Annotated in this window: 45 protein-coding genes and 1 riboswitch (2 of these 46 only partly in view); of the genes, 29 read left to right on the plus strand and 16 right to left on the minus strand. The window is 64.7% G+C overall.

The window, feature by feature from the left end; all coding sequences use genetic code 11:
- Positions 1-1,054, minus strand: the 5' portion of a protein-coding gene (locus QA635_RS05425) for a sensor domain-containing diguanylate cyclase (RefSeq protein ID WP_283067577.1). The gene continues 440 nt to the left of window position 1, outside the view; 1,054 of the gene's 1,494 nt are visible here — the first part of the coding sequence; its start codon is at positions 1,052-1,054; the stop codon falls past the left edge of the window.
- 115 nt (positions 1,055-1,169) lie between these two features.
- Here QA635_RS05425 and QA635_RS05430 point away from each other — a divergent pair, with 115 nt between their 5' ends.
- The gene (locus QA635_RS05430; RefSeq protein ID WP_028338908.1) at positions 1,170-1,427 is read left to right on the plus strand and encodes a DUF7662 domain-containing protein; all 258 of its coding nucleotides are present in this window, start codon (positions 1,170-1,172) and stop codon (positions 1,425-1,427) included.
- A gap of 207 nt (positions 1,428-1,634) precedes the next feature.
- Here the strand turns inward: QA635_RS05430 and QA635_RS05435 are convergent, their stop codons facing one another.
- The 3 genes from QA635_RS05435 to metG form a co-directional block, all read right to left on the minus strand.
- The gene (locus tag QA635_RS05435) at positions 1,635-4,511 is read right to left on the minus strand and encodes an EAL domain-containing protein (RefSeq protein ID WP_076827342.1); all 2,877 of its coding nucleotides are present in this window, start codon (positions 4,509-4,511) and stop codon (positions 1,635-1,637) included.
- 120 nt (positions 4,512-4,631) lie between these two features.
- The gene (locus QA635_RS05440) at positions 4,632-5,630 is read right to left on the minus strand and encodes an NAD(P)H-quinone oxidoreductase (RefSeq protein ID WP_057017706.1); all 999 of its coding nucleotides are present in this window, start codon (positions 5,628-5,630) and stop codon (positions 4,632-4,634) included.
- A 69-nt stretch (positions 5,631-5,699) separates the two neighbouring features.
- Complete coding sequence (metG, locus tag QA635_RS05445) at positions 5,700-7,379, minus strand: methionine--tRNA ligase (protein WP_283067581.1); 1,680 nt, start codon at positions 7,377-7,379, stop codon at positions 5,700-5,702.
- A 273-nt stretch (positions 7,380-7,652) separates the two neighbouring features.
- On the opposite strand from metG, the gene QA635_RS05450 reads away from it, so the two are divergent.
- Positions 7,653-7,844, plus strand: a complete 192-nt coding sequence (locus QA635_RS05450) for a DUF1192 domain-containing protein (protein ID WP_283067583.1) — start codon at positions 7,653-7,655, stop codon at positions 7,842-7,844.
- A gap of 486 nt (positions 7,845-8,330) precedes the next feature.
- Positions 8,331-8,843: a protease adaptor protein RcdA gene (gene rcdA, locus QA635_RS05455; RefSeq protein WP_028333674.1), complete on the plus strand. Its 513-nt coding sequence runs from the start codon at positions 8,331-8,333 to the stop codon at positions 8,841-8,843.
- Positions 8,844-8,856: 13 nt separating this feature from the next.
- Here rcdA and pdxR read toward each other — a convergent pair whose 3' ends face one another.
- Positions 8,857-10,371 (minus strand): MocR-like pyridoxine biosynthesis transcription factor PdxR, encoded by a 1,515-nt coding sequence (gene pdxR, locus QA635_RS05460; RefSeq protein WP_283067586.1) that lies wholly within the window; start codon positions 10,369-10,371, stop codon positions 8,857-8,859.
- 109 nt (positions 10,372-10,480) lie between these two features.
- Here pdxR and QA635_RS05465 point away from each other — a divergent pair, with 109 nt between their 5' ends.
- Both QA635_RS05465 and QA635_RS05470 read left to right on the plus strand, forming a co-directional pair.
- Positions 10,481-11,107, plus strand: a complete 627-nt coding sequence (locus QA635_RS05465) for an FMN-binding negative transcriptional regulator (protein ID WP_283067588.1) — start codon at positions 10,481-10,483, stop codon at positions 11,105-11,107.
- A gap of 159 nt (positions 11,108-11,266) precedes the next feature.
- Positions 11,267-11,884: a LysE family translocator gene (locus tag QA635_RS05470; protein WP_283067590.1), complete on the plus strand. Its 618-nt coding sequence runs from the start codon at positions 11,267-11,269 to the stop codon at positions 11,882-11,884.
- A gap of 86 nt (positions 11,885-11,970) precedes the next feature.
- Here QA635_RS05470 and QA635_RS05475 read toward each other — a convergent pair whose 3' ends face one another.
- Together QA635_RS05475 and QA635_RS05480 are read right to left on the minus strand one after the other, a co-directional pair.
- The gene (locus QA635_RS05475) at positions 11,971-14,514 is read right to left on the minus strand and encodes an MASE1 domain-containing protein (protein WP_283067592.1); all 2,544 of its coding nucleotides are present in this window, start codon (positions 14,512-14,514) and stop codon (positions 11,971-11,973) included.
- A 1,220-nt stretch (positions 14,515-15,734) separates the two neighbouring features.
- The gene (locus QA635_RS05480) at positions 15,735-16,679 is read right to left on the minus strand and encodes a LysR family transcriptional regulator (protein WP_283067594.1); all 945 of its coding nucleotides are present in this window, start codon (positions 16,677-16,679) and stop codon (positions 15,735-15,737) included.
- Positions 16,680-16,731: 52 nt separating this feature from the next.
- Between QA635_RS05480 and QA635_RS05485 the strand changes: the two genes are divergently transcribed.
- Positions 16,732-17,364 carry a hypothetical protein gene (locus QA635_RS05485; RefSeq protein ID WP_283067596.1) on the plus strand — a complete coding sequence of 211 codons (633 nt, stop codon included), beginning with the start codon at positions 16,732-16,734 and terminating at the stop codon, positions 17,362-17,364.
- Positions 17,365-17,762: 398 nt separating this feature from the next.
- Here the strand turns inward: QA635_RS05485 and rpmE are convergent, their stop codons facing one another.
- Positions 17,763-17,990: a 50S ribosomal protein L31 gene (gene rpmE / locus QA635_RS05490; protein WP_016845230.1), complete on the minus strand. Its 228-nt coding sequence runs from the start codon at positions 17,988-17,990 to the stop codon at positions 17,763-17,765.
- A 194-nt stretch (positions 17,991-18,184) separates the two neighbouring features.
- On the opposite strand from rpmE, the gene QA635_RS05495 reads away from it, so the two are divergent.
- The 6 genes from QA635_RS05495 (at position 18,185) to QA635_RS05520 (ending at position 27,469) form a co-directional block, all read left to right on the plus strand.
- Positions 18,185-20,041, plus strand: coding sequence for an ABC transporter ATP-binding protein/permease (locus QA635_RS05495; protein WP_283067604.1), 1,857 nt, complete (start codon positions 18,185-18,187; stop codon positions 20,039-20,041).
- Between the two features lie 152 nt (positions 20,042-20,193).
- Positions 20,194-20,586: a hypothetical protein gene (locus QA635_RS05500; protein WP_283067606.1), complete on the plus strand. Its 393-nt coding sequence runs from the start codon at positions 20,194-20,196 to the stop codon at positions 20,584-20,586.
- A gap of 153 nt (positions 20,587-20,739) precedes the next feature.
- A complete protein-coding gene (locus tag QA635_RS05505) occupies positions 20,740-22,230 on the plus strand; it encodes an amidohydrolase family protein (protein WP_283067608.1) in 1,491 nt (496 codons plus the stop codon).
- A gap of 1 nt (position 22,231) precedes the next feature.
- The gene (locus QA635_RS05510; RefSeq protein WP_283067610.1) at positions 22,232-23,161 is read left to right on the plus strand and encodes a CobW family GTP-binding protein; all 930 of its coding nucleotides are present in this window, start codon (positions 22,232-22,234) and stop codon (positions 23,159-23,161) included.
- A gap of 227 nt (positions 23,162-23,388) precedes the next feature.
- Positions 23,389-23,584: riboswitch (cobalamin riboswitch) on the plus strand.
- 106 nt (positions 23,585-23,690) lie between these two features.
- On the plus strand, positions 23,691-25,967 hold the full coding sequence (locus QA635_RS05515; protein ID WP_283067612.1) for a TonB-dependent receptor: 2,277 nt from the start codon (positions 23,691-23,693) through the stop codon (positions 25,965-25,967).
- A 2-nt stretch (positions 25,968-25,969) separates the two neighbouring features.
- The gene (locus QA635_RS05520; protein WP_283067614.1) at positions 25,970-27,469 is read left to right on the plus strand and encodes a PepSY domain-containing protein; all 1,500 of its coding nucleotides are present in this window, start codon (positions 25,970-25,972) and stop codon (positions 27,467-27,469) included.
- 7 nt (positions 27,470-27,476) lie between these two features.
- On the opposite strand, the gene QA635_RS05525 is transcribed toward QA635_RS05520, so the two are convergent.
- Together QA635_RS05525 and gspD are read right to left on the minus strand one after the other, a co-directional pair.
- Entirely contained in the window at positions 27,477-27,950 is a 474-nt protein-coding gene (locus QA635_RS05525) for a tetratricopeptide repeat protein (protein ID WP_283067616.1), read from the minus strand.
- Between the two features lie 76 nt (positions 27,951-28,026).
- Positions 28,027-30,414, minus strand: a complete 2,388-nt coding sequence (gspD, locus tag QA635_RS05530) for a type II secretion system secretin GspD (RefSeq protein WP_283067618.1) — start codon at positions 30,412-30,414, stop codon at positions 28,027-28,029.
- A 336-nt stretch (positions 30,415-30,750) separates the two neighbouring features.
- Here gspD and QA635_RS05535 point away from each other — a divergent pair, with 336 nt between their 5' ends.
- The 10 genes from QA635_RS05535 to QA635_RS05580 are packed head-to-tail and all read left to right on the plus strand — an operon-like array spanning position 30,751 to position 38,939.
- Entirely contained in the window at positions 30,751-32,427 is a 1,677-nt protein-coding gene (locus tag QA635_RS05535) for a GspE/PulE family protein (RefSeq protein WP_283067620.1), read from the plus strand.
- 4 nt (positions 32,428-32,431) lie between these two features.
- Positions 32,432-33,643 (plus strand): type II secretion system F family protein, encoded by a 1,212-nt coding sequence (locus QA635_RS05540; protein WP_283067622.1) that lies wholly within the window; start codon positions 32,432-32,434, stop codon positions 33,641-33,643.
- Between the two features lie 17 nt (positions 33,644-33,660).
- Positions 33,661-34,179, plus strand: coding sequence for a type II secretion system major pseudopilin GspG (gene gspG, locus QA635_RS05545; RefSeq protein ID WP_283067624.1), 519 nt, complete (start codon positions 33,661-33,663; stop codon positions 34,177-34,179).
- A gap of 15 nt (positions 34,180-34,194) precedes the next feature.
- The gene (locus QA635_RS05550) at positions 34,195-34,659 is read left to right on the plus strand and encodes a type II secretion system protein (protein ID WP_283067626.1); all 465 of its coding nucleotides are present in this window, start codon (positions 34,195-34,197) and stop codon (positions 34,657-34,659) included.
- Entirely contained in the window at positions 34,625-35,044 is a 420-nt protein-coding gene (locus QA635_RS05555; protein WP_283067628.1) for a prepilin-type N-terminal cleavage/methylation domain-containing protein, read from the plus strand. Before QA635_RS05550 ends, QA635_RS05555 begins: the two co-directional genes overlap by 35 nt.
- Complete coding sequence (locus QA635_RS05560; RefSeq protein ID WP_283067630.1) at positions 35,041-35,748, plus strand: PulJ/GspJ family protein; 708 nt, start codon at positions 35,041-35,043, stop codon at positions 35,746-35,748. Before QA635_RS05555 ends, QA635_RS05560 begins: the two co-directional genes overlap by 4 nt.
- Positions 35,748-36,662: a type II secretion system minor pseudopilin gene (locus QA635_RS05565; RefSeq protein WP_283067632.1), complete on the plus strand. Its 915-nt coding sequence runs from the start codon at positions 35,748-35,750 to the stop codon at positions 36,660-36,662. The genes QA635_RS05560 and QA635_RS05565 overlap by 1 nt, the downstream gene beginning before the upstream one ends.
- A 5-nt stretch (positions 36,663-36,667) precedes the next feature.
- Positions 36,668-37,735, plus strand: coding sequence for a PilN domain-containing protein (locus tag QA635_RS05570; RefSeq protein WP_283067634.1), 1,068 nt, complete (start codon positions 36,668-36,670; stop codon positions 37,733-37,735).
- Positions 37,732-38,295, plus strand: coding sequence for a type II secretion system protein GspM (gspM, locus tag QA635_RS05575; protein ID WP_283067636.1), 564 nt, complete (start codon positions 37,732-37,734; stop codon positions 38,293-38,295). Before QA635_RS05570 ends, gspM begins: the two co-directional genes overlap by 4 nt.
- Positions 38,292-38,939 carry a hypothetical protein gene (locus QA635_RS05580; protein WP_283067637.1) on the plus strand — a complete coding sequence of 216 codons (648 nt, stop codon included), beginning with the start codon at positions 38,292-38,294 and terminating at the stop codon, positions 38,937-38,939. The genes gspM and QA635_RS05580 overlap by 4 nt, the downstream gene beginning before the upstream one ends.
- 20 nt (positions 38,940-38,959) lie before the next feature.
- Here the strand turns inward: QA635_RS05580 and QA635_RS05585 are convergent, their stop codons facing one another.
- Positions 38,960-39,397, minus strand: coding sequence for a prepilin peptidase (locus tag QA635_RS05585; protein WP_229160384.1), 438 nt, complete (start codon positions 39,395-39,397; stop codon positions 38,960-38,962).
- Positions 39,398-39,695: 298 nt separating this feature from the next.
- Between QA635_RS05585 and QA635_RS05590 the strand changes: the two genes are divergently transcribed.
- The 4 genes from QA635_RS05590 to QA635_RS05605 all read left to right on the plus strand — a co-directional run bounded on the left by QA635_RS05590 (position 39,696) and on the right by QA635_RS05605 (position 44,954).
- Positions 39,696-40,481 carry an EfeM/EfeO family lipoprotein gene (locus QA635_RS05590; protein ID WP_092080432.1) on the plus strand — a complete coding sequence of 262 codons (786 nt, stop codon included), beginning with the start codon at positions 39,696-39,698 and terminating at the stop codon, positions 40,479-40,481.
- Positions 40,478-41,854: a cytochrome c peroxidase gene (locus QA635_RS05595; RefSeq protein ID WP_283067641.1), complete on the plus strand. Its 1,377-nt coding sequence runs from the start codon at positions 40,478-40,480 to the stop codon at positions 41,852-41,854. Before QA635_RS05590 ends, QA635_RS05595 begins: the two co-directional genes overlap by 4 nt.
- A gap of 243 nt (positions 41,855-42,097) precedes the next feature.
- Positions 42,098-44,149: an alkaline phosphatase family protein gene (locus QA635_RS05600; RefSeq protein WP_410469796.1), complete on the plus strand. Its 2,052-nt coding sequence runs from the start codon at positions 42,098-42,100 to the stop codon at positions 44,147-44,149.
- Positions 44,100-44,954 carry a hypothetical protein gene (locus QA635_RS05605; protein WP_283067645.1) on the plus strand — a complete coding sequence of 285 codons (855 nt, stop codon included), beginning with the start codon at positions 44,100-44,102 and terminating at the stop codon, positions 44,952-44,954. Before QA635_RS05600 ends, QA635_RS05605 begins: the two co-directional genes overlap by 50 nt.
- Positions 44,955-44,966: 12 nt before the next feature.
- On the opposite strand, the gene QA635_RS05610 is transcribed toward QA635_RS05605, so the two are convergent.
- A complete protein-coding gene (locus tag QA635_RS05610; protein WP_283067647.1) occupies positions 44,967-46,397 on the minus strand; it encodes a cytochrome c peroxidase in 1,431 nt (476 codons plus the stop codon).
- Between the two features lie 306 nt (positions 46,398-46,703).
- Here QA635_RS05610 and QA635_RS05615 point away from each other — a divergent pair, with 306 nt between their 5' ends.
- Positions 46,704-48,473, plus strand: a complete 1,770-nt coding sequence (locus tag QA635_RS05615; protein WP_283067649.1) for an alkaline phosphatase family protein — start codon at positions 46,704-46,706, stop codon at positions 48,471-48,473.
- Positions 48,474-48,561: 88 nt separating this feature from the next.
- On the opposite strand, the gene QA635_RS05620 is transcribed toward QA635_RS05615, so the two are convergent.
- On the minus strand, positions 48,562-52,875 hold the full coding sequence (locus tag QA635_RS05620) for a DUF5801 repeats-in-toxin domain-containing protein (RefSeq protein WP_283067651.1): 4,314 nt from the start codon (positions 52,873-52,875) through the stop codon (positions 48,562-48,564).
- Positions 52,876-53,511: 636 nt separating this feature from the next.
- Between QA635_RS05620 and QA635_RS05625 the strand changes: the two genes are divergently transcribed.
- Together QA635_RS05625 and QA635_RS05630 are read left to right on the plus strand one after the other, a co-directional pair.
- Positions 53,512-54,150, plus strand: a complete 639-nt coding sequence (locus QA635_RS05625; protein WP_425249135.1) for a FecR family protein — start codon at positions 53,512-53,514, stop codon at positions 54,148-54,150.
- Between the two features lie 38 nt (positions 54,151-54,188).
- Positions 54,189-55,052 carry a tetratricopeptide repeat protein gene (locus QA635_RS05630; RefSeq protein WP_283067655.1) on the plus strand — a complete coding sequence of 288 codons (864 nt, stop codon included), beginning with the start codon at positions 54,189-54,191 and terminating at the stop codon, positions 55,050-55,052.
- 53 nt (positions 55,053-55,105) lie between these two features.
- On the opposite strand, the gene QA635_RS05635 is transcribed toward QA635_RS05630, so the two are convergent.
- The 3 genes in view from QA635_RS05635 to QA635_RS05645 are tightly spaced (each overlapping or abutting the next) and all read right to left on the minus strand, a layout consistent with a single transcriptional unit that may run on beyond the window.
- Positions 55,106-55,972, minus strand: a complete 867-nt coding sequence (locus QA635_RS05635) for an efflux RND transporter periplasmic adaptor subunit (protein ID WP_076827398.1) — start codon at positions 55,970-55,972, stop codon at positions 55,106-55,108.
- Entirely contained in the window at positions 55,969-56,175 is a 207-nt protein-coding gene (locus QA635_RS05640) for a DUF1656 domain-containing protein (protein WP_092080457.1), read from the minus strand. The genes QA635_RS05635 and QA635_RS05640 overlap by 4 nt, the downstream gene beginning before the upstream one ends.
- Positions 56,172-57,671, minus strand: partial view of an FUSC family protein gene (locus QA635_RS05645; RefSeq protein WP_283067659.1) — the 3' portion only. Its footprint extends 552 nt past the window's final position; only the last 1,500 of its 2,052 coding nucleotides appear in the window; its start codon lies off the right edge, out of view; it ends in the stop codon at positions 56,172-56,174. Before QA635_RS05645 ends, QA635_RS05640 begins: the two co-directional genes overlap by 4 nt.

Consider the following 57,671-nt stretch of genomic DNA (forward strand, 5'->3'; position numbering starts at 1 on the left):
GCCATTCGCGCTCGATCTCGCCGTCGAACTTGCGCCGGTTCTTCAGGCCGGTGAGGGCGTCGGTGGTCGCCATCTCCTCGAGCTTGTCCTCGGCGTCGGCGCGGCGAACGATCTCGCGGGCGAGCACCAGCGTTGCGCTGAGCACGAACAGGATCAGAAACGCCATGATCGCGCCGATGCGAATGGCCTCCGTGCGCCAGAGGTTGAAGACGGCTTCGAGCGGCTTGCCGACCACCACGTAAAGCGGCCCGGAGCTGCTGCGCCTGACATAGAGCCGCGGTATGTCGTCGACCGGGCCCTTGCCGGAGAAGGCGCCGCCCACCTTCAGGTTCTCGGCCTTCCAGTCCAGCTGCTCCGCGAGGTTCTTGCCGATCACGTCGAGATCGAACGGCGTCCGCATGATGATGGTGCGGTCGTTGCGCAGCACGGTGATGGTGTCGCCCGGCATGAGGTTCAGCCGCCCGAACAGATCGTGGAAATAGCTGAAGCGGATCGAGCCGACCACGACGCCGAGGAAGCGGCCCTCGTCGTCGACGATGCGCCGGCTCAGCACGATGGCGTAGGCGCCGCGATGCAGCATCGGCCGGCTGATGTAAAGGCCGGCATCGGGATTGTCGCGCTGGACCGTGAAATACTCCTCGTCGCTGCGGTTCTCCGGCCGCGGATCGAGGCTCGCCGCGTCGATGGTCAAATTGCCCTTGGTGTCGAACACCTGGATCGCGCCGAAATGTTTTGCGGTCGCGGCGTGATCGAACAGGATCAGCTGGCGCAGTTCCTTGCTGATATTGCGGATCTCCGGCATCTCGAGATTGCTGGCGACCGCGCGCAGCGACAGGTCGTAGAGCTCGATGTTGCGGCTGATGTCGGCCTCGATGCCCGACGCCAGATTCTCCAGGGTGCGGCGGGCCAGTTCCTCCTCGCCGCGGCGCATGTCGAACATCACGCCGGCGCAGACCGCGGAGAAGCCGAGGACGGTCGCAACCGACGCCGCGATCAGCAGCTTTGCCGATAGCCGCCAGCGCCGCCTTGGGTCGTTTCCCCGTCGAAATGGCATGTCCCGCTCCAATGCGCCGTCATGCAACGGGAAATCTTGTTGTCGCCTTAAATGGCGACAGCGGCCGCCGAATGGGTTAACGGGTGGTTGCCGGACTTTTGTCATCGAGGACGTTGTGAACGACTACGACGCATTGCGGGATTATCTGAAGAAGCAGCATCTGCCCGAATTCGTGCTGACCTTCGAGGAGATCGAGGCGATCATCGATGCGGCGCTGCCGCGCGCCGCGCATCGGGCGTCGTGGTGGGAGACTTTGCGCAGCCCGCAGGAGAAGATGCCGCAGCGCGAGGCCTGCCTCGAGGCCGGCTACATCGCCACCCGCCAGGCCGACGGCAAGAGTGTCAAGTTCAAGCGCATGCCGAAGCCGCGCTAAGGCGCGATCCTGTAGGGTCGGACAGTCATCGAGGAGAAGGTGCGCTCCCTCTCCCGCTTGCGGGGGAGGGCTGGGGTGGGGGCTCTCTCCGCGAGTCGTTCCATGGAGAGAGCCCCCACCCGCTGCGCTACGCGCAGCGACCTCCCCCGCAAGCGGGAGAGGTGCAGCGAGTCCGCGGCAAGACGATGCTAACTTACTTGACCGAGCTTAGCTCGCGGCTTCCAGCCGTTCCTCGGTGAGGAGCCGGGTCGCGGCATCCGCGTCCATCGGCTCGCCGAAGGCAAAGCCCTGGGCGTATTCGCAGCCGAGCTGGTAGAGCTCGACGGCATCCGAATCCGTCTCGGCGCCTTCCGCCACCACCTCCATCCCGAGATCGTGCGCCAGCGCGATGATCGATTTCAGGATCACAGGGCGGGTGCCGCGGCTGGTGGTGCGGACGAAGGACTGGTCGATCTTGATGGTGTCGAACGGGAAGCGCTGCAGATAGGACAGCGATGAGTGGCCGGTGCCGAAATCGTCGAGCGACAGCCCGGTGCCGAGCTCGCGGATCCGCGCCAGCATCTGGGCGGCGTGCTCCGGGTTCTCCATGACCAGCGATTCCGTCAGCTCCAGCTTCAGCGTGCCGCGCGCCACCGAGGAGCGCGACAGCACGGTGCGGATATCGTGGATCAGATCGTGGCGCAGCAGCTGCCGCGACGACACGTTGACCGAGGCGAAGATCGGCTCGCGGGCGCGCATCGCGCGCTGCCACACCGCGAGCTGGCGCGCGGTCTGGTCCATCACGAACATGCCGAGATCGACGATCAGGCCGGTCTCCTCGGCGACGTTGATGAACTCCGACGGTGACATCCGGCCGAGCTTGGGATGATCCCAGCGCGCCAGCGCCTCGAAGCCGGCGATCGCGCGATCCTCCAGCCGCACGATCGGCTGGTACAGGATCGTGATCTCCTGCCGCTCGATGGCGCGGCGCAGGTCGCTCTCAAGCGTCAGGCGGTCGGTCTTGCGCGCCCGCATCGCCGGCTTGTAGACGTCGATGCGGTCGCCGCCGATCCGCTTGGAATGATACATCGCAAGCTCGGCGTCCTTGATGATCTCGTCGGTCAGCGGCGCCGCCGGGTCGGACAGCGCAAGGCCGATCGAGGCGGTCAGGAAGATCTCGCGGTCGTTGAACGCGATCGGGGCGCGGATGGTCTTGCGGATGGTCTCGGCGAAATTGGTGATTCGCGCCGGGTCCTGCTCCGACAGCAGGATCAGGCCGAACTGGTCGCCGGCCATGCGCGCCAGCGTGTCCTGCGGCTTGAGGATGCGGGTCAGCCGCCGCGCCAGCGTCAGCAGGATGGAATCGCCGACCGCGATCCCGACGGAATCGTTGACCTGCTTGAAGCGGTCGAGGTCGATCACCATCAGGGTCGGCCGCAGGTTCGGCATGGTCTTGGCGAGATTCGCCACTGCGCCGAGGCGGTCCATGAACAGCCGGCGGTTCGGCAGGCCGGTCAGGTTGTCATGGACGGAGTCATGAAGCATCCGCTCTTCGGAGTTCTTGAACTCGGTGACGTCGGTGAGGGTGCCGACCACGCGCGAGACCTCGCCGTCGGAGCCGACCACCGGCCGTGCCTTCAGCGCGAACCACATGAAGTGGCCGTCGGGCGTACGCAGCCGGAAATCCTGCACCAGGCGGCCGCGGCGCTGGTCGAGCACGCTGTCGAGCGCAGCGCGGAAGCGGTCCTGGTCGAGTGGGTGCAGCACCTCGAGCCATTTCGCCGCCGGGCCTTCCAGCGTGCCGCGCTTGAGGCCGAGCAGCGCCTCGGTCTCGGGGCTGGTGAACACCTTGTCGGCGGACACGTCCCAGTCCCAGATCAGATCGCCGGATCCGGTCAGCGCCAGCGCCCGGCGCTCGACATCGGAGACGACGCCGGTGGTGGCACCGCCGCCGGCGAAGGCGTGCTGCATGACCGTGAATCCGATCAGCATCACGATCAGCACCAGGCCGCCGAGCAACGCGGGGCCGACGATGTCGTTGGTGACGGAGCCCGCGACCGTCATGCCGGCCGCGACCACCCAGACCACCAGCAGGAACCAGGTCGGGATCAACAGCACCGCGCGGTCGAAGCCGTGGGTCGAGAGATAGACGATCAGCGCGAAGCCGGCGAAGGCGATCATCACCAGCGACATGCGCGCGATGCCGGAGGCGACCGCAGGATCGAACAGCGCCAGCGCGACCAGCGAACCGAGGAAGACCAGCCAGCCGATCGTGATGTGCGAGTAGCGGACGTGCCATCTGCTCAAATTCAGATAGGCGAACAGGAACACCAGCAGTGTCGCGGCGAGGATCGCCTCGCCCGCCGCGCGCCAGACGCGCTCGGCGTTGTTCGACATGTCGAGCACCTTGCCCCAGAAGCCGAAGTCGACGCCGATATAGACCAGCACCGCCCAGGCCAGCGCCGCGGCGGCCGGGAACATGATGCTGCCCTTGACCACAAACAAGATTGTGAGCACGAGCGCGAGCAGGCCCGAGATGCCGATCACGATGCCCTGGTACAGCGTGAACGAGTTGACCTTGTCCTTGTAGGCGTCAGGTTCCCACAGATAGAGCTGCGGCAGCTTGTCGGTGCGCAGTTCCGCGACATAGGTGACGACGGCGCCGGGATCGAGCGTGATGCGGAACACGTCGGCGGTCGGGCTTTCCTGCCGCTCGGGACGATCACCGACCGACGGCGTGATGGTGGCGATGCGCGACAGGCCGAGGTCGGGCCACAGCAGGCCGGACGACACGATGCGGTAGTGCGGCGCAACGATCAGGCGGTCGAGTTGGTCGTCGGTGTTGTTGGCGAGCGCGAACACCACCCAGTTCTGGCCGCCTTCGCGGGCGCGAACCTCGATGCGGCGCACGATGCCGTCGGTTCCGGGGGCGGTGGAGACCTGGATGCGGTCGGCTTCACTGCGCTGATGGTCGAGAACCGCCGTCAAGTCGATCGCCGGCGCATCGCTGCGCACGCTGACCGCGTCGATCGCATACGCGGCAGGCGCGGCGGCAAACATCATGAGGCCCAGCGCGAGCAGCGCAAGGCACCTGATCAGACGCAATGTCAGTACTCCGCGATCGACAAACTGACCGGACCCGGCGACCGGCCCGGCGGTGGCGCGATAAATGACACGAAAGCGAAGGGAATCAAAGGGTTTCCGCCCCTGCTTCCGTCGCGAGGGTTAAACCGCCAACACAATTTTGCCAATATGTTCGCTGGTCTCCATGCGCCGGTGCGCGTCGGCGGCCTTTTCCAGCGGGAATGTGCTGTCCATCAGCGGTTTGACGCGGCCTTCGCGCAGCAAGGGCAGCACCTTTGCCTCGATCGCCGCGACCATCGCCGCCTTGTCCGCATTACTACGGGGGCGCAGGGTCGAGCCGGTGTGGTGCAGCCGCTTGACCATCAGCTTGGCGAAATTGGCCGTCGCCTTCGGTGTTCCCGACAGGAACGCGATCTGGACGATGCGGCCCTCGACCGCGGCGGCGTCATAGTTCCGGTCGATATAGTCGCCGCCCACCATGTCGAGGATGACATTGGCGCCGTTGCCGCCGGTGGCCTTCTTCACCGCTTCGACGAAATCCTCGGTCTTGTAATTGACCGCGTGATCGGCGCCGAGCTTGAGGCAGGCATCGGCCTTGTCCTGCGAGCCGACGGTGACGATCACCTTGGCGCCGAACGCCTTGGCAAGCTGGATCGCCATCGTGCCGATGCCCGACGAGCCGCCGTGGATCAGCAGCGTCTCCCCGGCCTGGAGTGCGCCGCGCTCGAACACATTGTGCCACACCGTCATCAGCGTTTCCGGAATCGCGCCGGCTTCCTGCATCGACAGCGAGGGCGGCACGGTCATCGCCTGCGCGTCCTGCGCGATGCAATATTGCGCGTAGCCGCCGCCGGCGACCAGCGACATCACCTTGTCGCCGATCTTGTGCTTTGCGCCTTCGCCGAGCGCGACCACTTCGCCCGCGATTTCGAGGCCGGGCAGGTCGCTGGCGCCGGGCGGCGGCGGATAGGAGCCGGAGCGCTGCGCGACGTCGGGACGATTGACACCGGCGGCCGCGACCTTGACCAAAATCTCGCCGGCCTTCGGCACCGGCACCGCGCGGGTCTCCGGCACCAGCACCTCAGGGCCACCCGGCTTGCTGATGGCAACGACGGTCATTTGCGCGGGCAGATTTGGCATGGCTGGTCCCTGGTCAGTGGAGAGGATTGGCGGATGGCATACCGCCTTTTCCACCGAAGCGAAACGCCATTAAGCCCCGAACCGCGCCGTGAGCTGGCTGGCTCTCTCAGGCGTGATTTTCTCGACCAGCGGGCCGAGCCTTGCGGCCGGCGTGCCCGCGCCACGATCGAGCAGCGGAACGAGTGGGCCAGTGGGCCAGCGCGGCACGGCATCGCTCTGACCGAGCGCGCCGAGCACGCGCGCCGCGAGGTGAGGCACGATGCTCCACGCCAGCGTGGCGCTGAGCGCGACAAGATTGAGCCCGGTGCGGGTGATGACCGCCGCGCGCACCGGATCGGACTTGATCGCCGTCCATGGCGCTGCGTGTTGCAGATAAGCATTCGCAGCGTCCCAGATCGCGCGGGTCGTTGCCGCCGCTGCGCGAAATTCCAGCGCCGTGTGATGGCGGTGCAGCGCTGCGATGCGCTGCTCCAGTTCAAGCGCGAGTTGTCGCTCGGCATCGCCGGGAGCGCCACCATCCGGGATGCGGCCATCGAAGGCGCGATGCGCGAAGCTGATGATGCGGTTGGCGAGATTGCCGAAGATATCGGCGAGATCCTTGTTCACGTCGGCGACGAATCTGGCGACGCCAAAATCGGTGTCGGCGCTCTCCGGCGCGTTGGCGATCAGCCACCAGCGCCAGAGATCGGCGGGCAATTCCGCCAGCGCCGCATCGGTGAAGATGCCGCGCTTCCTGCTGGTCGAGAACTTGCCGCCCTCGTAATTCAGCCAGTGGAATCCCTTGATCACATCGGCGGTCTTCCACGGTTCGCCCGAGCCGAGCAGCGTCGCCGGAAAGCTCACGGTGTGGAACGGGATGTTGTCCTTGCCGAGAAACTGGATGTAGCTGACATCATCGGCCTGCCACCACCATTGCCGCCAGTCGCGGCCAGGCGCGGCGTCGGCCCATTCCTGCGTCGCCGCGATGTAGCCGATCGGCGCGTCGAACCAGACATAGAACACCTTGCCGTCGAAGCCGTCGCGCGGCACCGCGATGCCCCAGGCGAGATCGCGGGTGATGCAGCGGTCGCGCAGCTCCGCATTGAGCCAGCCCTTCGCGGTCGACACCACGAAGGGCGGCCATCCCGTACGGCTGTCGATCCATGCGCCGATGCTGTCGACCAGCTGCGACTGGCGCAGATACAGATGACGGCTGTCGCGGATCTCGAGCGCGCGGTCGCCTGATAGCGCCGAGCGGGGATCGATGAGGTCCGGCGGGTCGAGCAGCGTGCCGCAATGGTCGCATTGATCGCCGCGCGCGCCGGCGTCGCCGCAATGCGGACAGGTGCCGAGCACGTAGCGGTCTGGCAGGAAGCGCCGGTCGGCCGGCGAGAACACCTGTCGGGAGGTGCGTGCTTCGATCAGCCCGGCGTCGTCGAGCCGGCGATAGAAGTGCTGCGTCAACGCATGATTGTGCGGCGAGCTGGTGCGGCCGAAATGATCGAAGGACAGACCGAAGCGCCGGTAGATATCGGCCTGGATGGCGTGCTGCGCGTCGCAGAACGCGCGGACATCCTGCCCGGCCTCGATGGCGCCGAGCTCCGCCGGCGTGCCGTGCTCGTCGGTCGCGCAGATGAAGAGCACGTCGCAGCCGGTCTGCCGCCGGAAGCGGGCGTGGACGTCGGCGGGCAGCAGCGACCCGATCAGATTGCCGAGATGCTTGACGCCGTTGACGTAGGGCAGCGCGCTGGTGATGAGAATCTTGGTCATGGGTTAAGGTCTTTCGCGTTCGGTGATGCCGACCCCGCAAGAATCAAAGCGGAAAATCAAAAAGCCCTCCCGCATGATCGGAAGGGCTTGGGGTCGGCTCATGCCTCGCGCGCAGGCGCGCAACTATCCCGTCCGGTCAGACTCCTTGCGGTCGGGCCGGGGCATTCGCGTCAGCTGTTGCGCGCACACGAAAGTCACTGCAAAATTCTCCTGCACAAGGACATCTACCAGCTCTGGACGCACGGCGCCAGACCAGCATCGCGGGGAAGACACATGCCGATTGAGGATGAGGACCGGCCGCGGAAGAAAATCAGCCACGAGATCGGACAGGATCTCTCGCTGCTGTCGGTCGAGGAACTGACCGATCGCATTGCGCTGCTCAACGCCGAAGTCGATCGCCTAAAGGAGGCGATGACGAAGAAGCACGCGTCGAAGGACGCCGCCAACGCGTTCTTCAAGTCGTAGGTCGCCATATCATGCGGGCTACGCTGCTCCACCTCCCCTTGAAAAGGGGAGGTCGCTTTGCTCGCCAGAGCAAAGCGGGTGGGGATCAGCTCTCTCCACATACGCCGTCGCCTGCGGTTGACCCCCATCCCGACCTTCCCCTTTCAAGGGGAAGGAGAAGAGACCTGTCCCAAACTAGGTCAATGGCCGACATGGCAAACAAAGTGTCAAGAAATCCGTTCATTTACGATCGGTTAAGCTTTCTCGATTATGACTGCAGTGTCCTCGTTTGGACACCGAGTGGCTCCTGTCCACTCTGTTTGACGCCTCCCTGTTATCAACTTCAAAGCCGCCGGAAACGGCGGCTCTTTTTTGTGCGTCCTATCGGCTGGAAACCATAAATCCGGTTGCGGCTGGACTCTTCGGCGCGCCCGCGCAATGATTTGTTCATCATAAGCTGGCGCGTCAGATGCCAGCGGGCGTTACGGTGGTGTGAGGGCGTTAACCATGGCCGATCGTTCCCAGAGCGAAGCCGGGCTTGTACTGTTCAGCGAACGGCTGACCAATTCTGCGGCATTCGGCGTGCTGTTCCGGGAAGGCATGGACCTGGTCGAGCAGACCGCGGCCTATCTCGACGGCGACGGACGTGCCGAGGCCAAGGCGCTCGAACGGTCCGTGAGCCTGACCTATGCCACCGAAAGCATGCGCCTGACCACGCGGCTGATGCAGCTCGCCTCCTGGCTGCTGCTGCATCGCGCGGTCAAGGAAGGCGAGATGACGCTGACCCAGGCCAATCGCGAAAAGACCAAGGTGAAGCTGTCGGCCGCCGATCCCGGCCCGGCCGACATGGTGACCAAGCTGCCCGAGCAATTGCAGCAGCTGATCGCCCGTTCGATGGATCTGCAGGCGCGCGTCCGCCGCCTCGACACCACGATCCACGCGCCGGCGCCGGATCGCTCGACGATCGGCAACCCGCTGGTGCCGCAGCTCAACCGCCTCAAGGCGGCGTTCGAGCAGTAATCCGGACAGCAAATCAGTGTGACGCGTCCGCGCGGCGTGGCTTGGTCCGCCGCGGCGACGTGTGCTGATCCATCACGCGCCGCAGCCGTAGCGTCGCCGCCTCCAGCTCCTCAGGTTCAAAGCCGCCGAAGCCGAGCATCAGGCCGGGGCGCGGTGCGGCCTTGTACATCGGCGAGATCGGCCGCACGACGATGCCGGCGGCAAGCGCTGATTTTGCCAGTTGCACATCGTCGAGGCCGTGGGGCAGCCACAACAACAGATGCATGCCCTGGTCGCTCGGCTGCAGCGTGACGTCACCAGGCATGTGGCGCGTCAACGCCGCGATCAGCGTCGCACGCCGTGCGGCGTAGACGCCGCGAATGCGCCTGATATGCGCCTCGAACAGCCCCTCGCGCATATAGGCCGCCAACACATGCTGGTCGGCGGTCGGCGAATGGCGGTCAAGCAGTGCCCGCGCGCCGGCGAAGGCGTCGATCAGCGGCGCTGGCGCCACGACGTAGCCGAGCCGCAGCGAGGGAAACAGCACCTTGCTCAGCGTGCCGAGATAAATCACCCGCGATGGCGCGAGGCCCTGCATCGACGGGAAGGGATGCCCGGCATAGCGCAGCTCGCTGTCGTAATCGTCCTCGACGATCCAGGCATTGCGCAGCTGCGCCCACGCCACCAGCGCATTGCGGCGGGCCATGCTCATCGGCATACCCAGCGGATATTGATGCGACGGCGTCACGAAAGCCGCGCGTGCGTGCGGGCACGCGGCGATCGCGGCATCGACGTCGATGCCTTGCGCATCGACGCCAACGCGCGTGGTGACGAGATCGAGATCGTCGAGCACGGCCGTCATGCCGGGATAGGCGGGATCCTCGGCCCAGACGCGATCGCCTGACGACAGCAGCACGCGGCCGGCGAGATAGAGGCCTTGCTGGGTGCCGGCCGTGATCACGACCTGCTCGGGCTCGCAATGCACCGCGCGGGATTTGCGCACGTAGTCGGCGATCGCCTGCCGCAGCTCGATCAGGCCGCGCGGATCGCCATAGCTCGCAGGCGCCGCGGCGCGCGATGCGCGTACGCGGTTGCCGAGGCGGCGCCAATGGTCGTCGGGCGCGACCGCGCCGCCGGGGACCGCGATCGCAAACGGGATTTCCGGCATCGGCGTGAAGGCTGCCGCCACTTTGGCAAGCCGCGCCGCGCGCGGCGGCAACTGGATCGGTACTGATTTGTTCGGCTTGCGATTGACCACGACGGGCCGTGCCTGCTCGGCAAGCGTCGGCGCGACGCGGGTGCCGGCACCGACCTGCGATTCCAGATAGCCCTCGGCCAGCAACTGCTCGAAGGCTTCCGTGACCGTGCCGCGCGCGACGCCGAGCGAGGCCGACAGCGCGCGCGTCGACGGCAGGAATTCCCCGGCCTTCAGTTCGCCGCTCGCAATCGCGGCGCGCAGGGCCTGCGCGATCTGGCGCCCGACCTGTCCGGCGGCGCGGTCGACGGACCGGAGCGAAGGGATGCTGGTCGTGGCGCGCGGGCGGGGCATAGTGGACCAATCAAGATGATCGAAAGTGGCTCTTATCATAGGCCACTTCAACGCTATGGTGCGAGCAGCAATTGATGGAGCCTGCCAAAGGTCTGCCAAGAGGTCCGCCATGTACCTGCCGCCGCATTTCAAGATCGATGAGCTCGGTCCGATCCACGCCGCAATGCGGGCCTCGAAGCTTGCGACGTTGGTCACCGCGACCGCCGACGGTCTGATCGGAACGCCGCTGCCGCTGATCCTCAATGAGAACGAGGGCGAGTACGGCACGCTGTACGGTCACGTCGCGCGGCCCAATCCGCAGTGGAAGCTGCCTGCCGTGGGCGAGGCGATGGCGATCTTCATGGGCCCCGACGCCTACGTGACGCCGTCCTGGTATGTGACCAAGGCCGAGCACGGCAAGGTGGTGCCGACCTGGAATTACGTCGCCGTCCACGCCTATGGCGCTGCCGAGTTCTTCGAGGATGCCGATCGTTTGCTCGATATCGTGACCCGGCTGACTCAGTTGCACGAGAGTTCGCGCAAGGAGGTCTGGCAGGTCAACGATGCGCCCGATGATTTCATCACGGCGCAGCTGCGCGGCATCGTCGGCTTCCGAATGCCAATCACGCGGATCGATGCCAAGAAGAAGATGAGCCAGAACCGCAAGCCTGGGGATCGCGCCGGCGTGATCGCGGGGCTTGAGGCCAGCGACAATCCGACTGATCGCGAGGTCGCAGCAATGATTCCGGCGAGCTGAGACGCCTTGAACAAATTCCAGACCGTCATTGCGAGGAGCGATAGCGACGAAGCAATCCATCTATCGGCATATGCGGGCAGATGGATTGCTTCGCTTCGCTCGCAATGACGGCCGAGGAAGTTGCGCCCGCTCAACCCCTTCAGAAATTGACGCCCACACATGGAATTGTATCTTGCCTTCGCGATCACGACTGCGACCTTCGCGCTGATCCCGGGTCCCGCCATGCTGTATGCCGCGGCCCGCACGCTGGCAGGCGGCCGGCGCGCGGGGCTGACGGCCTCGCTCGGGCTGCATCTCGGTGGCTATGTCCATGTCGTCGCCGCGGCGGCCGGCCTCGCGCTGCTGTTTCATGCGGTGCCGCCGTTGTTCATGGCGATGAAGCTTGCCGGTGCGGCCTATCTGGTCTGGCTCGGGCTGTCGCTGTTCCGCGACCGCGACAATGCAAAGCGCCCCACACTTGCGCCGCTCTCCGCGGAGCGCGCCTTCGCGCAAAGCATCGTCGTCGAGGTGCTCAATCCGAAGACGGCGATCTTCTTCCTGGCGTTCCTGCCGCAATTCGTCGATGCGTCGGCCGGCCTGCCGGTCTGGGCCCAGCTGTTTCTGCTCGGCACAACAGTCAATCTGACCTTTTCGGCGGTCGACATCGTCTGCGTGTTCTTCGCCAGCGCCGTGATGTCGAAGCTGCAGCGCTCGAAGCGGTCGCAGCGCATCATGCAGCGGATCGGCGGCAGCATCCTGGTCGCGCTTGGCGCGCGGCTGGCCTTCCAGGATCGCTAGCAGCAGTCATGTCCATCAGCGGCGATGGTGCGGATCAACGCTTCGCCAAGCTGCGCGACGAGCTGCTTCTGCAATGGCGCGACCGGTCAATTTCTGCGCGAGGCTTCAGTCGTGTTCGACGTCATGGGCGCGCCGGATGATCGCGGTGGTCGCGGCGGCGCAAGATCGTGGATAAAATCCCTCAGTGCGTCGGTATCGAACGGCTTGCGGAGGATTTTTAGACTCGGCGGAGCTGCTTTTGCGGCATCGCTGTAGCCGGTTGTAAGGGCGATCGGCAAACCGGGGTATCGCGACCGGACTTCTCTCGCGAGCCCGACGCCATCGATGGTCCCGGGCATGACGATATCGCTGAAGACGAGATCGATCTTTGTACCGGCGTCGAGCAATTTCAGGGCTGCTTCGGCCGAATCTCGATAGATCGTGTCATAACCCAGATGCTCGAACAGCGAGGAAGTCACATCCGCCACTTCGGGGCTGTCGTCGACAACGAGAACCGTCTGCCGCTGCGGCTGCCTTGCTCTTGTTCTGGCAGCGGCCAGCTCTTTACTGGTGATCTGCTCGTCCGCGCAGGACGGCAAGTAGATTGTAATCGTTGTTCCCTGTCCAACCTTGCTGTCCGCCGTCACCGTTCCGCCGGCCTGGTGCGCGAAACCATAGACTTGGGACAAGCCGAGCCCGGTACCCTTGCCGACCTCTTTGGTCGTGAAGAACGGGTCGAACATCTTGGACAGCAGGTTTGGCGGAATGCCGGTGCCGGTATCGCCAAGCGCTATCGCAAAGAAAGCCTTTGCGCGGCGATCGCCGCCGGTTTCCTGGTTCGCGGTCACCGCATGGACGGATAAGGTGAACGTGCCGCCGCTTGGCATTGCATCGCGCGCATTGACGGCGATGTTGACAATCGCAAGTTCCAGTTCGGCGAGGTCTACCTTGACCGACGCTACGCCCTCGCCGACGTTCTCATTGTACACGATGTTCCCGCGCAGCGAGCTCTCGATCATGGTCCGCATGTTCTTGATGGACGCATTCAGATCGACGACCGTCGGGCTGAGATGCTGATGACGAGAGAATGTCAACAATTGGCGGGTGAGGCTTTCGCCACGTTTGGCCGCGGTCTGTATGGCTTCAATTGCCTTGGGCAGTTTTGGATCAAGCAGGCGTGTGAAGATCTGGGCACTGCCTCCGATGATCATCAATAGATTGTTGAAGTCGTGTGCAATTCCGCCGGTCAGCTTGCCGATTGCCTCCATTTTCTGCGACATCGCGAGCTGTTCGCGTGCCTGAACCAGCTTCTCCTCCGCATCGCGTCGCTCGGTTGCGTCCCGCAGAATACTGATGAAGCCGATCAGATTTCCTGAGTCATCATGGCTCGACGAGACCGAGCCCGTGATGAAGAACGGCGTACCATTCTTTCTGATGCGCCAACCCTCTACGTCGTACTTGCCTCTTTCGATTGCCGTCTCCAGCGCGTGCGTTGGCGAACCCGCGCGGCGTTCATCCGGCCGATAAAATATTCCAAAATGCTTGCCGATGATTTCTTCTGAGGTGTAGCCGATGATTTTTTGAGCGGTGCTATTCCAACTCGTAACGTGTCCTTCTCGATCAAGCGCAAAAATCGCATAGTCGACGACGCCTTCGATAAGGGTTTGGAAGTGCCGTCTGATGCTGTCGAGCGCCGAAGCGTTCCGTTCAAGTTGACCGTTCAGTTGGTCTTGCACGGAAAGCAGATGGGCTTCCGTGGTCTGACGCGTGGCAATTGCCGCAGCCAGGGCAAGAGGGGGCGCCGATACGCTGATCGAAAGCACGAGCAGTGACAACAACGCTCCGTTCGGATCCGTTTTCGGAAATGGATCATGACCGAACGCGAACCCCCAGACTGCCATTCCGGTGAAAATGAGCGCAGCCGTAGCCGCGGTGCATCGATTGCCGCGCAGACCGGTCCAGATCAACGGGAGCAAGGCCAGAAAGCCCAGCAGGCTGCGATGCGGCAACGCAACGTTGAGATCGTCGCTGACGAGGTCACTGCCGATGAGTGGGCTATAGGCCACGATCCCAATGAGACCAGCGAGGGCGATAACTGCGATCGATTCCAACAGATCCCACCTGGAGGAAATCCGTAAGGGCATCATCGCCCAGAGCACGATGACCGGAGCAATCACCAGGATCGCGGCTGCGTCGGCAAGCCACCAGGTCAGCCCGGCGGCGACGGAATCGGGAAAGCTCGGTTCGTTGACGAAGATGGATCCGGCCAGGGCGGTGAATGAACTGATCATCGCGGTCGGCGCAAAGGAGATGCCTGCAAACTTTGCGACACCGGATGGTGTGGCAAACGTCTGGCAACCGTTCGACCAGCGTCCGATCAGCCATGTCCCGGCCAGTGCAGCAAGGAGGGTGCCGATCCCGGCGGCGACAAGCTCCAGGAGCGATCGGTCGGTCATCAGGTAAGGCGCGACGGCGCCCAGCAGGATCGCGGGCCAGATCCGGTAGCCACGCAGCAGCATCAGCGCGAGCGCAACCCCGGTTGGCGGCCACAGCGGTGTCGCGGTCGGATTGATAGCGGGAAGCAAATGTGCGGAGGCCGCAAGGCTCCCGTAGATCGCGGTGACGATAAAAAGTTCGATCGAGTAGGTCACAGCGCTCCGAGCATCGCCAAAAGCGAAAATCCCGGCCTTATCGAACCTTGCCCGTTCCATCACAAGCCTTTGCGGTGGGCACCTCAAGAATGCGGTAGGGAACGACCTGGCACCCGGTTCCATGTCACCCGAAGGAGGGCGATCGTATTTTCTCCAAGTCGATGACCCTGCCAAACACTCAACGCAGTTTTGACCAAAGCATGGCCGCTGGATCGAGAGTAGGGGGCGCCAGCAACTTCTGAACAAGAGACCATGGGGCAGAACCGCTGACCTAACGGCGTGGGCCTGCAAAGTCGATCCGATGCCACCGCGTGTCGGTGTCGCTTAAGTAACCGCTTCGGGTCAAAAGGCGAATATCGGCAAGAGCCGTTCGAGCTCAGCTTTGGGCCGGGAGCAGACGCCGGAACGGTGCGAGCGGTCGGCGTTCTCTCGCCGTCATGTCGATGGCGAGACACCGCAGGTATTTCCTCAACCCTAGGTAGCCAAGCTCGGGATGTATGGTACCGTGCGCTCACCGGGACGGCATTTCCGTCCCGGATTTGGGAGGGCTATGTCATGAGATTGCCGTCGAGCATTGTCGCGCCTTCAGCCGTCGCCGTGTTGTCAACTGTCTGGCTGTGCGGCCCGGCAGCGTCGCAAACAGACCCCGCCAAGCCGCTTCCCTCCATCACGGTCGAGGCGCCGAAGCCGGTGGCAAGGCCAAATCGTCCGACACAGGTGGTGACCACGGGGGCATCTCACCGGAGATCGAGACCCACCCAGACGTCGTCGTCTACCGCTCGAGCGCCGTCGCCGGCGCCGGATTCAGTGCTGGGCAGGATTGCCGCGCTGGAGAAAGTCGCCAGCAATTGCAACGGTGGCTGCGAATCGAGCCTCCCGCATGGCAAGGACCCTTGGGTCGGGTGCAGCGAGTCGACGGGCGGACAAACCCACGGACCGTTCTCGTCGACGTGCCGAGACAACCTCACCTACAAATCCTACGTCGATTGCGTCGAGACCAAATGGTTCCTGGGCGAGTACCGAAACAGGGCCTGGTGGCTTTGCAGCAGCCTGCAGGCCGCGGGGAAGTTTAAGGTCGCCGAACTCAAGCGACCGAAGCGTCCACACTAGGTTCGCCGTCGGAATCCGCGCGACGGCGCGAGCTACCATTTCCTGTTCGTGATTGAGCCGTCGTGGCGGGTCCCGGAAGCAGGCCATCCGCAGCAATTCCCGCAAGGCGACTACGCCTTTGTTTCTTCCGGCCTCGGTAGAGGGGAGACGCGCTTGGCAAACTCGCGTCCCGGATAGTGCTGGCCGCAATAGGCGACGAGTTCGTCGATAAAGGATTTGGCATAAGGGGCCAGAAAGCGCTGCGGATCCCAAGCCACGGCAGTCCATCGCCCGATCGAGGCGCCCCTGTGAATCAGCGGAAAGGCGCGGACGCCCGCGGACGGGATCTGGACATTCGACGGCACGATGGCGACATCGTTGCCGCCTTTTGCCAGCGCGAGCAGGGTGTGAGGCGCTGCGCTTTCGAGGATCACGCGTGGCCTGATGTGTGCGACGTTGCAGGCGGCATCGAACCAGCCGCGAGATGCGAAGTCCCGCCGCAGGAGCAGTAGTGACTCTTCGGCGAGTTCGGCAATCTCCAGCTTCCGCCTGCTTGCGAAGCCATGCCGCGGCGAAACCGCAGCAAGCATATGGACGGGAGCCAGCAACCGGCGGTGATAGCCGTCGTCGGCGGCCGGAATGATCGCGAGATGAACGTCGCCCCGCTGCAGACGATCCGGAACGCGGGCACCACCATCCTCGATCAAATCGATGACCACGGAGGGGTGCCTGCGCCGAAACAGGGGGAGGAAATTGGCGAGCACCGTTTCCATATGTTGGGTGCTGCAGCCGACGCGCAGCGCGCCGGCCTTGCCGGTTCTCAGCGCGCGGGCACGCTCGCCGAACGATTCGGCATCCTGCAGGAGACGTCGGCCGCGCCGTAGCAGATCCTCGCCTTCTGAAGTCAGTTTGATCCCGCGGCCGACGCGATCGAACAACGGAATCCCGAGTTCGTCCTCGAGCGCCTGGATCTGGCGAGAGGCCGCCGGCTGGCTCAGACGCAGCTGTTGTTGAGCGGCGGCAAAGCCGCCTGCCTCGGCAACGACGACGAAGGTGCGCAGCTGGCGAAGGTCCATTTTTCAATGCACCAAATGCATGAATAGGTGAATAATAAATGCATTGGACACATTGAGCAAGCAGCAACATCCTTACGTCGCTCAGCCGAGATTTGTCCAAAGGGGAATCGCGATGTTTGACACCGAGCGTTTCGTTGCCGACTGCCGCGCAGCGTTCGCGGCGGACCCGTCTCACCGAGCCATTCATGAGGTCGTTGCCCGCGCGATGTCTGAACCGGCTGCGGTATTCAAGGGACTCGGCGAGCCGCAGCGTCCCGAAAGCCGCGCGCTCTTCCATTCCGAGACGCTGACCATCCTCAACGTGGTGTGGCCCCCCGGCTATATCGTGCCACCTCACGACCATCACATGTGGGCCGTGATCGGCGTTTATGCGGGCCGTGAGGACAACGTCTTCTGGCGGCGCATTCCGAGCGAGCCGAACAGGATCGAGGCTGCCGGCGCCAGGGCCTTGTGCGTGCGCGATACCGTGCCGCTCGGCACCGACATCATCCATTCGGTGATCAATCCAATCGACCGGCTGAGCGGCGCAATCCACGTCTATGGCGGCGATTTTTTCGCCACGGAACGGAGCAAATGGGATTCGTTGACGCTTGAAGAGGGCCGCTCCGACCGCGAAGAAGCGCGCCGCAACTTCGAACGGGCGAGCGCGCGTTACGAAGCAAGTCTGCGCGAGGCCGCCGGCTGACTGCAGCGCACTTAAAGAAGTAGCCCATCCATGCTTGCTTGCAGATGTATGACCCAAAAGTCGAGCCACACATTCAGTGTCGTCCCGGGCTTGACCCGGGACCCATAACCACAAGTGACAGTAGTTGCGCGACGCTGGGCCCGCAGCCCTCTCCAACACACAACCCTGTGGTTATGGGTCCCTGCTCCCGTGCGCAATTGCGCACTAGGCAGGGACGACGATTGTGGATGGAGGCCGTGCCACACATTCGCTGTCGTCCTGGGCCTTTTCCAGGACGACGCAGCAGGAGGATCGCGGGCTCGTTCAGCCCGCCGATCTGCACCAGCCCCCAAAAACAAAAACGCCCCCGAGACGGGGGCGTTTTGCGTGTGGTCGCCGGGGCGATCCCGAAGCGGACTTTAGTCCTTCTTGAGGAAGCCCGAAAACTTCTTCTGGAAGCGCGAGACGCGGCCGCCGCGGTCCATCAGCTGCTGGGTGCCGCCGGTCCAGGCCGGGTGCGACTTGGGGTCGATGTCGAGGTTCAGCGTGTCGCCTTCCTTGCCCCAGGTCGAGCGGGTCAGGTACTCGGTGCCGTCGGTCATGACGACCTTAATCGTATGATAATTCGGATGAATATCGGCTTTCATGACAGTTCCTTCGGCGCGCCGGCGCCCGTCTCAAGATGTCTGGAATACGGGATTTGCGCGGGTCTATAACCCATGGAGCCCGCCAAAACAAGCCAAGAAAGGGCCTAAGCCCATCACCGGATTGGGACTTTACCGGATTTGCCAGCCGGGGGTCGGCGGGCCTATGTGGGGGGCGATAGAACCGGTCTAGATTAATGAGTGTAGCCGAACAGCTTGAGACTCCGCGCGGCGCCCCGCAGCCCCCGCGCGACGCATTGCTCGATGAGGAAGCCTTCATCGAGAGCCAGATCACGGAGCCGGCGAAGAGCCGTGCCCGGTTGCGACCGTTGCTTGCGCTCGCGCCCTATGTGGCGCGCTACAAGGGCCGGGCGATCCTCGCGCTGATCTCGCTGACGATCGCCGCGATCACCACGCTGATCGTGCCGGTCGCGGTGCGGCGGATGATCGACATGGGCTTCACGCCCGAAGGCATCGCGATGATCAACAGCTATTTCAGCGTGATGATCGCGGTCGTCGCGGTGCTCGCCTGTGCCAGCGCCTCGCGCTATTACCTCGTGATGACGATCGGCGAGCGCATTGTCGCCGATCTCCGGCGCGACGTGTTCGCGCATCTGATCTCGCTGTCGCCCTCGTTCTTCGATTCCGCGCGATCAGGCGAATTGGTGTCGCGGCTCACCGCCGATACCACGCAAATCAAGTCCGCGGTCGGCGCGTCGGTGTCGATTGCGCTGCGCAATCTGATGCTGTTCTTCGGCGCCGCCGCGATGATGGTGATCACCAGCCCGCGGCTGTCCGGCTTCGTGCTGCTCGCGATCCCGATCATCGTGATTCCGCTGGTGGCGTTCGGCCGCTGGGTGCGGCGGCTGTCGCGCACCGCCCAGGACACGCTGGCCGATGCCAGCGCCTATGCCTCGGAGCTGGTCAATGCGATCCGCACCGTGCAGGCCTATACCGGCGAGCGGCTCGCCAGGACGCGTTTTGCCGGCGAGGTCGAGCAGGCCTATCAAGCCGCGCGCAGCTCGACCAAAGCGCGCGCAGTGCTGACGCTGATCGTCATCTTCATCGTGTTCGCCAGCGTCGTCGTGATCCTCTGGGTCGGCTCGCACGATGTGCTGGTCGGGACGATCAGTCCGGGCCGGCTCGGCCAGTTCATTCTCTACACGGCGTTCGCCGCGAGCGGCCTCGGCCAGCTCAGCGAGGTCTGGGGTGAGGTCTCGGCCGCATCGGGCGCCGCCGAGCGGCTGTTCGAGATCTTGCGCGTCAGGCCGCAGATCGCGGCGCCCGCGTCGCCGCGCGCGCTGCCGCAGCCGGCGCGCGGCGATGTCGGCTTCGACAATGTCAGCTTCGCCTATCCGACCCGGCTCAACGCGCTTGCGGTCGATGAAGTGTCGCTCTCGGTCCGGTCAGGTGAGAAGGTCGCGATCGTCGGCCCGTCCGGCGCCGGCAAGAGCACGCTGTTCCATCTGCTGCTGCGCTTCTACGATCCGAAATCGGGCACCATCTCGCTCGACGGCGTGCCGATCCGGCAGGCCGATCCGGCCGAGGTGCGCGCGCGCATCGCGCTGGTGCCGCAGGATTCCGTGGTGTTCGCCGCAAGCGCCCGCGAGAACATCCGGTTCGGCCGGCCCGATGCCAGCGACGCCGAGGTCGAGCGTGCCGCCGATCTCGCCCATGCAACCGAATTCCTGCGCCGCCTGCCCGAAGGCTTCGACGCCCAGCTCGGCGAGCGCGGCGTGACGCTGTCAGGCGGCCAGCGCCAGCGCATCGCGATCGCGCGCGCGATCCTGCGCGATGCGCCGCTGCTGCTGCTCGACGAGGCGACCTCGGCGCTCGACGCCGAGAGCGAGACGCTGGTGCAGACCGCGCTGGAGGAACTGATGCGCCACCGCACCACGCTGGTGATCGCGCATCGGCTGGCGACCGTTCTGTCCTGCGACCGCATCCTGGTGATGGACCAGGGCAGGATCGTCGAGCAGGGCACCCACGCCGAGCTGGTCGCCGCGGGCGGCCTCTATGCCCGGCTGGCCCGGCTGCAATTCGAGGGGATTTAAGCGAATTGGGCCTCGGCGCGCTCCGCCTATGCGATTCCTATACGATCAGGCGCGCGCTCCCCTCGAAAACCTATTCCCGCGCAAGGATAGTCGCGCCGCGCCCGACCTCCCTCGACAGCCGAGGGAAGTCAGGCGCACGGGGTGTTCGACTGATGCGCGAGAATGCGACCGAACCGGAGAGCAAGCTGCTCCGTGCCTGGCAGCTTGCCGTGCTGCGCTTCGCAGTGACGCTCGACGACGACGATCGGATGCACGCGCTCGGTGTGGCCGGCGAGGTCGACCGGCTGGGCGGCGCGGCCGATGACGCCTTCCACTTCTTCCGCAGGACGACCGCGGAGCTGTGCGCGGCGATCTCCGGTCAGGGCGCGGATCAGGATGCCGTCATCCGGCGCTTCCTGGCGCAGATCGACAATGTCAGGCTCAAGCATGCGGTCGAAGCGGCGATAGCCAGGGACCGCACGCCGCCGAAACTCGTGGCGAGCCGCGTGAAGCCCGGCCCCGATCTCTGGCGCGGGCTGGCGTCGCGGCGCGCAACCGGAACGTAGGAAGGGCCTCACTCTGCAATCGCCATCACGGCGCGGCGGATATTCCGTCACAGCATGTCGCCACAACCCTGGCCGGCTTGCTGCGATCAGTGCGATGCGCTTCTCTGTGCTCGACAGGAGACCGGTCGGTTTCGGAATGCGGGGAGTGGCGAGATGGGTGGCTTGGTGATCAGCGGCGGCCGGGTGGTAGATCCGGCCAGCGGGATGGACGCGATCGGCGATGTCGCCGTGGTCGACGGCAAGATCGCCGCGGTCGGCACCGGCCTCGGCGGTTCCGAGCGGCAGATCGACGCGACCGGGCTCGTGGTGGCGCCGGGCTTCATCGACCTGCACGCGCATGGCCAGACCATTCCGGCCGACCGCATGCAGGCGTTCGACGGGGTGACGACCTCGCTCGACCTCGAGGCCGGCGTGCTGCCGGTCGCGTCCTGGTACAAGCGCCAGGCCGAGAAGGGCAGGGTGCTGAACTACGGCGCCGCCGCCAACTGGGCCTTCGCGCGCATCGGCGCGATGACCGGTTCGAATTCGGAAAGCTCGCTGGAATCGTTTGGTGCCGCGATGCGCGATCGCCGCTGGATCGAAAACGTCGCGACCGAAGGCGAGGTCGGCGGCATCCTGGAGCGTCTCGCGATCGGCCTGAACGAGGGCGGCATCGGCATCGGCATTCTCAACGCCTATGCGCCGGGCGCCGGCGTGCAGGAATTGACCGCGGTGTGCCAACTCGCGGCGGATCATGCGGTGCCGACCTTCACCCACGTCGCCTACATGTCGCGGATCGATCCCGAGAGCGCGGCCGAGGCCTATATCCGCCTGATCGGCTATGCCGGCGCCACCGGCGCGCATATGCACATCTGCCACTTCAACTCGTCGAGCAAGACCGATATCGAACGTTGTGTTGGGCTGATCGCGAAAGCGCAGGCGCAGGGCCTGCCGATCACGGTGGAGGCCTATCCCTACGGCACCGGCTCGACCGTGCTGGCGGCGACCTTCTTCAGCGATCCGAAATTCGAGGAGCGCAACGGCCTCGGCTACGATTCGGTGCAGCGCGTGACCGACGGTCACCGTTTCGGCAGCCGCGAGGAACTGCTGGCGGCACAGGCCGAAGAGCCCTCGACCTTGGTGCTGTGGCATGTGCTCGATATCGAGAACAACGCGCATCATCGCGATCTGCTCGACATGGCGGTGCTGTATCCGGGCGGCGCGATCGCCTCCGACGCGATGCCGTGGACGCTGTCCGACGGCCGTCCCTACAGCGGCGACGCCTGGCCGCTGCCGGACGATGCCACCTCGCATCCGCGCTCGGCGGGCTGCTTCACCCGCTTCATCCGCGAATGGGTGCGCGAGCGCAAGAAGGTGTCGCTGCTCGAGGGCATCCGCAAATGCGCGCTGATCCCGGCCGAGATCCTGTCGGCGAGCACGCCGGCGATGCGGGCCAAGGGCCGGCTGCAGGTCGGCGCCGACGCCGATGTCGTGGTGTTCGACTACGAGACGCTGAGCGATCGCGCGACCTTCTCCGCGATGAATCGTACGGCGGAGGGCGTGCGGCATCTTGTGGTCAGCGGCCAGCCGCTGATCAGCGATGGTGTGCTCGATGTCGCGGCGCGTCCCGGCCGGCCGGTGCGCCGGCCCGTCACCGGAGGCTGAGGTGCCGGTCCCGATCCTGCTGGTCGCGGGCTTCCTCGGGGCGGGCAAGACCACGGTCGTCAACCATCTGCTGGCGCATGCGCAAGGGCGGCGCATCGCCGCCGTGGTCAACGATTTCGGCGCGATCAATATCGACGCGGAGCTGATCGCGGGCGCCGGCGACGGCGTGGTCAGCCTGAGCAATGGCTGCATCTGCTGCACGCTGGAGGGCGACCTGCTGCGCACGCTCGCCACGCTGCTGCGGCGTGATCCGCGTCCCGAATTCATCGTGATCGAGACCAGCGGGATCGCCGATCCCGCCGACATCGTGCGCAACCTGATGGATCCCGTGATCTGGAAGGAGGCGCCGCTGGAGACGGTGCTGTGCGTGGTCGACGCGACGCAGCCTGCGGCGAAGCTGAACGATGCGCTGCTGCGCTCGCAGCTCCGGGCGGCGGACGTGGTGGCACTGAGCAAGGTCGATCTGACTGACGCCGCCACCTGCGCCGCGATCCGCGACGCCGTGCGCGCGGCGCGTCCGGCGGCCGTGGTGGTTGATGCCTCGCATGGCGAGGTGCCGGCCGCGCTGCTGTTCCCGGCGGACCTCGATCATGTGTCGGCGCCGCGCGAGACCGCGCCGCGACGGCCGGCGTCCGATCGCTTCGAGACGCTGAGCTGGACCTCGGAGCAGCGTGTGCGGCTGCCGCGCCTGCAGCAGGCGATCGGCAGACTGGCGCCGAAGCTGGCGCGGGCGAAGGGATTGTTCGAGACGGTGGAGCAGCCCGGGCGGCTGACCGTGTTTCAACTCGCCGGCGGCCGCGCGACCTTGGCTGCGGGCGGCCTGCCGTCGCCCGGCGTGCCGCGCACGCGCATCGTGTTCATCGCCGAGATGGGTGCGCTGTCGCGCGCGGAGATTGATGAGGTGATGCAGGGATGCGTCGAGGCTCAGTGACGCGAACCTACGTTTCCCGTCATCCTGAGGAGCCGCGAAGCGGCGTCTCGAAGGATGAATCGGCCACCAGCCGGGCCGTGCATCCTTCGAGACGCGCGTGCCGCGCTCCTCAGGATGACGGGTTGTCTTTCGGCGTCAGCGCTCGACGTCGCTGTGTCATCGCCGCAGCATCACCCGCAAAGCATGTGTGCGACAATCGCATCGAATTGACAGCCTTGCCGGCACCACCTATCGTTTTTGCCGACGGTTCCCTTCGGGGATCAAAAGGGAATGCGGTGCGAGGGTAACCCCAATGCCGCAGCTGTCCCCGCAACTGTAAACGGCGAGCCTTTCGTCAATTTGCCACTGGGCCATCAGGCCCGGGAAGGCGTCGACAGGCGATGACCCGTGAGCCAGGAGACCTGCCGTCAGTCGTGGTCACACGCGAGCACATCGGGCGGGGGCGTCCTGGTGGGATCGGAGCACTGCCTTTTCGGCAATGCGCCATCCGCGTTCGCGGTGACGTGCCACGTTACCGCGAGTCCTTTTCATGTCTCCGTCCTCTCCCGTTGCGCGCAAATGGCGCCTCGGTCTTCTCTGCTCCCTGTCATCGCTGCTGTTGCCGGCCGAAGGCTCGGCACAAACACCGCCACCAACCAGGCTCGATCCGATCGAGGTCGCGCCTTCCGCTGCGGCAAAGCCGAAGCCCGCGGCGCGCAGCCGTGACATGGCCGCTGCGGCGCGGCCGAGGCCCGCGACGATCGCAACAGCCGGCAACACGCCGCGCGTCGCAGCGTCGGGCGTACCGGGATCGGCATCGCCGACGCTCAATGCCACCACGCCGGGCGGCACCGGCAGTCGTCTCAACCTGACGCCGCTGCAGACGCCGGCCAGCGTCGAGATCATCACGGCGCAGACCATCGCCGAACGCGGCCAGCACAACGTGCTCGATGCCGTCACCCAGGACGCGGCCGGCTTCATCGCAACGCCGGCACCCGGCAATGGCGGCCTGTCGTTCAGCACCCGCGGCTTTGCCGGCAGCAACTCGGTGATGATGCTGTATGACGGCACGCGCTTCTATATCGGCTCGGGCACGCTGACGTTCCCCTACGACACCTGGTCGACGCAGCGCATCGAAGTGCTGCGCGGCCCGGCCTCGGTGCTGTACGGCGAAGGCGCGATCGGCGGCGTCATCAACGTGATCCCGAAGAAACCGCTCAGTACGCCCTACAACGAGGCCGAAGTTTCGCTCGACAGCAACATGACGCGGCGGCTCTCGGTGGACAGCACCGGGCCGATCAATCCCAATGTGTCGTACCGCGTCAACGCTACCGGCAACATGTCGGACGGATGGGTCGATCGCGACAAGACCTCGAACGCGGTGGTCTCCGCTGCGGTGCGGGTGCAGGCATCGGACAATCTCGCCTTCACGCTGTCGGAGGACTACGGCGACCGCAGTCCGTCGCGCTATTTCGGCACGCCGCTGATCAACGGCTCGATCCAGGACGCGCTGCGCTTCAAGAACTACAACGCATTGGACAGCGCGATCCGCTACCAGGACAGCTGGACCCAGTTCAAGACCGAATGGGACGTCGCCGACGGCATCAAGGTCAGCAACACGCTGTATTATCTGACCAGCGAGCGGCACTGGCGCGACATCGAAAACTACACCTGGAATCCGAAGACCCGGCTGATCGATCGCTCAAGCTACATCGAGATCTTCCACGACCAGAAGCAATTCGGCAACCGGATGGATGCGACCTTCAGCGGTCACGTGTTCGGACTTGCGAACCAGGTCGTCGCCGGGTTCGACGTCAACCGGATCGACTTCACCCACACCAACAACTCGCCCTATGGCGGCGCGTCGTCGGTCAATCCTTACGTGTTCGATCCGGGATCGTTCTTCGCCACGACGACGGCGACCACGCCGGGCTTCAACGCGATCGTCAATCAATACGCGCTGTTCGCCGAGGACCGTCTCTTGTTGACCGATCAGTTGTCGCTCGTCACCGGTGTCAGGTACGATCGTCCCGAGGTCGATCGCACCGACTACAAGGCGCCGGCAAACAGTTTCGAGACGACGCTATCAGGCACCAGCTGGCGAGCTGGCCTCGTCTACGAGCCGATCAAGAACCTCGCGTTCTATGGCCAGTACGCGGTCGGCGTCGATCCGGTCAGCAACCTGATCTCACTGTCGACCACGCAGAAGACGTTCCAGCTTGCGACCGGCAAGCAGACCGAGATCGGGGTCAAGCAGTCGTTCTGGGGCGGCCGCGGCGAGTGGACGCTGGCTGCCTACGAGATCGTCAAGACCGGGCTCACGATTCCCGATCCCGCCAACCCCACCGGCGGCCTGGCATTGCAGATCGGCCAGCAATCATCCCGCGGGGTCGAAGGATCGATCGGGCTCGCGCTGAGCGACGGCTGGCGCGTCGACGCCAATCTTGCACTGCTGCGCGCCAGATACGACAACAACAGCCAGGTGGTCGGCGGCAAGATCGTCAGCTTCAACGGCAATGTCCCGGTCAACGTGCCGCAGCAGGTCTCGAATGTCTGGCTGACCTGGGATTTCGCGCCCAACTGGTCGGTCTATGGCGGCGTGCAGATCGTCGGTGCGATGTACTCCGATCTTGCCAACACCCAGCTGCGGCCGGGCTACAACGTGGTCAATGGCGGCGTCAGGTGGAAGCCGGACGACCGTACCACGGTCGCGTTCCGCCTCTACAATCTGTTCGACAAGGCTTACGCGGTGACCTCGAACGGCACCGGGCAGTGGCTGCTAGGTATGCCGCGTACCGCCGAATTGTCCGTCAACGTGAAGTTCTGACCATGCGCAACGCTCTGATCCGGCGCGGGCGGCGATGGCTCTATATCGTCCATCGCTGGATCGGCATTGCGACGTGTCTCCTGTTCGCAACGTGGTTCATCTCCGGCCTTGTCATGATGTACGTGGCCTTTCCGCGCCTTACCGACAGCGAGCGCCTCGCCGCGCTTCCTGTCATTCCCTGGAGCAAGGTGCAGCTCGCACCCGATCGCGCGATGGCGATCGCGGGTGTCGAGCGTTATCCGCGTGACCTGCGGCTTTCGATGATGGACGACACGCCCGTCTATCGGGTGACCGGCTGGAAGGAAGGGGCGATCACGATTTCGGCGATCGACGGCAGCGTGATTGACCGGATCACGCCGGACCAGGCGCTGGCCATTGCCGCTCATCATCCGCATGCCTTGCAGCCTCGCTTGATCGAAACGATCACGCGCGACCAATGGTCGGTCACGTCGCGCTTCGATCCGTTGCAGCCGCTCTATCTGATCGGTCTCGGCGACGCCGATGGCACCGAACTCTATGTTTCCTCGCGCACCGGCGAGATCGCGCTCGACACCACGCGTTGCGAGCGCATCTGGAATTGGCTCGGCTCGATCCCGCACTGGATCTATCCGACCGTGTTGCGCAAGGACGGCCCGCTGTGGCGGGATGTGGTGCTGTGGATCTCGGGTGTCTGTCTTGTCGTCGCGATCACCGGCTTCTGGATCGGCGTCCTCCGCCTGCGGCTGATGCGCCGCTACGCTGATGGCGCCGTCTCGCCTTATCGCGGCTGGATGGCCTGGCATCACATCGCCGGCCTGATCGGCGGCATCTTCGTTCTCACCTGGACGTTCAGCGGCTGGCTGTCGCTCAACCCCGGCGGCGCGTTTTCCGGGCGCGGCGTCACCCGTGAGATTGCGATCGGCTATAGCGGCCATGACACGGCCGACATCGTCGCCGGCTTCCAGTCGTCGCCATCGATGCCGGCGGTGGAGGCCCGCTTCGTCTGGATCGGCGGACACCGGTTGATGTTGCTCGACGATGGTAGTGGCCGGCGCAGCCTCGCCGATCCCGCGACCGGCGCGCCTGTAGCGATCTCGCGTGACGAGATCATCGCGGCGGCCCGGCGCGCCATGCCGGGAGCGACGATGATATCGGCGCGACAGCTGGATCAACCTGATGCCTATTGGTACACGCTGCACCAGGCGCGCGAGCTTCCCGTATTGCGGATCGGCTTCGACGATCCCGCCCACACCTGGCTGCACATCTCCCCCGTCACCGGCGAGATCCTCGATCGCAGCGACGACAGCCGCCGGTCCTACCGCTGGCTGTTCAACGCGCTGCACAGCCTCGACTTCCCGCTGCTGCTGCGCATCTCGCCGGCGCGCGACGTCGTGGTGTGGCTGCTGTCAGCGGCTGGTACGATTATCTCGATCAGCGGGATCGTGATCGGGTGGCGCCGGTTGCGGCGGCGGAAGGTACGAGGCAGGCGCGTGTCGGCGAGCCTCGTGCGCACACCCCCGTAAGGCGCGATTACTTGGCGGTCAGGTGCACGTCCGGCGCCGGCCGATTGGGGGCCCATTCCAGTGCAAACCGCTGACCGGCAATGATCTCATAGGTCGAGAGCTTGGATGCGACCGCATCGCGGAACCGGAGATAGGCATCGCGCTGCCGCCCGTTCGAGCGGGCCGCGGCCAGATTGAGCCATTTGTACGCCAGCACGAAATCCGTCGGAACGCCGTGACCCTTGTCGTACATCAGGCCGAGCTGGGCCTGCGCGAACGGGTCGCCCTGAACGGCGCCGCGATAGTAGCAGTCGGCGGCGGCTGCGTAGGCCTGCGGCACGCCGAAGCCGTGCTCGTATAGGAAGCCGAGCATGCCGAGGGCGCGCGCATTGCCGTGCTCGGCGGCCGGCGCGAGCTCCCGAGCCGCCCGGACATAGTCGCCGCGATGGAAGGCGGCCGATCCGCGCGCGACGCTGTCGGCGCTCGCGACAGAGGCGGTCATCGCCCAAAGCACGACCGCAAGCGAAGCCGAGAGGCCCGTCCGTTGTGCGAGAACGCGGCGCATCCTGCTGCCCGGCTCAGTGATAGCTGGTGGTGATCGGCGCATTGGTCGATGTCGTGGCGATGCTGCCGCGCAATTTCGATCGAAGCTCCTCGGCCACGGTCTGGGCGTCGGAGCCGTTGCGGATGATCTGCGGGCGGATGAAGATGATCAGCTCGGTACGCTGGGTGCCGTTGCTCTGATGTCCGAAGGCGTCACCGAGGCCCGGAATCTGATCGAGCACCGGAAGCGCATTGCGGGCGCCGCTCTGCTGTTCGCTGATCAGGCCGGCCAGCAGCACGGTCTGACCGTTGGCCACCGAGATCTGGCTCTTGACCCGTCGCTCCGAAACGGTCGGCGTCAGGTTGACCGTGCTGCCGCTGCTTTGGGGAACATTGCTGATCTCCTGCTCGACATCGAGCCGCACGGTGCCGTTCACGCTGACGCGTGGCGAGACCTTCAGGATGATGCCGGTGTTGCGATAGTCGATGGTGTTGACCACCGTGTTGCTCGTGGTCAGCACCGTCGCGCTGCCGGTCGAGACCGGGACGACGTCGCCGACCTGCAGCGTCGCGACCTGGTTGTTGATCACCACCAGCGAGGGATTGGAGAGCACCTTGACGCTGGTGACGGCATGCAGCGCATCCAGGATCAGGCTCGGCTGCGTTGCATTTCCGATCAGGAAGTTGAAGCCCGGGAAGCTCTGGTTGATGAAGGCATTGGTGAGCGATCCCGCGACCGAGACCGCGCCGGTGGTCGCGTCCGTGGTGGTCGCGGGCGCGGAAGTGGCCTGGGTGCCGAGGATCGAGCCGGTGTTCGGCTTCAGGCCGAGGTTCTGGCTGGTGAGATAGGTCTGCACGCCATAGGACAAGGTGTTGTTGAGCGTGACCTCGGCGATCGTCGCGTCGATCGCGACCTGGAGCTGCGGCTCGTCGATCTGCAGCAGGGTCGACTCGATGATGCGGTAGTTGGCCTGGTCGGCATAGATCAGGAGATTGTTGTTCACGACATCGGGCGTGATGCGGACATCCTGCATGACGGGCTGCCCGTTGCCGCCGCCGGCACCGCGTCCGGCATCCAGCGCGGCATTGTTGCCCTGGCCCGGATTGTTGGGATTGTTCGCTTGCCCGCCGGCGCCAAATCCCTGGCCAAGGCCCTGGCCTGTTGCGCCTGTCCCCGACGTGCCGCGGGATGCGAAGCCGCTCATGCCTGAATTCGCGCCGTTGTTGTTGTTGAGCGATAGACGGTCGGCGACGCTTGAGGTCGACGAGGTGCCGGAGCCGGGCGCAAGCTGGCTGTCGGCACTGTCGAGCAGGTTGCCGGACGATCCGCCGAGGAACATGTCGGTCAGGACCCGCGCAATCTGGCGCGCATCGCCGTATTTGACGCGGTAGACATGGACCGAGGTGCGCGCCGTGTCGTTGCGGTCGAGGCGCTTGATCCAGGTCGCGGCCGTGTGCAGCATGTCGGGCTTCTTGGTCACGACCAGGATCGCGTTCAGGCGCGCGATCGGCATGAACTTGATGACATTCTGGCTGAGGCCGTTCTCGCCGGAATCGACGATCTTCTCCAGCTCGGCAATGACAGGCGCGGGCGAGCCGCTCGAGATCGGGAAGATGCCGACGGATTGGCCGCGCATCCAGTCGACGTCGAAGCTGAGCACGGTATCGACCGCGGTGCGGCGCTCGGCGCCGGTGCCCTGGATCAGCAGCAGGTTGCGCGTCGTGTCGGCGCGGATCGCGCCGGCCCTGGTGGCGAAGCTGTCGGTCAGCTTCATGAGGGTCTGCGCCGACACATATTGCAGGGGGACCACCGAGATGCCGAATCCGGGTTCGGGATTGGCCGCTGCGGCATCGACGCGGCCGCCGCCGACGGCGTCGCCGAGCGGCGTCAGGCGATAGCCTGCCGTATCCTTGAGCAGCACAACGCCGCTCAGGCGGAGTGCGTTTTCAAGCACGAACACCATGTCGGACTTCGGCACCGGGCGGACCGAGACCAGGCTGACCGTGCCCTGCACCCGCGGGTCGATGGTGTAGCCGACATGCAGGATGTCGCCGAGCACCACCTTGGCGACGGTCGCCACCGGCGTGCTCTCGAAATTCAGATCGAAGCCATTGCCGTTCGACGCCGGTTGCGGCCGCGCATCGGCAACCGCCGTCACTTCGCTTCCGTCATACATTGCCGCGCGGACGCTGCCGCTCTGGCTGCCGCCCGTCGCCGCCAGTGCGTTCACCGGTTGCGGCTGGCGCTGTGCCAGATCCAGCGAGCGCACCTTGTCGGTGACGTCGAGTTGAGATGCGTCCACGCTCTCGCCGACCGTCGCGGAATTGCAGGACGCCAACAGCCCCAATGACGTCAAGGCAAAAATGGCTGCGAGGCCGCCACGGATCGTCGGGCAGCGGCCCACTGTGCCTACGCGTTGCATGAAGGCCCTTCGCTTTGACTAACTGAAATTTCGATTGCTTGCGACGATCGGTCCTACCCCGGAGGGACTCTTAGCGATCGAACATGACAGAAATAAATTGGTTACATGATTGTCGTTCGCGACCTGCCCATCGCATCGCACCTAAACTGTGCAGCCGGCGCGCTGCTTGTGTCCGCGATGCCACCCTCAAAGTTTCTTGAGCGGGACGAAGGATGTGACTTCGCACAGCTGTCACACTTCGGATCGATAACCGCACAATTGCCGGGAGCCGAGCGCGACGGCACGCAGCGGCACTTGGCACGAACTGATCCGGGATAGTGTGGCGGGATATCGAGAATGGCCAACGACCTGTCCGTTCGGTTCGTGGATTATCTGCGTCAGAACAATCACCTGGCGCCGAGCGATGGACCGGCTGAGCGGACCGGGCAGGGCGCCGATGTCAGGCAATTGAAGCTGTGGGAGGTCACCAGCCTCTCCCCGACCGAATTCGCCGACGAAGCCGCGCGCTTCTTTGCGCTCGGCCGCCTGACGCTCCAGGAGATGACCTCGGCCGAGCCGCTGGTCGGGTCGTTCTCGCCGCGCTTCCTGCGCGAGACCATGGTCTATCCGTGCCGCGCGGTCGACGGGACCACGGTGCTCGCCGTCGTCGACCCGACCGATCAGGCGACGCTGCGCGCGGCACAGATCGTGCTTGGCGCCGGCATCCATGTGAAGGTGGCTTCGTCGGAAGACGTCGCCATCGCGCTGAACAACTCTTCCAGCACTGAAGAGGCCGAGGCCGCCGATAGCGCGGCGGCGCTGCCCCGCGAAGACGACATCGAGAGCCTGCGCGATCTCGCCAGCGGCGCGCCGGTGGTGCGCGCGGTCAACGATCTGATCGAGAAGGCGGTCGAGCTTCGCGCCAGCGACATCCATATCGAGCCGTTCTCCGGCGGGCTGATGGTGCGCTTGCGGATCGATGGCCTGCTCCGGCCGGTCGCCGCGCTGTCGGGCGTGCTGCCCCAGGCGGTGGTCTCGCGCATCAAGATCATCGCCAACCTCAATATCGCCGAGCGCCGCCTGCCGCAGGACGGCGCGGCGCGGCTGCGGGCCGGTCGCACCGACATCGATATCCGCGTTGCGATCATGCCGACGCAGCACGGCGAATCCTGTGTCATCCGCATCCTGCCCAAGGATCGCGGCCTGCTGGTGGTCGAAAAGCTCGGATTCTCCGAGCCTGACGAAGCCAAGCTGCGGCGGCTCTTGAAGCTGCCGCACGGCATGGTCGTGATCACGGGGCCGACCGGCAGCGGCAAGACCACGACGCTGGCGACGATCCTGTCGATCCTCAATGAGCCGAGCCGCAAGATCCTGACCATCGAGGATCCGGTCGAATACGAACTCCCCGGCGTCAACCAGTCCCAGATCAAGCCCGCGATCGGCCTGACCTTCGCCACCGCCCTGCGGTCCTTCGTTCGCCAGGACCCGGATGTGATCATGGTCGGTGAAGTCAGAGATTCCGAGACCGCGCATGTCGCGGTGCATGCGGCGCTGACCGGGCATCTGGTGCTGACGACGCTGCACACCGAGACCGCGGCTGCCGCGGTGCCGCGTCTGCTCGACCTCGGGGTCGAAGGCTATCTGTTGCGTTCGGTGCTGCGCGGCGTGATCGCGCAGCGTCTGGTCCGGCAACTCTGCGAGCGCTGCAAGACGGCGCGGCCGCTTGCAACAGCCGATTTCGCCGAGGACCCCCGGCTCGCCGCGCTCGGCTTCAAGGCCGACGAGATCATTCAGGAGCCATGCGGCTGCGAGCGCTGCGGCGGGACCGGCTATCGCGGCCGCCTCGGCGTGTTCGAACTGCTCGAACTGTCCAATGAACTGCGCGAACTGATCGGGGAGCGAACCGACGGGCTGAAGATCGATACGATGGCGATCCGCTCGGGCATGACCACGATGCTCGACGACGGGGTCGCGAAATGCCGCGCCGGATTGACCTCGCCCGCCGAGATCCTCCGCGTCGCAACGGTGCGGTGACGCCGTGCCGAATTATCGCTATCGCGCTCTGACCCAGGCCGGCGAGATCGTGAACGGCACGATCTCCGCCCCGACGGCGGCCGAGGTGGCGCGGCGGATCGAATATCTCAAGCTGCTGCCGATCGAAACCACCGAGGACAAGCGCGCATCCGGCGGCACCGGTGGCCGCAGCCTGCTCGGCGGGCCGAGCGCGGCCGAGGTCACTACGTTCACGCGTGATCTCGCACTGCTGCTCAAGGCCGGTGCGCGTCTCGACGATGCCTTGGAGCTGCTGTCGGGCGACGCGGACGTGGGCCGGATGCGTCCGGTGGTGGCGAAAATTCGCGCCGCCCTGCTCACCGGCGAGAGCTTTGCCGACGCGGTCGCCGATCATCCAACCCTGTTCCAGCCGATGTACATCGCCCTGGTCCGGGTGGGGGAAATCTCCGGCACGCTCGATTCCGTGCTGGAGATGCTGGGGACCGAGCGCGCGCGTTCCGAGCAGATGCGGCGCAAGCTGACCGACGCCATGCAATATCCGGCCTTCGTGCTGGTCGCGGCGTCCGGTGTGATGCTGTTCTTCCTGCTGTTCGTGCTGCCGCAATTCTCGACCGTGCTCGGCGATTTCGGCAGCAAGTCGGACACCGCGCTCGCCAGCTTCATTGCGGTATCGGATTTCCTGCGCGCCAATGCCACCGCGGCAAGCCTGATCAGCGCGGCGACGATTGCGCTCGCATGGTGGCTGCTGCGGCAGGCGCGCGTCCGCGCCGCGCTGGTCAACGCCATCTCGCGCGTGCCGGGCATCAGCAGCGCCTTCCAGTTCTATCGCGCCAGCCTGTTCTGCCGCAATCTCGGTGTGCTGCTCGGCAGCGGCGTCAACCTCACCGCCGCGCTGCGCATCCTGGTCGACATCATGTCTGTGACCGGAAGCGAGGCGAACTGGACCGCCGCCGCCGACCGCGTCCGCCATGGCGGCAAATTGTCGGAAGCACTCGCCGTGGCGGACAGCCTGCCGCCGATGGCGGTCCGCATGCTGCGGCTCGGTGAAGAGACCGGGCAGCTGCCGGTGCTGGCCGGGCGGGTCGCGGAATTCTACGAAGCAAAATTGCAGCGCAGCCTGGACCGGGTCGTCGGCATCGTCGGTCCGCTGGCGATCATCACGATCAGCACCGTCGTCGGCGGACTGATCGTGTCGGTCATGACGGCGCTGCTCTCGGTCACGCAGCTAGTCGGTTAGAGCAGGGGTCATCGGCCATGATATCGCGCAACATCATCATAAAGGCATTCGCCACGCGAGCGGAACGCGCTCGCACGCCGTCGCAAAGCCAGAGGCGTTCGGGGCAGGAGGGCTTCACGCTGGTCGAGATGCTGGTGGTGATCGCGATCATAGGCCTGATCATGGGGCTGATCGGCCCGCGCGTGCTCAACTATCTCAGCGAATCCAAGGTCAAGACCGCGCGCATTCAGTTGCAGAGCTTCTCCAGCGCGCTCGACCTGTTCTATCTCGACGCCGGGCGCTTCCCGTCGACGGCGGAGGGGCTCGCTGCGCTGGTGCGGCGCACGCCGGGGGTCGCGGCCTGGAATGGCCCGTATCTGAAGGGCGGCAACGTGCCGAACGATCCCTGGAACCACCCCTATCTCTATCGCTCGCCCGGCGAGCACGGACCCTATGACATCGTCTCCTACGGCTCCGATGGTCAGGAGGGCGGCAGCGGCACCTCGGCCGATATCTCGCTCGAGAAGACCACCGCCGCCAACAACAACGACCAGTAAGGATGCATCGCAAGCATGCGTGACGCGACGCAGCGCGGTTTCACCCTGCTCGAGATGGTGTGCGTGCTCGCCATCATCGCGCTGCTGGCGGCCGTGCTGCTTCCGTTCATTCCGCACCAGACCTCGCGATCGCGCCTGCAGGCCTATGCATTGCAGACCGCGACGCTGCTGAAGGCCGATCGGAATGCCGCTATCGAGCGCAGCACCAGCGTTGCGACGCTGGTCGATGCGCCGAGCCGGGTGATCCACTCCGGCGCGTCGCGCATGACGGTGCGGATTCCCGAGGACGTGCGGTTCGATGCCGTGCTGCCGCAGAGCTGTCAGCGCCGCGCCGCACTGTCGACCATTCGCTTCTTCGCCAATGGCGGTTCCTGCGGTGGCTCCATCGCGCTGACGCGGCTCGATGCGGGATATGAGGTTCGCGTCAACTGGCTTACCGGAAGGGTTGAAATCGTTGCTCGCGACGTCGCCGCCAACTAACCGCGCTGATGCGGGGTTTACCATCATCGAGGTGCTGGTGGCGCTGGCGCTGGTGGCTGTCTCGATCGTTGCGATCGGCGCCGTCATGGGCGTCAAGACGCGCGGCGTGCGAGCGCTGGAGCAGCACGTGGCGCTGATGCAGGCGGTGCGCACCTTGATGACGGTCGGCATCCCGCCCCGCGCGGAATTGCAGTCGGGCACCTCGACGGGACAAGCGGAAGGCTATCGCTGGACGATCGATGTCAGTCCGCTCGGCGGCGACTGGAAAGTACCCGAGGGCAATGTGCCATGGGCTCCGGAGCTGGTGCGGATTCGCGTCAAATCTCCAGGCGGTGCGCTGTCCGACATTCGCACCGTGCGCCTGATGCCGAGGTCGTCGGAATGACCCGAACATGGGCAGACCAGCGAACGGGCGAGCGCGGCTTCACGCTGATCGAGACCATCGTCGCGCTGGCGCTGATGGGGCTGTTGCTGTCGGCGCTCGCCAGCATCACGGCGCAATGGCTGCCGAGCTGGAACAGGGGCCTCGACCGGATCCAGCGCAGCGAATTGATCGGGATCGCGCTGGAGCGGATCGGCGCCGATCTTGCGGCCGCGGAGTTCGTTGCCGCCAACCGCGACAGCCACAAGCCGCTGTTCGACGGATCGGAGTTGTCCGTGATGTTCGTGCGCACGTCGGTGGGGCCAAATGCCGGGCCGGGGCTCGACGTGGTGCGCCTTGGCGAGACGCGCGATCGCGGCGAGTTCGTCACGGTTCGCACGCAGACGCGGTTCACGCCGCTGGCTGACGGGGTGTCGCTGTCGGAGCAGGTCCATCTCGGCAGCCCGGTGGTGCTGCTGCGCGCGCCCTATCGGCTGTCGTTCGCCTATGCCGGTGCTGACCGGGCCTGGAAGAGCGCGTGGAAGGACGCGGACAGACTGCCGGCGATGATCCGGCTGACCGTGCGCGACGCGGCGAGCCAACGCGTCCTGTCGGTTTCGACCATCGCGCCGGTCCATGTCCAGATTCCGAGCGACTGCACCAAGCCGGACGGCAATTGCGGCGACAAGCAGAGTTCCGGAAGTGCCACCGATCAGGGGAAGACGTGATGCGCGCGTCCGGCAATGTCGGCCGATCGCCGGCCAATCGCGGCTTCGTCATCGTTGCGGTGCTCTGGATCCTGCTGGCGTTGTCGTCGCTGGCGATCATCTTCTCGGCCTATCTGGCCGCGTCGGCGCGCGCGCTGGCGGCTAGCGACCTGTCGTTGCAGACCGAGGCGCTGGTGTCGGCCGGACTCGAGCTCACCGCCTATCAGCTGACGCTGACGGACGAGAAGACGAGACCACAGTACGGGGCGTTTCATTTCGGGTTAGACGATGCCAGCGTCGGCGTGACCTTCACATCGGAGGCCGGCCGCCTTGATCTGAACTACGCGTCGAAGGAGATGCTGATCGGCCTGTTCGTCGTGCTCGGCGCCCGCAAGGACGCCGCCGCCGAATATGCCGACCGGATCGTCGGCTGGCGAACCCGGCCCGCGCCGGGCAGCGAGAATGTGGAGGCGGCGCGCTACAACGCGCTTGGCTATTCGCCGCGGCAGGGGCTGTTCACCCATGTCAACGAGCTGGCGCTGGTCGCCGGCATCCCCGAAGCGTTTGTCGATCGCGTGTTGCCGTTCGTGACGGTGTTCAACGGCGGTCAGGATGTTGATCCGACCATCGCCGCGCCGGAAGTCGCTCTCGCCGTCGATAAGGCGTTGGGGAAGGACCAGGACGGCTTCGGGGCGCGCCCGGCTTCGCCGAACGGAATCGCTGCCGGAACGCAGGCCCCAAGCCAGCAAAGCGCGGCATCGACGGCGCAGAGCCCGTGCTACCGGATCGCAATCTCGATCCGCTTCCGCAACGGTCACCGGACCACATCCGAGGCGGTGATCGCACTCGGCGACAAGGTCGAGCCCTATCGGGTGTTGTCCTGGCAAAACGACGTCGAGCCGCGAAACCCGGTTCTGCTGCGCAAGAGAGGATGATGGCAATGCTTGCCGAGGCACGGCAATGGTTCGAGCAATGGATCGGCGCGGTCGCGACCACCGTCGACGGCGTCGCCGGCAGGTTCATGCGCCGGCGCAGCATCGAGCTCGACGAGAATGGCGACGGCACGTTCACCGCCCGCCTCGCGGTCTCGAAGGATGGCTCGCCTTCGATGCCGGTTTCGTTCCGGCTCGATCACGATGCGCCGCAGCCTCCGCTGCCGGCGGAGTGGAAGACCGCGTTCGACGGCAGCCGCATCGAGGTGCGTTTGCGATCGGATCAAATCGTCAGCCGCGTGCTCGATTTCCCGAGCCAGGCAAGCGACTTCCTCGAAGGCATGGTCCGCGCACAGGTCGACCGGCTGACACCATGGAGCGCTGCCGATGCCGTCTTTGGCTGGAGTTCGCCGCAACCGATCGCCAATGACCGCATCGAAGTCGCGTTCGGCGCGACCGCGGCGACGAAGGTCGATCCGTTGATCCGGATGGCGAGGATGCTCGGCGCCGCCTCCGTCGCGGTCTTCGCGCCGGCGGTTGGCGGCGACGGCGCCGCGCAGCAGGTGACGCTGCTCGACAAGTCGCTGCGCGGCCTTGCCGGGCCTTCGGTTCCGCGCCTGTTGCGCGTCAGCCTGGTCTCGACGGCGGCCGCGGCTGCAGTCTCGCTGCTGCTGAACATCTATCTCGGCGGGTGGCTGCAATCCGAGCAGGACGACCTGCAACACCGGATCGCGCAGCGCCGCGCCGCGCTGCGTCTCGATGCCAATGGCGACTCGTCCGGGCTCGGCCTGCTGGCCAAGCGCAAGCAGACGACGCCGTCGAGCGTCATGGTCCTGGAAGCGGTCTCGCGCGTGCTGCCCGACACGACCTATGTGACGGAGCTTCGCATCGAGGGCAACAAGGTGCAGGTGGTGGGACTGACCCAGGATGCGCCATCCCTGATCCGGCTGCTGGAGCAGTCGCCGCAATTCACCCGCGCGACGTTCTTCGCGCCGACGACGCGCGCGGCAAATGAATCGGCCGAGCGGTTCCACGTCGAGGCCAACATCACTGCTTATTTTGGGTCCGGCTCATGAGCGCAGCATCCCGATCGCTGACCGCTGTCAGCACCTCGCCAATGGTCGCGACCGCGAGCTATCTCGGCCTGTTCGTGCTGCTGCTCTTTGTCGTCATCTCCTCGCTCTCGGACATCATCGGCCTGCGCAGCGATGTTGCGGCAGCGGCCGGAATGCTGGAGCAACTGGAGGGGCGATCCAGGGCGAATACCGCGCCCGGTCAACCGGCAATGCCGGCCGGCTCGGCCTATCTCGAGGGGGCGACCGTCACGGTGGCCGGCGCCACCTTGCTGCAACGGGTGTCGAGCGCGGTGATCAAGGCCGGCGGCAACGTGCTGTCGACGCAGCTCGACGTTCCCAACGCGCCGGCCAAGGCCGGCTTTATCAGCATGGTCGCGAGCAGCGAGATCGAGCAGGCGCAATTGCAGCAGGTGCTCTACGATCTGGAAGCCGGCATGCCGTTTTTGTTCATCGACCAGCTGGTCGTACAACCCGTCGCCGACGAGGCGGCCAAGGGCGCCGATCCCGGCAAGCTGCGCGTGCTGCTCGGCGTCTCCGGACAATGGCGAGGAGCCAAATGATGCGACGCTTCGCAGCGACCATCGTGCTGTTGGCAGTGTCGGCCTATTCGGCGCCGGCCGCGGTGCCTGCCCCATCCGGCGATGCATTGGACGCCGGGATGCTCGACGATACTCGCCTCGGCGGACCGGTGCTGAGTTCACCGCCACCGTCCGAACCGGTGACGTCGGTCCGGGTGGCCCCGTCGCCGGCACCGACGCCGCAGCCGCTCAGCGCAAATCCGTTGTGGGGCATCCCGCTCAAGACGCTGTCCAACACGCGCGACAGGCCGGTGTTCTCGCCGTCGCGGCGACCGCCACCTGCCGTCGTTGCGGAACCGGAGGTCAGCAAGCCGGCGCCGCCGCCGCCGCGCAAGGTCGCGATCGAGCCACCGCCGCTGTCGCTGGTCGGCACGATTGCGGGAGATGACGAAAGCTTCGGGATCTTTCTCGATCAGTCGAACAAGACGGCGCTGCGGCTGAAGATCGGCGATGACTTCCAGGGATGGAAGCTGCGGTCCATCAACGGCCGCGAAGTCACGATGCAGAAGGACGATCAGGGGGCCGTGCTCACATTGCCCCAGCCCGGCGGCGACGAGAGCGGCGATGTCCGCCTGGTTCCGGTCAGCACGGAGAGGAAGCCCCTGGCCGCGCGGCGCCAGATGTGATTGCGCGTCGGACCGAGATGCTAGTTCAACGCAAGCCAGCTCTGAAGCGCCGGCGTCACGAGAAGCCCGAGCGCCAGAAACGGGCCGAACGGGATCGAGGTCTGGCGCTTCATCTCGTGACCTGCGAGTTGCAGGCCGCCGGCAACACCGAGCGCCGCGAGTGCCGCGATCAGCAGCAAGGTCGGAATGCCTGTCGCGCCGACCCAGATCGCCGCGGCGGCAAGAAACTTGACGTCGCCAAGTCCCAATCCGTCGACTTGCCGCAAGGCGAAGTAAACACGCTGCAATAGTAGGAACACGATGCCGACCAGGACCGCAATCGCCATGGCGGTGAAGGCGGCCATCGTGCCTTCGGTGACGACGACGTTGGCGAGACCGAGCGCCGCGATCGCAAGGTTCAGCCAATTGGGGATGATGCCGTGGCGAAGATCGATCAGCGCGACCGCGCAGCAAAGCATGCAAAGCGCGCCGTAAGATCCGATAAAATAGAGAGCTTCGCGATCAATCTGCATGGCGACGGACAAGTGTGACAGATGCGGACGTTGTGTTGCAACAACTCACGCGCGTTGAACAGTCCAATTTCAATCCGTCTGCAGCAGCGCGAACGAGTTTGCAAAATTGTGATCGTCATCGGCGATCGCGAAGCAGAAAAGATGCGACAAAAAGTCTGCGCTGTCACAAATCCGCATAGGATACCGACAATAGTTCGCCCCGCTACATGCCGCGAGCCCTTCGTGGCAGACGAGTGGGTTGACTATGCACAAGATGCAAGTGGCGGCGTGCCTTGCTTTGCTGGCAGCGTTCGCAGGCGTGCGCGCCGCGAATGCCGGCGCTCTCGAGGAGGGCGCCGAGCGCTACCGGCCATATTTGATCGAGGGCGTCGCCAGTGCGCTGACAGGCGCGCGTGCGCTTCGCGAGCGCGCCGCGGCGGCGGATTTGCCTGGAGCGAAGAAGGCCTGGCTGTCGGCGCGCGCCGGCTGGGAGCGCTCGGAGGTGTTCACCGCGGGGTTCGTGCCTGAGCTCGACGCGCAGATCGACGCCTGGCCCAACGCGGACAGCGGGTTCCACGCCATCGAGGCGAAACTGTTCGGAGCTGCCAGCACCGACGTTGCCACCGATGCGACCGGCCTTGTCGAGCATCTGAACGATCTCCACGGCAAGCTCAAGGATATCAAGCTGACGCCGCAGGGCCTTCTGGATGGCACGGTGCGGCTCGCCTACGAAGTCGGAGAGAGCAAGGCCGATGGCGGCGAGTCGCGCATCAGCGGCACCTCGCTGGACGACATGCGCAACAACATCGCCGGCATCGACTTCGCCTACCACACGATCTTCTCGGCCGCGCTCAACACGGTCGACGGCAAGCTCGACGAGATGGTGACCAACCGGATCGAACAGCTCGAAGCGATTGTCGCCACGCCCGACCTGCCGCATGTCAACATTGCCGAACTGCGCCAGACCAGTGAGGAACTGGTGGTTGCGCTGCAGAGCGCCTCCGCAAAGCTCGGGCTGCAGCGGCCGACCCTGGAGGCCCAGGCGCGATGACATCGCTTCACCTGCGTCTGGCTGCGCTGCTCTCCGGTGTCATCGCCCTGGCACTGTTCGGGCGTGCGGTGGCGTTTCCGGTCGACGGTGACAAGACCGTACTGCCTGTCGCGACCGAACTGAACGAGGATGCGCTCGACAAGCCGCGCGAGGTTTTCCAGTCCGAGCGGACCGGAGCCAAGTCGTATCTGGTGAATCTCGGCGATCTCGCATTCAATTCGCCCGGGCTGCTCGGTGACGTGGCGCGGCAGGCCGGCGTGAGCTGCGGCACCTGCCACGTCAATGGCGCGAACAACGCCAAATTCTTCATGCCGAAGATGTCGAGCCGGCCCGGCACGTTCGACACCACCGGTCCGCTGTTCAATCCGAAGGCCAACAATCTGGCGTTCGATCCAGTGCGGATCCCGAGCCTGCGCGGCGCCCGTTATCTAGCGCCCTACGGCGCCGACGGCCGATTCGCCTCGCTGCGCGACTTCGTCCACAACGTCATCACCAACGAGTTCGCAGGTCCCGAGCCGTCGCCGGCAACGCTCGATGCGATCGTGGCGTATATTCACGACATCGACTTCCTGCCCAATCCGAGCCTTGGTCCCGCCGGACGGCTGGCCGGCAAGATCAGCGACGCGGAGCGCCGCGGCGAGGTGCTGTTCGCAAAGCCGTTCCCGCACGATCCCGCGCTGAGCTGCGCGGGCTGCCACGTTCCGTCGTCCGGCTTTGTCGATCACCAGCAGCACGATGTCGGTTCGGGCGGACTGTTCAAGACGCCGACGCTGCGCAATGCCGATTTCAACGCGCCGTACTTTCACGACGGCCGCTTCGACAATTACGACCAGGTCGTCGATTATTTCGACCGGACCTTTCAGCTCGAGCTCTCGGCGCAGGACAAGGGCGACCTCGTCGCCTATCTCACGGCAGTCGGCGATGGCGTTCAGCCCTATGAGCGCGACGGCGCCGGGGCAACGCTGAAGGAGATCAACGATTTCTCGACGGTGCTCGCGACCGCGATTCCGTCCGGTGACAAGGACATCGTCGCGCTGGCGGTCGATACGATCGGCCGCGAGTTGCGCGAGTTGACCGAGCAATATCCCGACCGCAAGAACACCAGCGTCTCGGGCGGCGAGCAGCAGCGCGTACTTGCGCGCAACGGCCTCAAGGAGCTCGTGCTCACGCTGCGGCGAATCGAGATGGCGGTTGCGGCAGGGCACAACGCGGATGCCGCAACCGAGTTCAGGAATTATCGCAATCTGATGGCTGCTGCAGTGCCTGCGCTGTTGGCCAGCGCCGAGCCGTGGTCGCTATTCAATCAAGGCGTGCATGACCAACATTATGCTGCGCTTCGCCAGGTGATGCGCTCCAGGCACCTTTCGCACTGATTGCGTTGTATTGGAGTGATTTTGCGATCCGCGCTGCGGCGCGGATGCGTGATCAATTTTCGTTCATTGGTTGCATGGTTGAATCGTGGAGATGCACTGCGCGGCGGCAGATGTCTCCTCAGAAAATATTTGAACGTTTCGAAATTTCTTGCGCGCTTTCATGTAAGCGAAAACCATGCGTCATATTGTCGCACTAAGCAGTGTGTGTTGCTAACCGCAAACACCCTGAGGTCGACAATGAGTTTGAATTACAAAAAGCACTGGCGAACCAGCACCGCGCTCTGCATCGCGTCAACGGTGCTCGTCGCAACAGCCGCATATGCCGCTCACTATCCGGGCGGTCGCAGTGATTGGGACAAGCGTCCGCATCACAATCACCAGGCGCACGAAGAGGGCGATCGTGCGAATCATGAGAACCATGGCCATCATGGTGACGGCGATCACGGCGTGAAGACCGCGTCGCCGATCAAGCACGTCATCATCCTGATCGGTGAGAACCGCGGCCTCGATCACACCTTCGGTATCTATAAGCCGAAGGGCAAGGGGCAGACCATCTCCAACCTGTTGTCGAAGGGCATCGTCAACGAGGATGGAACGCCGGGACCGAACTTTGCGCAGGCGCAGCAGTCCTCGGTCGCGGGCCAGCCCTTGTACTATATCGGCGCACCGACCATCGCGAAGTCGCCCTACAACGCGACCAACCCGATGCCGCAGCCGAACACGGCCGGCACGCCGACCGCGCAGAGCGACACCGCGCCCCCGTTCAAGACGATCGCCGAAGCCAGCGTCGAGAAGGACATGGACCCGGCCGATCTAGATATCCTCACCACCGGCTTCAGCGGCCTGCCGACCGGTGTGCTGGATACCCGCATTCCCGGCGCCGGCGGTCTGAACGGACCGTTCCAGCTGCAGGGTGAGCAGATCAGCGACGACGACTACACCGGCGACTCGACGCATCGCTTCTACCAGGATTGGCAGCAGGAAGACTGCAGCGCCGCCAACGCCACCAAGAAGAACAATTCGGGTTGCCTGAACGATTTGTTCCCGTTCGTGATGGCGACCTATTCGGCATCCAACAAGAGCATGGCCAACTCGATGGGCTACTACAACGCCCAGCAGGGTCAGGCTCCGGTCCTGAAGATGCTGGCCGACCGCTTCACCCTGAGCGACAACTTCCACCAGTCGTTCCATGGCGGCACCGGCGCGAACCACTTCATGCTCGGTACCGGTGACGCGGCCTTCTGGAGCGACGGCAAGGGCAATCCGGTGACGCCGCCGGCCAACCTGATCGCCAATCCGAATCCGGTCGCGGGTTCGGTCAACCGCTACACCGTCGATGGCAATTGGAGCAATTGCTCTGATGTCTTCCAGCCCGGCGTCAAGCCGATCGTCACCTACCTCAACAATCTGCCGTACGCGGCGGAGCCGAACTGCAAGCCCAACCACTACTACATGCTCAACAACGTCAACCCGGGCTATCTGCCGAACGGCGCGCTGTCGGGTGGCAACAACGTGCCGCCGTCGTCGGTTCGCACGATCGGCGATGCGCTCATGGAGAAGAACGTCTCCTGGGCGTTCTACGGTGGCGCGTTCAACGACGCCGTGGCGCTTTCCAACGCCGCGGTTGCCGCCAATCCGTCGAACCCCAACCTCAGCGCCGCTGCGGTCGCCGATCCGGCGCACGCGCTCGGCGTTGCCTACTGCCAGATCTGCAATCCGTTCCAGTATGCGACCTCGATCATGGCTAACCCGGCCGTGCGTCAGGCTCACATGAAGGACACTGCCGATCTGATCACGGCGATCCAGAACAACACGCTGCCTGCGGTGTCGTTCGGTAAGCCGGACGGCCTGCTCGACGGTCATCCGCAGAGCTCGAAGGTTGATCTGTTCGAGGCCTATGTCCTGAACGTGCTCAACTCGCTGGACAACAATCCGGAGCTGAAGGCTGAAACCGCGGTCTTCATCACCTGGGACGAGGCCGGCGGCTATTGGGACTCCGGCTACCAGCAGTCCATCGACTTCTTCGGCGACGGACCGCGCATTCCGACCCTGATCCTTTCGCCCTATTCGACGGGCGGCAAGGTCAACCACAACTACGCCGACCACGTTTCGCTGCTGAAGTTCATCGAACGCAACTGGGCTCTCCAGCCGCTCACGAACCGCAGCCGCGACAACCTGCCGAACCCGACCTACTCGAAGAACAACGAGTACGTTCCGACCAACAGCCCGGCATTGTCCGACATGTTTGACGCGTTCGACTTCAGCAAGCCGGTCACGTTGTCCTACACCGAGTGATCAAGCTCTCGCCCACGGCGAGGTCTTGACTGCATCCGAGGCCGGCGCCGATCGAACCAATGGTTCGGTCGGCGCCGTCATGTTCTGTCCCCACCACCTGATCGACCGGAGACACGCGATGAAACGCGACGAGAAGACGTGCGCGATCAGCAGCAGCGTCGCGGCCAGCCTGCTTGCCGTCGCCATCCTGGCCGGCGCGGCGATCCCGGCCACGGCGCAGCAGTTTTCCGCCGACCTCGTCGCGAACAAGGACGACACGGCAACCGCCATGGGAGCCTTGCGGGTCTCGGGCGGAAAAGCACGGATCGAGACAAGCACGCTGTCCGACGGCTTCTTCCTGATCGATACGGGTAAGCCCGCAGCCTATTTCGTCCGTCCGGCGGCACGGGTTTACATGGACGCGCGGCAATCGAGTCCGCTCACCCGGATGTTCATTCCGATCGATCCGGATGATCCCTGCCGGCAATGGCTGGCGATGGCGCAGCTGTCCGCGCCGATTGACCTCGCGACGTGGCACTGCGAGCGCGGTGGAGCGGAAAGGATCGCGGGGCACGATACCGACGTCTTTCGAATCGCCGCGCCGTCCGGTTTGAGCTTTGTCGGCTGGATCGATCGCGCGCGCAGATTTCCGGTACGGATCAAGACCGCGGACGGGACGGTGATCGCTGCCGATCACATCCGCGACGAGCCGCAGCCGGCGCAAACGTTTGAAATCCCCGCAGGCTTGCGCAAGTTCGACCCGCAGGCCTTGATCCGTCGGATACAGCAGAGCGATGTGTGGGTTGAGCCGCCGGCTTCGGAGTGAGCACGCTGTCCGTTATTGCGACTGCTGGCTTGTCACCGGCAGGATCCGGCCGAGCGCGGTGTAGTGCGACTGATGCACGTTGCTGTTGAACAGCGACCAGGGTTCGGCCTTCTTGAGAGCGACGGGTACGTCGAAGTGCACCAGCTGCGCAAAGTTGCGATATTCGGCCATCGCATCGTCGATACGGCCGGCGGCGACGTCGAGATCGATGCGGCGCAGGGTGAGAACGAGGTCCTTCAGGATCGCGCGCGCCGCCAGCCGCTCGTCCTTGCCACCGATCGAGGTGTTCCTGATGTCCGGGATGCGCTCGGTCAGTTCGCGCAGTTCGGCCCCGACCCCGGTCACGGCCAGTGACACCACCGCGGTGTCGGCAGCCGGGATCGCGACCTCGAGGACGCTCGAGAGCTCGAGGACCTCTTTCATCCGGAGCATGACGCCGTCCTTGTCGAACGGGCGTTCGCCGTCGCCGACCGCATTCAGATAGGCCACGAGGTCCTGGGTGTCCTGGGTCGACAGTTCGAGGTCGAACACACGATCGAAATGATCGACCACCTGTTCATAGCTGTCGTAGCGGCCATCGTGGAAATACGGGGCGTTGAAGTTGGCGTTCAGCAAAGTCGGGGTCTTGACCAGTCCACCGGATCCGACGTCGTGGCGCATCTGGTCGTTGAAGGTACCACCCGGAACATGACAACCGGCGCAGCTCAGCTCGGCCTGCTTCGGGAACGGCTTGAAGAACAGCGCCTCGCCGCGACGCTCGGCCAGGCTCGCCTGCGTGGCAAGCCTGCCGCCGGGCGCAATCTTCGGATTGGGGAGGAAATCGATATCGTTGATATAGGCGATGAGGCCGTCGAGAACCTCGTCGCGCGGCTTCGGACCGGAAAATTCATTGACGATGACGTTATAGACGAAGTCGCGCAACGAGGTGATGCGGCCGTCATGTCCGTAGGGGGCGAGGAAGCGGGCGCCGCGCAGGCTCGGAATCCTGACCGGATCGAGGATGCTGTTGAACGTCTTCGCGTTGAAGACAAGGCTGGTCGTATCGAAGGTGCCGGGGCGGGAGGATGCGCCCGGAACGAACAGTTTCGGGTTCGATGCGCCGTTGACGTGACAGGTGCCGCAGCTCATCTCGGCCTGACGCGCCTTGCCACCCAGGATGGAAGGCGAGTTGAACGCGAGATCGCCGAGATTGACCAAATAGGACTTTCGCCCGCCAACGGCTTCGGAATGAAAGAGTTCGCGCGGCCGCGCCAGCGCTTCCTCGGAAAATTCGGTGCCGGCCGGCAGCACGGTCTGGTCGCCGCCGAGCGGGAACGCCGTCGCGCGCAACGGGAGCAGGGCAACGACGAGCGCCAGCCACGCGACCCGTGCCGGTCTGACGCCGCGATCAGCGGCTGTCGCACGATGTTTTCCGGAGCCGGACGCCAGAATATCCCAAGCCATCGCGCGAAAACGCCCCTGTCACAAATGCATATGCGCTGCCGTGCGTCGGAAGATGTCACGGAGGTGACAGTTTCCTGTCGGCAGGATCAATGACCATCTGACTGGATAGACGAATTTTGATTGCGGTTTGATGACGCGCGATCAGCGAAGCGCAACGCAGTCTGCCTTTGACACGGTGAAAGTCTGTTGGCGCGCGAGCATCTTTCCGCGCGTTTGCGCGCGCGTCGAAAAACAGTCATCCCAGCGAAATGTGTTTTGCATAGCGTGTAGCTCCATTTCTATTTCTTTCTAAATCAGGAGAGCACTATGCGGCTTTGGGGAGCCATTCCGGCGCTCGCGGTTGTTGTTGGCGCCGTTGCCATCTCGCCGGTAGCGAACGCAGAGAATTTGGTCGAAAAGATCGTTGATGAGTTCAAGCACGAGATCAAGGACGAGCTGCGCGACCTGCGGGATCGTGGCCATGAAGGCGTGCACCAGTACAAGCACATCGTCGTCATCTATCAGGAGAACCACAGCTTCGATAACCTCTACGGTCACTGGGGCGACGTCGGCCGCGACCGGATCAACGGCACATCCTATGCCGATCAGGCGCACACCCTGCAGGTTCGGCAGGACAACCAGACCGTCTATGCTTGTCTGCTGCAGAACGACGTCAACCTGACTTCTCCGTCGCCGCAACCGACCAGCTGCACCGACAATACGGGCACGGTCGCGATCCTGAGCGCCTTCAAGAACAAGCCGTTCGAGATCAATGAATTCATTCCGACCTCGGCCACCACCTGCCCGAAGCCGCTCGGCGCTTTCGCGGCCCACGGTTTCCTCAACGGCACCGGCGCGCCCGGCGGCTGCACCGCGGACATCGTGCACCGCTTCTACAGCGAGCAGTATCAGCTGAACGGCGGCCGGCAGAACCGCTACATGACCGGCAGTGACGCGGCCGGTCTGGTGATGGGCTATTACGACACCAAAAAGCTGCCGATCTACACCTATCTCCACGGCAACGGCGCGCCGAACTACATCATCGCGGACAGCTTCTTCCAGGGCGCCTTCGGCGGTTCGTTCCTCAACCACCAGTTCCTGGTCGCCGCCGCGGCGCCGCAGTTCGTCGGTGCCCTGAATGACGGCAGCGCTAACGACTTCCACTCGATCGTCGATGCCAACGGCATGCCGACCAGCACGCCGCTCTACACGCCGCTCTCGACCGTGAAGGATGCGCAGCTGACGGCGAAGTGCAATCAGGCCGGCCTGCCGGCGGGCCTCGCCTGCGGCGACTACGCGGTCAACACGACGCAGCCGTTCTATCAGCCCTATTCCCCGGGCACCGCCGACATCAAGCGCCTGCCGCCGCTGCACACGCCGAACATCGGCGATCGGCTGTCGGCAAAGCACGTCGATTGGGCCTGGTATTCGGGCGGCTGGTCGAACGCCAACGGCGACGTCGGCGCTTCGGGCTGGACCAATGGCAACGGCACGACCTGCACCGACCCGAACCATGTCTCGACGGCGGTGTTCCCGAACTGCCCGGACGTGGATTTCCAGTACCATCATCAGGCGTTCAACTACTTCGCCAACTACGCTCCCGGAACGCGGGCCCGCAAGGATCGCCTGAAGGACGAGGCGGAGTTCATCCAGGCGGCGAAGACCGGCCGGCTGAAGCAGGTCAGCTTCATCAAGCCGATCGGCGAGGAAAACGAGCATCCGGGCTACACCAGCGAGTCCGAAGGCAGCCAGCATCTCGTCGATCTCGTCAAGGCGATCGTCGAGGGGCCGGATGGCAAGGACACGCTGATCGTCATCACCTATGACGAGTTCGGCGGGCAGTGGGATCACGTTCCCCCGCCGCCGTTCAACCGTCATGGTGCCGAAGCCAAGGCTGCGGATCAGTGGGGCCCGGGCACCCGCATTCCGGCACTCTTGATCGCCAAGCGGTTCAACAAGTCGGGCGTCGCGCATGAGGACTTCGACACCACGTCGATCCTCAAGATGCTCGAAAAGCGCTTCGAACTCGATCCGCTGGTGACCCGTCCGGTGCGTAGCCTCTCGGCGGCGCTGAAGGCCGGCGAGGGCTGGCACTGACATGAGAAGCGGTTCTGGCCCGCGTCAACGTCTGACGCGGGCCAGAGTGCCGGCCATGCGCCCAAGTGATCGGTACACGAAGCGATCGCTACATGATCAGATCGTGTAGCGGATGGGTCATGACGGCGTCCGGCGTATGGTCCGGGAAGAAATCTGCTTGGTGCTCCGGGACCGGCCCAACTGCCGGCGTTCCACCAGCTGCAACTCCTTGTGCCAGCTGGAATCCAGCGGAATCGTCCTGGCGGCCGAACCACGCGAGGCTTTGATCGAATTGTGGAGGGGACGAAGCTCCCTGCTGTTCAAGGCTCGAAGGCTCCGCGAAATGAAAGGACTGCTCGGTCGTTCCCGACGTTCCGCCGTCTACAAAGGGCAAGATTGCCTGAGACAACGCCGCGTCCTCGTGGCTACTCGTTGACATCGGACTAACATCGGGTGCGGGAGCGCTGGCGCCGACCGGCGGCGCGGGGCTGTCCTGGCTGGCGGCGAATATGAAGGTGTCCATCCCCGCCGTGTGGCACTGAATATCGACCTGAAGGCTGCTCGTGGCCGAATCGCCGTCCGCATCGACCGCCGTCACGTCGAACAGCAGATCCGCATTGATGCTCGTCTTTTCGGTATAGCTGATGTTGTTGATCGCGAAGGTGGGACACCCGGCTTCCACCCGATCGTAGTCGACCTGGACTTGATCGAACGACCTGTCAACGTAAAGCGTATACGTCGTCGTCGTGGCATCAAAGGTGTAGGTGTCGATCAGCGAAGCATCCGATGTCTCCTGCACCACGAAGCCGGCACTGCCGCAGAGCGGCCTGGGAACATCGATGCAGAAGTCGTGAACGTCGGCGCTGCCATCAAGAACCTTGAGGATCACATCGGCGGTGCCGTAGCCCTGCCATTCCGTGAGATTGAAGCCGACCTGCGACTGCTTCTCGGTGAACGCGAGATTCAACTGCTCGGCCGGGTCCATCTGCAGTCCACTGTCGCCGACCGCAATACCGCAGTCCGATGCCTTGACATCGAGCGGCTGGCCGGCGCAGTCCGACCCGGTAATAACCAGTTGTCCGTCCGGAGCCGTCAATGACGGCGTGCCGCAGATCGGGGCATCAAAATCGGAGCCATGGACGGTGACGTCCTTCGACGGCCCGGCGTGCTCGAGATCAAAGCAGAATGTTCCATCCGGATTGATCAGCAACTTGAAATAAGGATCGTCCAACCTGCCGCCGCAATCGGTAAGATACGCGTCGAGTTCGACGCCGCCGCCCACTTCATGGGTCGTATAGTAGAAGTTGTAGTCATCGCCATGTCCGGTGACGTGCACCGCGGTGACGCCGTTGCCCAGGCATGATGTGGCCAGATCATATCCCGTGCAGCCGACCGGACCGTTGTGGACGGCAACGAACATCGCGGCATCGCCATCCGCGCCGAAATTGATATCGTAGGTACCTGTCGCAGTCTGATGATCCTGAGCGGCGACGAAGGTCTCCGGGAAGCCGCAAATGGTCGGGTGATCGTCCGTGATCGTCAGTTGCTTGCCGAGGTCGATGCACGCGCTCTGGAAGTCGCCGTCCTTGTCCGTGATGGTGGCAACCAGGCTTACGACGCCGGCGGTCAGCGACACGGCTTCGCCGCTGTCAGGGCCGGCGCAGGCCGGATGCGTCACCGCGCGATATTCGGTGAAGGTGACGCATCCCGTGGCCGGATCAACCGCGATGGTGAATGCCAGCGCGCCACTTGCTGTGCCAACATGGCCTTCGATGGTGTTGCCGTTCAGAACCAGCACGTCGGAGCAGCCGGTATGCGAATCGATCAGACCGGATGGGGTGCAGTCACCTCCGTTGATCGACAGTGCATAGTGAGTCGTCGCGCCGTCGGCGCCCTGGAGCGAGGTGAACGCTGTCGAGAAATCGGCAGAAATTTTCGTCAGCGCGGCGTCCGGTGCCGAGCCCGCGACATGGTCGTCCAGTGCCGTTGCCGTCAGGTGCGTCTCGCTCAGCGTCAGCGACGGAGCGGTGCAATTGGCCCGGATGCAGGGGCCATCGTCGCTGATGGTCAGCCTGCTGCCGAGGTCGAGGCCGGCGCTCTGGAAGTCGCCGTCCTTGTCCGTGATCGTGGCAGTTAGGCTCACGATGCCCGCGGCCAGCGATACGGCTTCGCCGCTGTCCGGGCTGGTGCCGAGCGGTTGCTCCACCGGCCGGTAGTCGGTGAAGGTCACGCGTCCCGTGGCCGGATCGAGCGTGATGGTGAAGGCCAGTGTGCCGTTGGTCGCGCCGACGCGGCCTTCGATCGTGTTGCCGTTCAGAACCAGCAGGTCAGCGAGGCCGGTATGCGAGTCGATCAGCCCCGACGCCGTGCCGTTGCCGCCAGTGATCGTCAGCGCGTAGCGGATGGTCGCGCCATCGGCGCCTTGCACCGAAGTGAACGCCGTCGAGAAATCGGCGGAAGTCGTCGTCAGCGCCGCGTCCGGTGCCGAGCCGGCGATGTGGTCGTCCAGCGCCGTTGCCGTCAGATGCGTCTCACTCAGCGTCAGCGATGGGGCTGTGCCCGCCGCCTCGATGCGCGGGCCATCGTCCGTGATTGTCAGCTGCTTGCCGAGGTCGATGCTTAGATCCTGGTACTGGCCGTCGCTCTCCGTGACCGTCGCGATCAGGTTGACGAGGCCGGTCCCCAGCGCGATCCCTTCGCCGCTGTCAGGGCTGGTGCCCGACGATTGTTCGACCGCGCGGTGCTCGACGAAGGTCACGCGGCCCGTGGCCGGGTCAACCGTGATGGTGAACGCGAGCGCCCCGCTTGCCGTGCCGACATGGCCTTCGATGGTGTTGCCGTTCAGAACCAGCAGGTCAGCGAGGCCGGTATGCGAATCGATCAGCCCCGACGCCGTACCGTTGCCGCCGGTGATCGTCAGTGCGTAGCTGACCGTCAGACCCGGTTCGGTGACGAATGCCGCCGAGAACTCGCCTGATGTCGTCGTCAGCGCGGCGTCCGGTGCCGAGCCGGCGATGTTGTCGTCCAGCGTCGTCGCTGTCAGATGGGTCTCGCTCAATGTCAGCGATGGCGCGGTTCCGATCTCGATCAAAGGGCCGTGGATGGTGAGTGTCACCGTCTGCGGGGTTCCGCCGATCGTGGTCACCGTGAAGCTGTCGGTCAGCGTGTTGCCGACATGGAGGGCTTGCACGGAGCTGTTGGCGTTGTCGAGCGTATAGGTCCACACGCCGGCCGTTGTGAGCGTGAATGAGCCGTAGCCACCTGCGCTTGTCGTCGGCGCGTTCACGGCGGTGAAGGTATTGGCGGGATCGTCGACATCGGTGTCGGTGAGCGTGCCGTTTGCGATGAGCAGGCCGGGCGAGGCATGACTGACGCCGACCGCACCCACCACCGCGCCGGCCTTGGTGCCGGAAATGATGGAGGCGTCGTCGGCGCCCAGGATGCTGATGTCGAAGCTCTCGCTGGCCGAAAGCGCGCCGTCCGAGACCGTGATCACGAAGCTCTGGGTCGTGTTGGCCTTCAGCGCGTTGATTGCGGTATTGTTCGGAACGAAGGTGTAGCTTCCGGTGGCGCTGTTGAGATAGAGCGTGCCAAATGTACCGACGCTCGACACGTCGTATGTCGCCTGTCCCAGCACCGTATCGCCTGCGGCGCCTCCGCTGATGCCGAATTTCAGTGCGCCGCCCTTGATGCTGCTCGCGGAAAAGGTCCCGCTCGCCGCATTGAAGTCGTCAAATATCACCGTATCGATTTCAGTCGGCCCCGCTCCGAGGTTCAGCTTCGGCGGAGCCGGCGGCAGCTTGAAGAGATCATTTTTCGCGAAGGTCGCCACCGGTAGCGGCCCGAGCGTATCTTGCACCGGCGACAGCGGGGACTGCTGAATAAAATTGATCGGCAGCAGCAGTTGGCCGCCTTCGAGAGCAGGCATGCCGGACCCTTTCGATGCCGGTCCTTTCTCGAAATAGGCGAGGGTCTCCTGTTGGGCGTCCCGCAATTCCTCCATGTGCGAAGGGGAATTCGTGGCATGGTTCACGCCGACGGAGGAGCCTCTTCTGCTCAGGATGATCGTCTCTTCGGGATCCTCGACGATGATGTGACGAGGGATCGCCTCCTTGGTGACGAGTTCGAACACGCCGTGGTGGAGGTCCTTGTATTTGATGTTGTCGTCGTCCAGGAGCGTGACGTTCGGCTCCGCGGCCCGGGCGTCCTCCAGCAGCGAGAAGGTCAGGGCGGCCAACGACAGCATGCCGAGGCCGCTGGCGCGGATGGTGCCAACCGGTGTGTCCGCCGTCAGGACGCCAGACCCTGCGAGCCGGCTGCCGATGAGGCGGAAGAGGCTTCTGGTTTTCGCGAACAGGCCCGGCCGCAAGCCTCCGCCGGGGTCCTGCGCGATGTCCAACTCCAGCCGGGTGCCGGCCGGCAAATTGAGCACCCTGCCATCGACCAGGCGGATTTCGATCCGCCCGCCGGCTCCGATCTCGATGACGTCACCCTGGCGAACGGGATCGCCAGCTACGATCTGAATTGGTATGCCGCGGGCACGCGCGATCGTGCCGCAGCCGATCGCCGTCCGAACAGTGCCAACTACGCGGGGCGGCTGGCCCAAAACGGCCATGCACGCGTCCCCGAACTCTACGCCGGACGCAACTGACATTGGCTTTTTGCCTGTTAGGCAGTTCGAGCGGAAAGTGGCGCCGCAGTTTTTTTATTTTGGCTTGGTTCGGCCACGCGGCGAAAAACCCCGCGCCGTCAGCCATAGGCTTGTCCGCTGAAACGTCCTGATTGAAACCAAATTCGGCAGTAAAATGGAATTCCAATACTGCGGGGAAGCCTTACGAAAAGGACAGAACAGCTGTCCTTTATCGCGCGTGCAGCCCCGCAAAATTAATAGTATGATTACCATGCAAATTGTCCACTTATTAATTTTTAGTCGAACTGCGTCAGGCATTTAGGCCTGTCTGCGACAACTCGTTTGGCACTCAAGGTCCTGCGGTCTCGGCCCGGTGGTCCCGATCACCATCGAGCCACGACACGACAAGATCTTCTCGTGGAGGGGATCGTGCGCATCCATTTGATTGTTCAATTGCTTGCAAGCTTCGTCCTGGCCATCGCAACGCTCACGCCCGGCCAGGTGCAGGCGCAAACCGAACCGGACAATATCCAATTGAAATTCATCGGAAGGGTCGTAGCCGCCACCGGTTCGGTCACGATCGAGCATCCGAATGCAGTCGTCGTTCAGGCAGGGCTGCCCGGCAAACTGCCTCAGGCGCAGGTCGGCGACCCCGTGTATCTGGGCGACGTGGTGCAAACTGGAGCTGACGGACGCGTCGGGATCAATTTCTCCGACGGCACTTCGTTCAATCTGTCGAGCAACGCCAAGATGGCGATGACCGAGTTCGTGTACGACCCGAACGGTAAGTCGAACTCGACCTTGCTCAAACTGACCAACGGGACGTTCACCTTCGTTGCCGGCAACATTGCGAAGACCGGCGACATGAAGATCGACACCCCTGTCGCAACGATGGGCATTCGAGGCACCACGCCACGCATCGAGATATCGGACGATGGAACGGTGAGGTTCGCCACGCTCGTTGAAGAGGGCAAGAGCAAGGTCAGGAAGGTCGGGACTCGAACGCCGCAGCAACCTGAGCAAAACACCCTTCACAAGTTCAATCCCAACATCTGTCGAGGGTGCTAGGCCAGGCGCAGCCAGTTTCGTGCAAAGCAAGGCCCGATATGAAACTTCGTGCAAGCGCCGGCGCAATTGTCAGCCTGATATCGCTCCTCGTTGCGACGCTCCCAGTGTTGCCGGCGGTCGCGCAGAACCCGAAGAAGGATAGCTATCTCCGCACGATCGGGTTGTGCAGCGGCCTCGATCGCACGCCGGCCGATGCGCGCATTGCTGCCTGCACGGCGCTGATCGATGCGGGGCAGGACATGACCCAGGCTGGCCTAGCGATCGCCTACAACAACCGTGGCAACGCCTACGCCGCCAAGGGAGACTACGACGGCGCCATCCGGGATTTCGATCGATCGATCGAACTCAATCCGACCTACACCAAGCCGTTCAACAACCGCGGCGTGGCCTATCTCAGGAAGCGCGAATATGATCGCGCAACCGACGCCTTCGATCAGGCGATCAGGCTCAATCCGAACTACGGCGAGGCCTTCGCCAACCGCGCCGGCGCCTATTTGAAGAAGAACGATTATGCGCGCGCGGCGCAGGACTACGATGAGGCAATTCGCCTCGAGCCGAAGCTGGACGGGGTGTGGAACGGACGCTGCTGGAGCCGGGCCATCCTCGGCGAATTGCAGGCGGCGCTGGAAGATTGCAACAAGGCCCTTCAATCGGTGTCAGCCAACGCCGCGACGTATGACTCGCGTGGCCTGATCTATCTGAAGACCGGCGAGCTCGGCGCGGCGATCGCCGACTACAGCTCCGCACTTCGCATCGATCCCAAGCTCGCAAGCGCACTTTATGGCCGCGGCCTGGCGAAGGTGAAGCAGGGTGACAAGGCTGGCGGCAATACCGACATGGCGGCGGCCAAGGCAATCCAGGGCAGCATCGGCGACGATTTCACACGCTACGGCGTGCGATAGGCGAGTGGTCGACGACTTGATGCTATCGCCGCGGATGCGCCCCGGCCAGCCGGCTAGTCCATGATCTCGACCGTCGCCGAACGGCCGGCGACCAGCGCGATGCGATCCGGCAGGTGGTCCAGCGCGATGCGCACGGGGATGCGCTGTGCGAGCCGAACCCAGCTGAAGGTCGGATTGACGTTTGCGAGCAGGCTCGCGCCGGCCGCGCGGTCGCGATCCTCGATGCCGGCCGCAATGCTCTCGACATGTCCGGTGAGCCGCACCGGCTCGCCCATCAGCCGGATCTGCGCCTTGTCGCCGACGCGAATGCGCGCGAGCTTGGTCTCCTCGAAATAGCCTTCCACATGCAGCGTGTCGGTGTCGACCAGCGCCATCACGCCCTTGCCGGCGGTGACGTAGGCGCCCGGCCGCAGGTCCATATTGGTGATGGTGCCGTTCACCGAAGCGTGCACCTCGCTGCGATCCAGATTAAGCTGAGCGACGGCGCGGTCGGCGACCGCCTGGTCATAGGCCGCCTTGGCCTGCAGCTGCGTCGCCAGAACCTGCTCCTGCTTCTGCTGCGACACCGCATCGGTGGTCAGCGAGCTGTAGCGCTTGAGGTCGGCGTCGGCCTGATCCAGCGTCGCGCGATGGCCGGCGACCGCAGCATCGGCCTGCTTCAGCGCCAGGGCAAAGCGTGCGCGATCGATCCGGAACAGGATGTCGCCGCGACGCACCGGCTGATTGTCCCTGACCAGCACGTCGGTGACGAAGCCGGAGACGTCGGGGGCCACCTGGATCACGTCGGCGCGGACCCTGCCGTCGCGGGTCCATGGCGATTCCATATAGTAGACCCAGAGCGCGCGAGCGACAGCGAGCGCGGCGACGACGGCGACCGCGGTCAGCGCAACCCGGCCGAGCCAGGCGAAATTCGCTTTCATGGCAGAAACTCCGAAAGATAAACCACGACGCCCAGCAGGCATACGTACAGGGCGAAATTGAACAGCGCGCGATGCCAGACCAGCCGGTAGAACCCGAAGCGCTGCATGATCCGGCTCGCCACGGCGCTCAGCGCATAGGCAACGATGAGCCACAGCAGCAGCGCCGGAACGAGCACGCCGTAAATGTCGAGCTCATATCTCATGCGGCGAAACTCTCCTCGGGCTGCGATCGATACGCGGGTGCATCCGGAAACAGGCAGCGGCGGATGCCGACGAGGCCGAGCAATGCATCGTCCCGGGCGCGCTCATTGGGGTCCTTGACGACCGCGGTCAGCGCCGTATCGATGCATGACACCAGTTCGGCCGGCATTGCCTGGTCCGCACGGGCGCGGAACGCCGCCGCGAGGTCGTCCAGCATATCGTCGATGGCACGCACGGTCACTGCGGCGAGGCCGTAGCGCGCCCGCCTGAGGTCGATGATGTTGAGCCCGATGCGGAGCTGGACCAAGCTGTCAGCATCGCGGCGGTCGCTCTCAGAGATGAAGGCGATGCGCTGGACCAACAGGCCGAGCCGATGCAGCATCAGGCCGGCAAACTGCGCGCGATCGCCGTGGCCGCGCCGCTCGGCCGCGACCGCGAGCGTCTGCCAGCTCGACGTCATCAGCCGCTTGGCGATCCATTCGGCGCCGACGCCGCGCGCGATCCGCGTCACGATCTCCGCGATGACAACACCGAGGAAGAAGGCGACCGACGTGTTGGCGAAACTGGCGAAATCCGCGCTGTAGGTCGATTGCAGCGCGAGCAGCGTCGCGGTGTTGGCGGCGAGCGCCATCCCGATCGGCGCGGTTTTGGGCCGTGCGATCAAAAAGCCGTATAGGAGGAAGGTCGGCGCCAGCGCCGCGATCAGGACCTCGACATGGGAGATGCCCGGCACCAGCGCGAACTGATAGATCGCGACGATGACGATCGCGACCAGTGAAAACAGGCCGAAGGCCCGGATGCTGCGCGCTGGCTCGTCCTGCGCGGCGAAGAACGAGCAGGCGACCGCCGCCATCATCGGCGCCGAGGCGCCATCGGCCCAGCCGGTCGCAATCCACAGGCCGCAGCAGATCAGGATGGCGACCGTTGCGCCCGCGGCCGACCACAGCGCCATGCCGTGGTCGCGATGACGGACCGGTGCGGCCCCCGACTCCGGGTGGAACGCCAGCGGGACGCTGGAGATATCCCGGCCCGCGGCGATCGCATCGCCCAGCGCGCGGCAGTCGGCCGAGATATCGACAAGCTCGCGCAGCCGGAGCAGCAGGCTGATCGTGATGATGCGTTCCCGCGGCGCGATGCCGTCGAGCGCAGATTGCCGCTCGGCGATCGCGGCGCGGATCTGCTCGCCGGATTGCCGCTGGCGGTCCTCGTCCACGATCCATGCGCCGATATCGCCGATCAGGCGTTGCAGCTCAGGTTGCCGTTGCGGCGCCGCTTCGCCAAGTGCGGCAAGCCGGTCTTCGATCGACGTGATGATCGGCAACAGCATCAGCATGCGCAGCCGGACCTCGCCGAGGCCACGCACGGTGCCGGCGTCGGCCAGCCGGTCATAGGCGACATGGGTCGCCAGCGTATCGATCTCGACGATGTCGGTTGCAAGACGGTGACGTTGGGCCCGGCGCGTCTCGCCGGTCCCACGGTCAAGCAGCACGTCGCGTGA

Source organism: Bradyrhizobium brasilense, assembly GCF_029714345.1.
GTDB lineage: Bacteria > Pseudomonadota > Alphaproteobacteria > Rhizobiales > Xanthobacteraceae > Bradyrhizobium > Bradyrhizobium australafricanum.

What these genes read in the sequence shown, in the direction of transcription:
- QA635_RS05440 (WP_057017706.1), bottom strand. Translation starts at nt 5,630, where the DNA reads ATGCCAAATCTGCCCGCGCAAATGACCGTCGTTGCCATCAGCAAGCCG.
- metG (WP_283067581.1), bottom strand. Translation starts at nt 7,379, where the DNA reads ATGACCAAGATTCTCATCACCAGCGCGCTGCCCTACGTCAACGGCGTC.
- QA635_RS05450 (WP_283067583.1), top strand. Translation starts at nt 7,653, where the DNA reads ATGCCGATTGAGGATGAGGACCGGCCGCGGAAGAAAATCAGCCACGAG.
- rcdA (WP_028333674.1), top strand. Translation starts at nt 8,331, where the DNA reads ATGGCCGATCGTTCCCAGAGCGAAGCCGGGCTTGTACTGTTCAGCGAA.
- pdxR (WP_283067586.1), bottom strand. Translation starts at nt 10,371, where the DNA reads ATGCCCCGCCCGCGCGCCACGACCAGCATCCCTTCGCTCCGGTCCGTC.
- QA635_RS05465 (WP_283067588.1), top strand. Translation starts at nt 10,481, where the DNA reads ATGTACCTGCCGCCGCATTTCAAGATCGATGAGCTCGGTCCGATCCAC.
- QA635_RS05470 (WP_283067590.1), top strand. Translation starts at nt 11,267, where the DNA reads ATGGAATTGTATCTTGCCTTCGCGATCACGACTGCGACCTTCGCGCTG.
- QA635_RS05480 (WP_283067594.1), bottom strand. Translation starts at nt 16,679, where the DNA reads ATGGACCTTCGCCAGCTGCGCACCTTCGTCGTCGTTGCCGAGGCAGGC.
- rpmE (WP_016845230.1), bottom strand. Translation starts at nt 17,990, where the DNA reads ATGAAAGCCGATATTCATCCGAATTATCATACGATTAAGGTCGTCATG.
- QA635_RS05495 (WP_283067604.1), top strand. Translation starts at nt 18,185, where the DNA reads ATGAGTGTAGCCGAACAGCTTGAGACTCCGCGCGGCGCCCCGCAGCCC.
- QA635_RS05500 (WP_283067606.1), top strand. Translation starts at nt 20,194, where the DNA reads ATGCGCGAGAATGCGACCGAACCGGAGAGCAAGCTGCTCCGTGCCTGG.
- QA635_RS05505 (WP_283067608.1), top strand. Translation starts at nt 20,740, where the DNA reads ATGGGTGGCTTGGTGATCAGCGGCGGCCGGGTGGTAGATCCGGCCAGC.
- QA635_RS05515 (WP_283067612.1), top strand. Translation starts at nt 23,691, where the DNA reads ATGTCTCCGTCCTCTCCCGTTGCGCGCAAATGGCGCCTCGGTCTTCTC.
- QA635_RS05520 (WP_283067614.1), top strand. Translation starts at nt 25,970, where the DNA reads ATGCGCAACGCTCTGATCCGGCGCGGGCGGCGATGGCTCTATATCGTC.
- QA635_RS05525 (WP_283067616.1), bottom strand. Translation starts at nt 27,950, where the DNA reads ATGACCGCCTCTGTCGCGAGCGCCGACAGCGTCGCGCGCGGATCGGCC.
- gspD (WP_283067618.1), bottom strand. Translation starts at nt 30,414, where the DNA reads ATGCAACGCGTAGGCACAGTGGGCCGCTGCCCGACGATCCGTGGCGGC.
- QA635_RS05535 (WP_283067620.1), top strand. Translation starts at nt 30,751, where the DNA reads ATGGCCAACGACCTGTCCGTTCGGTTCGTGGATTATCTGCGTCAGAAC.
- gspG (WP_283067624.1), top strand. Translation starts at nt 33,661, where the DNA reads ATGATATCGCGCAACATCATCATAAAGGCATTCGCCACGCGAGCGGAA.
- QA635_RS05550 (WP_283067626.1), top strand. Translation starts at nt 34,195, where the DNA reads ATGCGTGACGCGACGCAGCGCGGTTTCACCCTGCTCGAGATGGTGTGC.
- QA635_RS05560 (WP_283067630.1), top strand. Translation starts at nt 35,041, where the DNA reads ATGACCCGAACATGGGCAGACCAGCGAACGGGCGAGCGCGGCTTCACG.
- QA635_RS05565 (WP_283067632.1), top strand. Translation starts at nt 35,748, where the DNA reads ATGCGCGCGTCCGGCAATGTCGGCCGATCGCCGGCCAATCGCGGCTTC.
- QA635_RS05570 (WP_283067634.1), top strand. Translation starts at nt 36,668, where the DNA reads ATGCTTGCCGAGGCACGGCAATGGTTCGAGCAATGGATCGGCGCGGTC.
- gspM (WP_283067636.1), top strand. Translation starts at nt 37,732, where the DNA reads ATGAGCGCAGCATCCCGATCGCTGACCGCTGTCAGCACCTCGCCAATG.
- QA635_RS05580 (WP_283067637.1), top strand. Translation starts at nt 38,292, where the DNA reads ATGATGCGACGCTTCGCAGCGACCATCGTGCTGTTGGCAGTGTCGGCC.
- QA635_RS05585 (WP_229160384.1), bottom strand. Translation starts at nt 39,397, where the DNA reads ATGCTTTGCTGCGCGGTCGCGCTGATCGATCTTCGCCACGGCATCATC.
- QA635_RS05590 (WP_092080432.1), top strand. Translation starts at nt 39,696, where the DNA reads ATGCACAAGATGCAAGTGGCGGCGTGCCTTGCTTTGCTGGCAGCGTTC.
- QA635_RS05595 (WP_283067641.1), top strand. Translation starts at nt 40,478, where the DNA reads ATGACATCGCTTCACCTGCGTCTGGCTGCGCTGCTCTCCGGTGTCATC.
- QA635_RS05610 (WP_283067647.1), bottom strand. Translation starts at nt 46,397, where the DNA reads ATGGCTTGGGATATTCTGGCGTCCGGCTCCGGAAAACATCGTGCGACA.
- QA635_RS05615 (WP_283067649.1), top strand. Translation starts at nt 46,704, where the DNA reads ATGCGGCTTTGGGGAGCCATTCCGGCGCTCGCGGTTGTTGTTGGCGCC.
- QA635_RS05630 (WP_283067655.1), top strand. Translation starts at nt 54,189, where the DNA reads ATGAAACTTCGTGCAAGCGCCGGCGCAATTGTCAGCCTGATATCGCTC.
- QA635_RS05635 (WP_076827398.1), bottom strand. Translation starts at nt 55,972, where the DNA reads ATGAAAGCGAATTTCGCCTGGCTCGGCCGGGTTGCGCTGACCGCGGTC.
- QA635_RS05640 (WP_092080457.1), bottom strand. Translation starts at nt 56,175, where the DNA reads ATGAGATATGAGCTCGACATTTACGGCGTGCTCGTTCCGGCGCTGCTG.